The organism is Ramlibacter ginsenosidimutans (assembly GCF_016654015.1).
Taxonomy (GTDB): domain Bacteria; phylum Pseudomonadota; class Gammaproteobacteria; order Burkholderiales; family Burkholderiaceae_C; genus Ramlibacter; species Ramlibacter ginsenosidimutans.
Map to the genome: position 1 here is coordinate 55,388 of NZ_JAEPWM010000009.1, position 54,585 is coordinate 109,972.

At 68.7% G+C, this 54,585-nt stretch carries 55 protein-coding genes (2 of these 55 only partly in view); 15 read left to right on the forward strand and 40 right to left on the reverse strand.

Annotated features, from left to right (window positions below; all coding sequences use genetic code 11):
- The 3 genes in view from JJB11_RS19190 to JJB11_RS19200 are tightly spaced (at most 25 nt apart) and all read left to right on the forward strand, a layout consistent with a single transcriptional unit that may run on beyond the window.
- On the forward strand, positions 1–377 hold the end of the coding sequence (locus tag JJB11_RS19190; protein WP_201175176.1) for an acyclic terpene utilization AtuA family protein. The gene continues 1,012 nt to the left of window position 1, outside the view; the window shows 377 of its 1,389 coding nt (coding positions 1,013–1,389); its start codon lies beyond the left edge, outside the window; the stop codon is at positions 375–377.
- Complete coding sequence (locus JJB11_RS19195) at positions 370–675, forward strand: DUF4387 domain-containing protein (RefSeq protein ID WP_201175178.1); 306 nt, start codon at positions 370–372, stop codon at positions 673–675. Before JJB11_RS19190 ends, JJB11_RS19195 begins: the two co-directional genes overlap by 8 nt.
- 25 nt (positions 676–700) lie before the next feature.
- Positions 701–1,693, forward strand: coding sequence for a Bug family tripartite tricarboxylate transporter substrate binding protein (locus tag JJB11_RS19200; RefSeq protein WP_201175180.1), 993 nt, complete (start codon positions 701–703; stop codon positions 1,691–1,693).
- Positions 1,694–1,802: 109 nt separating this feature from the next.
- Here the strand turns inward: JJB11_RS19200 and JJB11_RS19205 are convergent, their stop codons facing one another.
- The 4 genes from JJB11_RS19205 to JJB11_RS19220 form a co-directional block, all read right to left on the reverse strand.
- A complete protein-coding gene (locus JJB11_RS19205) occupies positions 1,803–3,272 on the reverse strand; it encodes an ATP-binding cassette domain-containing protein (protein WP_201175187.1) in 1,470 nt (489 codons plus the stop codon).
- Positions 3,265–4,203 carry a branched-chain amino acid ABC transporter permease gene (locus JJB11_RS19210; protein WP_201175189.1) on the reverse strand — a complete coding sequence of 313 codons (939 nt, stop codon included), beginning with the start codon at positions 4,201–4,203 and terminating at the stop codon, positions 3,265–3,267. The genes JJB11_RS19205 and JJB11_RS19210 overlap by 8 nt, the downstream gene beginning before the upstream one ends.
- Entirely contained in the window at positions 4,203–5,078 is an 876-nt protein-coding gene (locus tag JJB11_RS19215) for a branched-chain amino acid ABC transporter permease (protein WP_201175191.1), read from the reverse strand. The genes JJB11_RS19210 and JJB11_RS19215 overlap by 1 nt, the downstream gene beginning before the upstream one ends.
- A gap of 69 nt (positions 5,079–5,147) precedes the next feature.
- Positions 5,148–6,386, reverse strand: a complete 1,239-nt coding sequence (locus JJB11_RS19220; RefSeq protein WP_201175193.1) for an ABC transporter substrate-binding protein — start codon at positions 6,384–6,386, stop codon at positions 5,148–5,150.
- A gap of 232 nt (positions 6,387–6,618) precedes the next feature.
- On the opposite strand from JJB11_RS19220, the gene JJB11_RS19225 reads away from it, so the two are divergent.
- Positions 6,619–7,209 (forward strand): DUF4142 domain-containing protein, encoded by a 591-nt coding sequence (locus JJB11_RS19225; protein WP_201175195.1) that lies wholly within the window; start codon positions 6,619–6,621, stop codon positions 7,207–7,209.
- Between the two features lie 134 nt (positions 7,210–7,343).
- Positions 7,344–8,282: a tetratricopeptide repeat protein gene (locus JJB11_RS26420; protein ID WP_201175199.1), complete on the forward strand. Its 939-nt coding sequence runs from the start codon at positions 7,344–7,346 to the stop codon at positions 8,280–8,282.
- Between the two features lie 21 nt (positions 8,283–8,303).
- Here JJB11_RS26420 and JJB11_RS19235 read toward each other — a convergent pair whose 3' ends face one another.
- From JJB11_RS19235 to JJB11_RS19245, 3 genes are read right to left on the reverse strand one after another with little or no spacing between them, the layout of a single operon-like run.
- Positions 8,304–9,293 carry a Bug family tripartite tricarboxylate transporter substrate binding protein gene (locus JJB11_RS19235; RefSeq protein WP_201175201.1) on the reverse strand — a complete coding sequence of 330 codons (990 nt, stop codon included), beginning with the start codon at positions 9,291–9,293 and terminating at the stop codon, positions 8,304–8,306.
- A gap of 10 nt (positions 9,294–9,303) precedes the next feature.
- The gene (locus tag JJB11_RS19240) at positions 9,304–10,578 is read right to left on the reverse strand and encodes a glucarate dehydratase family protein (RefSeq protein ID WP_201175202.1); all 1,275 of its coding nucleotides are present in this window, start codon (positions 10,576–10,578) and stop codon (positions 9,304–9,306) included.
- 7 nt (positions 10,579–10,585) lie between these two features.
- The gene (locus JJB11_RS19245) at positions 10,586–11,560 is read right to left on the reverse strand and encodes a Bug family tripartite tricarboxylate transporter substrate binding protein (protein WP_201175204.1); all 975 of its coding nucleotides are present in this window, start codon (positions 11,558–11,560) and stop codon (positions 10,586–10,588) included.
- Positions 11,561–11,658: 98 nt separating this feature from the next.
- Here JJB11_RS19245 and JJB11_RS19250 point away from each other — a divergent pair, with 98 nt between their 5' ends.
- A complete protein-coding gene (locus tag JJB11_RS19250) occupies positions 11,659–12,369 on the forward strand; it encodes a GntR family transcriptional regulator (protein ID WP_201175206.1) in 711 nt (236 codons plus the stop codon).
- Between the two features lie 78 nt (positions 12,370–12,447).
- Here JJB11_RS19250 and JJB11_RS19255 read toward each other — a convergent pair whose 3' ends face one another.
- Positions 12,448–13,281, reverse strand: coding sequence for a shikimate dehydrogenase family protein (locus tag JJB11_RS19255; RefSeq protein WP_201175207.1), 834 nt, complete (start codon positions 13,279–13,281; stop codon positions 12,448–12,450).
- Positions 13,282–13,298: 17 nt separating this feature from the next.
- A complete protein-coding gene (locus tag JJB11_RS19260; RefSeq protein ID WP_201175211.1) occupies positions 13,299–14,705 on the reverse strand; it encodes an MFS transporter in 1,407 nt (468 codons plus the stop codon).
- A 147-nt stretch (positions 14,706–14,852) separates the two neighbouring features.
- Between JJB11_RS19260 and JJB11_RS19265 the strand changes: the two genes are divergently transcribed.
- Positions 14,853–15,623: an IclR family transcriptional regulator domain-containing protein gene (locus JJB11_RS19265; protein WP_201175212.1), complete on the forward strand. Its 771-nt coding sequence runs from the start codon at positions 14,853–14,855 to the stop codon at positions 15,621–15,623.
- Between the two features lie 124 nt (positions 15,624–15,747).
- Here the strand turns inward: JJB11_RS19265 and JJB11_RS19270 are convergent, their stop codons facing one another.
- From JJB11_RS19270 to JJB11_RS19300, 7 genes are all read right to left on the reverse strand, one after another.
- Complete coding sequence (locus JJB11_RS19270; protein WP_201175214.1) at positions 15,748–16,704, reverse strand: Gfo/Idh/MocA family oxidoreductase; 957 nt, start codon at positions 16,702–16,704, stop codon at positions 15,748–15,750.
- Positions 16,701–17,558, reverse strand: coding sequence for a class III extradiol dioxygenase subunit beta (locus JJB11_RS19275; RefSeq protein ID WP_201175222.1), 858 nt, complete (start codon positions 17,556–17,558; stop codon positions 16,701–16,703). The genes JJB11_RS19270 and JJB11_RS19275 overlap by 4 nt, the downstream gene beginning before the upstream one ends.
- Positions 17,559–17,636: 78 nt before the next feature.
- Entirely contained in the window at positions 17,637–18,023 is a 387-nt protein-coding gene (gene ligA / locus JJB11_RS19280; RefSeq protein ID WP_201175224.1) for a protocatechuate 4,5-dioxygenase subunit alpha, read from the reverse strand.
- Between the two features lie 11 nt (positions 18,024–18,034).
- Positions 18,035–18,970, reverse strand: a complete 936-nt coding sequence (locus JJB11_RS19285; protein WP_201175227.1) for an amidohydrolase family protein — start codon at positions 18,968–18,970, stop codon at positions 18,035–18,037.
- A 7-nt stretch (positions 18,971–18,977) separates the two neighbouring features.
- A complete protein-coding gene (ligK, locus tag JJB11_RS19290) occupies positions 18,978–19,661 on the reverse strand; it encodes a 4-carboxy-4-hydroxy-2-oxoadipate aldolase/oxaloacetate decarboxylase (RefSeq protein ID WP_201175229.1) in 684 nt (227 codons plus the stop codon).
- 143 nt (positions 19,662–19,804) lie between these two features.
- Positions 19,805–20,839 carry an amidohydrolase family protein gene (locus tag JJB11_RS19295; RefSeq protein WP_201175231.1) on the reverse strand — a complete coding sequence of 345 codons (1,035 nt, stop codon included), beginning with the start codon at positions 20,837–20,839 and terminating at the stop codon, positions 19,805–19,807.
- Positions 20,840–20,886: 47 nt separating this feature from the next.
- Positions 20,887–21,576: a substrate-binding domain-containing protein gene (locus JJB11_RS19300; protein WP_201175233.1), complete on the reverse strand. Its 690-nt coding sequence runs from the start codon at positions 21,574–21,576 to the stop codon at positions 20,887–20,889.
- A 96-nt stretch (positions 21,577–21,672) separates the two neighbouring features.
- Here JJB11_RS19300 and JJB11_RS19305 point away from each other — a divergent pair, with 96 nt between their 5' ends.
- Positions 21,673–22,587 carry a LysR substrate-binding domain-containing protein gene (locus tag JJB11_RS19305; RefSeq protein ID WP_201175241.1) on the forward strand — a complete coding sequence of 305 codons (915 nt, stop codon included), beginning with the start codon at positions 21,673–21,675 and terminating at the stop codon, positions 22,585–22,587.
- Between the two features lie 742 nt (positions 22,588–23,329).
- On the opposite strand, the gene JJB11_RS19310 is transcribed toward JJB11_RS19305, so the two are convergent.
- The 8 genes from JJB11_RS19310 to JJB11_RS19345 all read right to left on the reverse strand — a co-directional run bounded on the left by JJB11_RS19310 (position 23,330) and on the right by JJB11_RS19345 (position 30,876).
- Positions 23,330–24,223: an NAD(P)-dependent oxidoreductase gene (locus tag JJB11_RS19310; RefSeq protein ID WP_201175243.1), complete on the reverse strand. Its 894-nt coding sequence runs from the start codon at positions 24,221–24,223 to the stop codon at positions 23,330–23,332.
- A gap of 6 nt (positions 24,224–24,229) precedes the next feature.
- Positions 24,230–25,210, reverse strand: coding sequence for a Bug family tripartite tricarboxylate transporter substrate binding protein (locus JJB11_RS19315; RefSeq protein ID WP_201175245.1), 981 nt, complete (start codon positions 25,208–25,210; stop codon positions 24,230–24,232).
- 13 nt (positions 25,211–25,223) lie between these two features.
- Complete coding sequence (locus JJB11_RS19320) at positions 25,224–25,928, reverse strand: ABC transporter ATP-binding protein (protein ID WP_201175247.1); 705 nt, start codon at positions 25,926–25,928, stop codon at positions 25,224–25,226.
- Positions 25,921–26,712, reverse strand: a complete 792-nt coding sequence (locus JJB11_RS19325) for an ABC transporter ATP-binding protein (RefSeq protein WP_201175249.1) — start codon at positions 26,710–26,712, stop codon at positions 25,921–25,923. Before JJB11_RS19325 ends, JJB11_RS19320 begins: the two co-directional genes overlap by 8 nt.
- A complete protein-coding gene (locus JJB11_RS19330; protein ID WP_201175251.1) occupies positions 26,709–27,689 on the reverse strand; it encodes a branched-chain amino acid ABC transporter permease in 981 nt (326 codons plus the stop codon). Before JJB11_RS19330 ends, JJB11_RS19325 begins: the two co-directional genes overlap by 4 nt.
- Positions 27,686–28,549 (reverse strand): branched-chain amino acid ABC transporter permease, encoded by an 864-nt coding sequence (locus tag JJB11_RS19335; RefSeq protein ID WP_201175253.1) that lies wholly within the window; start codon positions 28,547–28,549, stop codon positions 27,686–27,688. The genes JJB11_RS19330 and JJB11_RS19335 overlap by 4 nt, the downstream gene beginning before the upstream one ends.
- A 107-nt stretch (positions 28,550–28,656) precedes the next feature.
- Entirely contained in the window at positions 28,657–29,829 is a 1,173-nt protein-coding gene (locus JJB11_RS19340) for an ABC transporter substrate-binding protein (protein WP_201175255.1), read from the reverse strand.
- 288 nt (positions 29,830–30,117) lie between these two features.
- Positions 30,118–30,876, reverse strand: a complete 759-nt coding sequence (locus JJB11_RS19345; protein ID WP_201175257.1) for a GntR family transcriptional regulator — start codon at positions 30,874–30,876, stop codon at positions 30,118–30,120.
- Between the two features lie 179 nt (positions 30,877–31,055).
- On the opposite strand from JJB11_RS19345, the gene JJB11_RS19350 reads away from it, so the two are divergent.
- The 5 genes from JJB11_RS19350 (at position 31,056) to JJB11_RS19370 (ending at position 36,519) form a co-directional block, all read left to right on the forward strand.
- Entirely contained in the window at positions 31,056–32,099 is a 1,044-nt protein-coding gene (locus tag JJB11_RS19350; RefSeq protein WP_201175265.1) for an aromatic ring-hydroxylating dioxygenase subunit alpha, read from the forward strand.
- A gap of 4 nt (positions 32,100–32,103) precedes the next feature.
- Positions 32,104–33,060, forward strand: coding sequence for a PDR/VanB family oxidoreductase (locus JJB11_RS19355; protein WP_201175267.1), 957 nt, complete (start codon positions 32,104–32,106; stop codon positions 33,058–33,060).
- A gap of 181 nt (positions 33,061–33,241) precedes the next feature.
- Positions 33,242–34,354, forward strand: coding sequence for a 5-methyltetrahydropteroyltriglutamate--homocysteine S-methyltransferase (locus JJB11_RS19360; RefSeq protein ID WP_201175269.1), 1,113 nt, complete (start codon positions 33,242–33,244; stop codon positions 34,352–34,354).
- A gap of 69 nt (positions 34,355–34,423) precedes the next feature.
- A complete protein-coding gene (locus JJB11_RS19365) occupies positions 34,424–35,467 on the forward strand; it encodes a response regulator transcription factor (RefSeq protein WP_201175271.1) in 1,044 nt (347 codons plus the stop codon).
- A 50-nt stretch (positions 35,468–35,517) separates the two neighbouring features.
- Positions 35,518–36,519 (forward strand): Vgb family protein, encoded by a 1,002-nt coding sequence (locus tag JJB11_RS19370; protein WP_201175273.1) that lies wholly within the window; start codon positions 35,518–35,520, stop codon positions 36,517–36,519.
- Here the strand turns inward: JJB11_RS19370 and JJB11_RS19375 are convergent.
- The 4 genes from JJB11_RS19375 to JJB11_RS19390 are packed head-to-tail and all read right to left on the reverse strand — an operon-like array spanning position 36,516 to position 38,561.
- Positions 36,516–37,328: a class I SAM-dependent methyltransferase gene (locus JJB11_RS19375; RefSeq protein WP_201175276.1), complete on the reverse strand. Its 813-nt coding sequence runs from the start codon at positions 37,326–37,328 to the stop codon at positions 36,516–36,518. The two genes, JJB11_RS19370 and JJB11_RS19375, sit on opposite strands and share 4 nt — an antisense overlap.
- A gap of 17 nt (positions 37,329–37,345) precedes the next feature.
- Positions 37,346–37,609: a hypothetical protein gene (locus JJB11_RS19380; RefSeq protein WP_201175278.1), complete on the reverse strand. Its 264-nt coding sequence runs from the start codon at positions 37,607–37,609 to the stop codon at positions 37,346–37,348.
- A complete protein-coding gene (locus tag JJB11_RS19385; RefSeq protein ID WP_201175280.1) occupies positions 37,606–38,064 on the reverse strand; it encodes a hypothetical protein in 459 nt (152 codons plus the stop codon). The genes JJB11_RS19380 and JJB11_RS19385 overlap by 4 nt, the downstream gene beginning before the upstream one ends.
- Entirely contained in the window at positions 38,061–38,561 is a 501-nt protein-coding gene (locus JJB11_RS19390; protein ID WP_201964953.1) for a GFA family protein, read from the reverse strand. Before JJB11_RS19390 ends, JJB11_RS19385 begins: the two co-directional genes overlap by 4 nt.
- Before the next feature lie 189 nt (positions 38,562–38,750).
- On the opposite strand from JJB11_RS19390, the gene JJB11_RS19395 reads away from it, so the two are divergent.
- Positions 38,751–39,380 (forward strand): hypothetical protein, encoded by a 630-nt coding sequence (locus JJB11_RS19395; protein ID WP_201175282.1) that lies wholly within the window; start codon positions 38,751–38,753, stop codon positions 39,378–39,380.
- 28 nt (positions 39,381–39,408) lie between these two features.
- Here the strand turns inward: JJB11_RS19395 and JJB11_RS19400 are convergent, their stop codons facing one another.
- From JJB11_RS19400 to JJB11_RS19435, 8 genes are all read right to left on the reverse strand, one after another.
- On the reverse strand, positions 39,409–40,311 hold the full coding sequence (locus JJB11_RS19400) for an SDR family oxidoreductase (RefSeq protein ID WP_201175285.1): 903 nt from the start codon (positions 40,309–40,311) through the stop codon (positions 39,409–39,411).
- A 61-nt stretch (positions 40,312–40,372) separates the two neighbouring features.
- Complete coding sequence (locus tag JJB11_RS19405; RefSeq protein ID WP_201175287.1) at positions 40,373–41,413, reverse strand: hypothetical protein; 1,041 nt, start codon at positions 41,411–41,413, stop codon at positions 40,373–40,375.
- A gap of 6 nt (positions 41,414–41,419) precedes the next feature.
- Positions 41,420–41,656 (reverse strand): RNA recognition motif domain-containing protein, encoded by a 237-nt coding sequence (locus JJB11_RS19410; protein WP_201175290.1) that lies wholly within the window; start codon positions 41,654–41,656, stop codon positions 41,420–41,422.
- 11 nt (positions 41,657–41,667) lie between these two features.
- Positions 41,668–42,447: an enoyl-ACP reductase FabI gene (gene fabI, locus JJB11_RS19415; RefSeq protein WP_201175298.1), complete on the reverse strand. Its 780-nt coding sequence runs from the start codon at positions 42,445–42,447 to the stop codon at positions 41,668–41,670.
- On the reverse strand, positions 42,444–42,590 hold the full coding sequence (locus tag JJB11_RS19420; RefSeq protein WP_201175300.1) for a hypothetical protein: 147 nt from the start codon (positions 42,588–42,590) through the stop codon (positions 42,444–42,446). The genes fabI and JJB11_RS19420 overlap by 4 nt, the downstream gene beginning before the upstream one ends.
- Position 42,591: 1 nt before the next feature.
- On the reverse strand, positions 42,592–43,773 hold the full coding sequence (locus JJB11_RS19425) for an acetate/propionate family kinase (RefSeq protein ID WP_201175309.1): 1,182 nt from the start codon (positions 43,771–43,773) through the stop codon (positions 42,592–42,594).
- A gap of 15 nt (positions 43,774–43,788) precedes the next feature.
- Positions 43,789–44,727, reverse strand: a complete 939-nt coding sequence (locus tag JJB11_RS19430; protein ID WP_201175311.1) for a phosphate acetyltransferase — start codon at positions 44,725–44,727, stop codon at positions 43,789–43,791.
- On the reverse strand, positions 44,724–47,063 hold the full coding sequence (locus JJB11_RS19435; protein WP_201175313.1) for a DUF3141 domain-containing protein: 2,340 nt from the start codon (positions 47,061–47,063) through the stop codon (positions 44,724–44,726). The genes JJB11_RS19430 and JJB11_RS19435 overlap by 4 nt, the downstream gene beginning before the upstream one ends.
- A 305-nt stretch (positions 47,064–47,368) precedes the next feature.
- Here JJB11_RS19435 and JJB11_RS19440 point away from each other — a divergent pair, with 305 nt between their 5' ends.
- Positions 47,369–48,841 (forward strand): UDP-glucose dehydrogenase family protein, encoded by a 1,473-nt coding sequence (locus JJB11_RS19440; RefSeq protein ID WP_201175315.1) that lies wholly within the window; start codon positions 47,369–47,371, stop codon positions 48,839–48,841.
- Between the two features lie 4 nt (positions 48,842–48,845).
- Here JJB11_RS19440 and JJB11_RS19445 read toward each other — a convergent pair whose 3' ends face one another.
- From JJB11_RS19445 to JJB11_RS19460, 4 genes are all read right to left on the reverse strand, one after another.
- Positions 48,846–49,721: a DMT family transporter gene (locus tag JJB11_RS19445; RefSeq protein WP_201175317.1), complete on the reverse strand. Its 876-nt coding sequence runs from the start codon at positions 49,719–49,721 to the stop codon at positions 48,846–48,848.
- A gap of 206 nt (positions 49,722–49,927) precedes the next feature.
- Positions 49,928–51,475 carry a SpoVR family protein gene (locus JJB11_RS19450; protein ID WP_201964954.1) on the reverse strand — a complete coding sequence of 516 codons (1,548 nt, stop codon included), beginning with the start codon at positions 51,473–51,475 and terminating at the stop codon, positions 49,928–49,930.
- Complete coding sequence (locus tag JJB11_RS19455; protein WP_201175320.1) at positions 51,475–52,785, reverse strand: DUF444 family protein; 1,311 nt, start codon at positions 52,783–52,785, stop codon at positions 51,475–51,477. Before JJB11_RS19455 ends, JJB11_RS19450 begins: the two co-directional genes overlap by 1 nt.
- Before the next feature lie 56 nt (positions 52,786–52,841).
- Positions 52,842–54,585 carry the 3' portion of a PrkA family serine protein kinase gene (locus tag JJB11_RS19460; RefSeq protein ID WP_201175322.1) on the reverse strand. It continues 179 nt past the right edge of the window, so only the last 1,744 of its 1,923 coding nucleotides appear in the window; the start codon falls outside the window, past its right edge; its stop codon occupies positions 52,842–52,844.

A 54,585-nucleotide genomic window follows, 5' to 3' on the forward strand; every position in this document is an offset into this window, starting at 1 on the left:
CGCGCGTGCGCGAGACCATGGGCCCGCGCGCCGGCGAGTTCGACATCTCGCTGCGCGCCTACGGCAGCAATGCGGTCAGCGGCTTGCCGCCGACCGAGGGCGCACCGCCGCCGCGCGAGGTGGGACTCCTGTTCGTCGCCACCGCCGAAACGCAGCAGGCCGCGACGCAGATCGCCAAGACCTGCAATCCCTGGTTCTTCCACCTGCCGCTGCGGCCCGGCATGGAGCTTCCGAGCTATGCCTTCCCGTTCTCGCCGGCGGAGGTCGAGCGCGGCCGCGTCTGCGAGTTCATGCTGAATCACGTGGTGCACGTGGACCACCCGCTGGAACTGGTCCGCACGCGGTTCGCCGACGTCGCGGAGGTGGCCCATGCCTAAAGTCAGCGAGGTGTGCAGCCATGTGCGTTCGAAGAACGCAGGCCCGTTCTGGATCACGCTGGACCTGTGGTTCGCCGATGCGGCGAGCTTCGAGCGCTACGCGAGCGCGGCCGCGCTGCAGCCCGGCGCCATCGCACGGCTGTACGGCGTCGAGCCCGACCTGGTCAAGTACTTCGCCCTGCCCGACCTGCGCGTGGTGAAGATTTCCTATCCGCGCGCGCGTCCGCAGGGCGGCGCGATCGAGCGCGACATGCATGGCGGGCAGCAGTACGTTCGCCTGCTCGACGTCGATCTCTGACCCCGCAAGAACACAGGAGACAGAAATGCACCACCCCGACCGCCGCGTTTTCCTGCGCGACGCGCTCGCGCTCGCCAGCGCATCCGTCACGCCGGGCCTCGTGCTCGCCGACGCCGCGTATCCCAGCCGTCCCATCCGCGTGCTGATCGGGACGCCGCCGGGCGACACGGCCGACGGCTGGATCCGCGGCCTCACGGACGGCATGGCCCGCTCGCTCGGACAGCCGCTGGTGGTCGACAACAAGCCCGGCGCGCACGGCATCATCGTGGGGAGCCTGGCGAAGTCAGCCGCGCCCGACGGCTACACCCTGCTCGTGTCCACGGGCGGTCCGATGGCGATCAATCCGTCCGTGTACAAGGGCAAGCTGCCCTACGACCCGCTGAAGGACTTCGTGCCGATCGCGCCGGTGCTGAAAGGTGCGCTCTTCCTCTACTGCAACAACGACGTGCCGGTGCGCAACGTCAAGGAGATGGTCGCCTGGGTGAAGGCGCAGCCCGCCCCGGTCTCCTACGGTTCCGGCGGCACGGGCACGACGCAGCACCTGGCCATGGAGATGCTCAAGCGCGCCACGGGCATGCAGATGACGCATGTCCCCTACCGCGGCTCGCCCATGGTGCTGCAGGACGTCATCGGCGGACAGATCCCGTTCGCGTTCGATGCGGGCGGCTCCCTGCTGCCGCAGGCGCGCTCGGGCCGCGTGCGCGTGTTCGCGGTGACCAGCACGGCACGCGACCCGGCGATGCCCGAGGTGCCGACGGTGATCGAGCAAGGGATTCCCGGCTTCGAGGCGCGCGTGTGGATGGGCCTGTTCGCGCCAGCAGGCACGCCCGCCGACATCGTGGCCAAGGTGCACGACGCGGTGAACAAGGCGGCCGCGACGCCGGAGTACTCCGCCAGGCTTGCGTCCGCGGCGTCCGTCCCCTGGCTGGGCACGGGCGAGGACCTGCGCAGCTTCCTTGCCGACGACATCCAGCGCTGGGCAGTGATCGTGCAGCAGGCGGGCGTAAAGGCGGACTGAGCAGTCACAGGCGGCGTTCAAACCGCCGATGCTGGTGAGCGGCCCGTCCCCTCGCGGGCGAGACCCGGCACGCGCAGCGCGCTCCCACCAGCTGGCCCGAGGCGCCGCCTCAGAGGTACATTTCCGCCGCTTCGTCCTCGAAGCGCTCGGGCAGGCCTTCCCAGGCGATCTTGCCGTGGTCCATGACATACAGCCGGTCCGCGTGGGGCAGCGCGAAGGTGACGTTCTGTTCGCCCAGCAGCACCGTCAGCCCGGTGTCGCTGCGCAGCCGGTGCAAGGCCTTCGACAGCGTCTCCAGGATCACGGGCGCGAGGCCCAGGGTCGGCTCGTCGAGGATCAGCAGGCGCGGCTTCATCATGAGGGCGCGCGCGATCGCGAGCATCTGCTGTTCGCCGCCGCTCAGCGTGCGCGAGACCTGGCCGGCACGATCACGCAGGATCGGGAACAGGTCGAACAGCCACTCGCGCCGTTGCTCCAGCTCGTCCGGCTCCAGCGCGTTCCCGCCCAGGTCCAGGTTCTCGCGAACGGTCATGTCACCGAACAGTTCGCGCGTCTCCGGACACTGCACGATGCCGGAGCGGGCGATGGCGGCGGCGGTCTGGCCCGCAATCGGCGCGCCGGCCCAGCGCACTTCGCCGGCGTGGCGCACGAGCCCCGATACGGCGTTGAACAGCGTCGTCTTGCCGGCGCCGTTGAGGCCGACCAGTGCCACGAATTCGCCTTCGCGCACGTGCAGCGACACGCCCTGCACGGCCAGTGCCTTGCCGTAGCGCACCTCCACGTCGCGCACCTCGAGCAGCGGCGGCCCCTCGCTCGCGCGTCCGTTCATGCCTTCCGCCCGCGTGAGGGCGCCGCCCAGGTACACGCGGCGCACCGTCTCGTCGCGCATGACCTCCGCCGCCGTACCCTCGGCGATCTTCTCGCCCAGGTACATGGCGACTGCGCGATCGACCAGGGCCGCGACGCTCTTGACGTTGTGGTCCACCAGCAGGACGGCGCGGCCCTCGGCGCGGAACGCCGAGATCAGGTCCGAGAAGGCGCCCACCTCCGACGCCGTCAGGCCAGCGAAGGGCTCGTCCACCAGCAGCAGCTTGGGATGTTGCGCGATCGCCTTGGCGAGCTCCAGCCGGCGCAAGTCGGCGAAGGCCAGCGTCGGCGGCTTGCGATCGAGCACGTCGCCCAGGCCGACGCGCACGGCGATCGCGCGCGCCTTCTCGTCGATCTCGGCGCTGTGCAGGATCATGCTCAGGCGGTCGGGGATCAGCGCGACCTTGATGTTCTCCACCACGGTCTGCCGGTTCAGCGGGCGCGAGTGCTGGAACACCAGGCCCACGCCGATGCGCGCGATCTTGTGCGAGGGCAGGCCGGCGATCTCGCGGCCTTCGAAGCGCACGCTGCCCGCGGTCGGCGGGTCGACGCCCATCACGCTGCGCATGGCCGTGGACTTGCCCGAGCCGTTGGGCCCGATCAGTCCGAGGATCTCGCCGCCGCGGATGCTGAAGCTCAGGTCCTTGACCGCGACCAGGCCGCCGAAGCGCTTGGTCAGCTGGGTCACTTCGAGCATCGGCGCTTCAGCCACGCCCCGCCCTCCCCTGCAGCATGCCCAGGATGCCGTCCGGGAAGAACAGCACGACGGCCAGCGCCACGACGGACACCAGCAAGGTGGCGAGTTCGCCGAGCGGGCGCAAGGCCTCGCCCATGCCGATCAGGAACACCGCGCCGATCGCCGCGCCGATCACCGTGCGGCGTCCGCCCAGCACGGCCGCGACGATGATCTGCACGCCCACCGAGATGTCGATGAAGGTGCCGACGCTGGCCGTCCCCATGTAGAAGACCATCAGCGCACCGGAGAGTCCGGAGAAGAACGCGCTGACGATGAAGGCGAAGAGCTTGTGCTTGGTCACGTTGAAGCCGAGCGCGCCGGCCTGCACCGGGTCCTGCCCGCTCGCCTGCAGCACCAGCCCGATGGGCGAGCGCGACAGCCCGTAGAGGATCGCCCCGCTCACGGCCATGAAGCCGAAGGCGATCCAGTAGTTGGTGGTGGCGCTCAGAGATATGACGTCGGGCACCGACAGGCCGATCTCGCCGCCGGTGAGGCCCGCGAACACGACCACCATGTTCTGCAGCATGAGCACGGCCACCAGCGTGGTCAGGCCGAAATACGGGCCGCGCACGCGCAGCGCCGGCAGCGCCAGCAGCACGCCTCCGATCACCGCCGCGATGGCGCCCACGACCACGCACAGCCAGAGCGACACCTGCGGCGACAGCCGCGCATCCATGATGCCGGCGGTATAGGCGCCCAGGCCGATCAGGAAGGTGGGACCGAAGTTCACCTCGCCCGCGAACCCGAACAGCAGGTCCCACGCCATCGCGAACACCGCGGTGTAGAAGGCGACGGTGAGCAGCCCCAGCACGTAGCCGGAACCGAACAGCGGCACGCATGCGCCGAGCACCAGCAGCACGAGCCCGGCGAGCACCGGACGGGATTTCAGCCACGCAGGTCTGGCCATCAACGCCTTCCGAACAGGCCCTGCGGGCGCAGGTACATCACCAGCACCAGCAGCAGCAATGACGGGATGCTGCGGTAGGCCGGCGAAACCAGGTAGGCCGTGACCGTCTCCAGGTACCCGACCACGTAAGCCGCGATCAGCGAGCCGGTCACGCTGCCCAGGCCGCCCAGCACGACGATGGAGAACGCGCTCGCCGTGAGCGGACCCACGCTGTACGAGCTCACGCCCAGGAACATGCCGAGCAGGATCCCGGCGATGCTGGCCAGCAGCCCGTAGATCAACCAGACCGCGATGTGGATGCGGGTGAGCTCGATGCCCAGCAGCGTGACGCCGCGCGGGTTCATCGACGCCGCCAGCACCGCCTTGCCCTGCCGCGTCTTGTTCACCAGCACCCACAGCGCGGCGATCGCCACCCAGCAGATGATCGCCGTGAAGTACTCGTTGGTCGGCGTGCGCACGCCGACCACCGTCACCACGCCTTCCACGATGGGCAGCACGGTCTTGGCGTTGTTGGTGAAGAAGTAGGAGACCGTCTCCGAAATGATGATGCCCCACAGCAGCGTGGCCGTGAGGATGAAGATCTCCTTCTCCGACTCGGCGACGCGATTCGAGCGCTGGATGGGCCGGACGGTGATGAAGTAGGTCAGCATCGTCAGGATCACGCCGATGACGACGCCGCCGAGCGCCGACGTGTACGGGTTGGCCTGCAGCAGGCCGGCGAGCGCCCACGAAGCGACGGCCGCGGCGACCATGATGGCGCCGTGCGAAAGGTTCAGCACGCCCGACACGCCGAAGATGAGCGTGAAGCCCGTCGCGCCCAGCGCGTAGAGGGAACTGATGGCGAAGCCGTCGATCAGGATCTGCCAGAAGAGCATAGGGGCGGCCGGCGTCCTAGCGGGGGGACGCCGGCGGCGTGGCGGCTGCGGGAAGGAGGCAGCCGGGCGTCACTGGGCGGGCAACTTGACGAACGCGGGGAACTTCATCGTGCCCGCGGCCAGGTTCTTGGGCCAGACGTTCACCTGCTTGCCGTCCTGCCACTGCAGCATCAGGCCGGTGATGAAGCCCGGGCCGGTCTTCAGGCCGTGCACGTTCGGGTCGCCCTTGGGCTTGAACGCCACGCGGCCGATGGTGCCGACGTAGTCCGTCTTCTCCATCGCCGCCACGATCTTGTCGCTGTCCGTGGAACCGGCGCGGCGGATCGCGTCCGCGATGATGTAGACGTCGTCGTAGGAGGTGTAGCCCGCGTAGGAGGGGTTGTTGCCGAACTTCTTCACGAACGCGTCGACGAAGGGCAGCGTCTTCGGCGTGACGGCGACGCCCGGTCCGGACACGGCCTGGTACAGCACGCCTTCGGTGGCGCCGTTGGTGTCCTTCCAGAACGTCGAGTTCGTGGCCTGCGAGGCGACGCCGAACATCGCGACCGGCACCTGCTGGCTCTTCCACTGCACCGTCGGTTGCGTGCCCACGTGCGAGATGCCGGTGATGATGACGTCGGGCTTCTGGCCCTCGACCTTGCTGAAGATCGGCGTGAAGTCGGTGGTATCGGGCGAGAAGCGGATGTGGTCGAGCACCTTGAGTCCGGCCTTCGGCAGGCACTGCTCGTAGCCGGCGTCCAGCGGGGTGGTCCAGGCGGCGTCCTCGCTCATGATGACGGCCGTCTTCATCTTGTGCTGGGTGACCAGCAGGTCCTTGGCCGCGTCGCACACCAGCCCGGCCAGCGCACTCGAGGTGAGGTAGCCGTGGAAGGTGTACTTCTGGTGGTCGTAGTCCTTGGCGATGTTCTGCGTGATCACGTCCGAGGCGGCGCCGGGGGTGATCATCACCGTCTTCAGCCGAGCGGCCCAGGGCTCCAGCGCCAGCACGACCTCGGAGATGTAGCTGGTGATCACCGCGTTGACCTTGTCCTCGTTGACGGCGCGCTGGAAGGCTCGCACCGACTCGGCCGCAGAGGAGTGGTTGTCGTACACGACGATCTCGATCTTGCGGCCGTTGATGCCGCCCTTGGCGTTGATCTCCTCGGCCGCCAGCTGCGCGGCCGGCGCGATGGACGAGCCGGCGACGGCCTGGCTTTCGGAGATGACGCCGATCTTGATGGGGTCGGCCGCGAACGCGACGGCGGGGACGAGGGTCGCGAGACAGGCGCTCGCGATGCTCGACAAGAGACGCGGCAGGGGGTGACGCATGATGCCTCCTTGTTGCGCCGCACACGTTGCGGCTGGGCGAAAAAATATCGTATTCCGATTGTTCGGCGCTGCGTCGGCTGGCCGTTGCTGACAACTACCAATCGACAGCGGGGTGTTCGGCTGATAAATACGCGCGGGGGCAGCTCGACCGCAGGCCGTCGGCCATCCGACTACATCCGAAGCCAGCGCGGGCCCACCCCGCGGCCAGGCTGCGGCGGCCTACGCTGCGGGCATGCGCAGCCTCCCCTTCCTTGCCGCCGCCCTGCTCGCCGGCGCGGCCTTCCACCCGGGCGCCGCCCTCGCCGCGCCTTCGCAGCCAGGCCAGATCTCCTCGGTGCGTCCCGGCGAAGGCGCGCCCGACCGCACCGCGGCCAACATGGACCGCACCGACCGCAAGTTCGCGGAAGCGGCCGCACAGGCCGGCCTGGCGGAGATCGCCGCGGGCCGGCTCGCGTTGCAGCGCTCGCGCGACCCGCGCGTGCGCGAGTACGCGCAGCAGCTCGTCGCGGACCACCAGGCCGCCAATGCACAGCTGCAACGCATCGCGAGCGCCAAGGGCATCGTGCTGCCCACCTCGCCTTCGTCGGGGCAGCAGCGCGAATTGCGTTCCCTGCGGCGGTCCGGCCGCAGCTTCGACCAGGACTTCCTCGAACAGATGGCGCGCGCTCACCAGAAGGCGATCGACCTGTTCGGCCACGAAGTGAAGGGCCGGCACCAGGACGCCGAGCTGAAGGACTTCGCGCAGCAGACGCTCGTCCGCCTGGAGCGGCACCTGGGAACCGCGGAGACGCTGGAGAAGCGATCCGGCCACCTGCCGGGGTAAACTGAAAGTCCGCTGCTGGCGCCAGCCACCCCTCACGTTCGGAGTCTTCGTCCGACCTGCCCCCCACGCGGACTCCGACATGACCCGGCCCGGGCGCATCGCAGCATCGTCCGCAGCATTCCACGGGAAACACGATGAGCACCCGACGACTCCTCCCCTTCCTCGCCTGGCTCCTCCTGCTGGTGTTCAGCATCGGCGCACGCGCCCAGGCCGCGCCCGAACCCTCGGTCCAGGAGATCTACGCGACCGCCTCGCGCGGCGACCTGCCCGGGGCGAACCGCATGATCGACGAGGTGCTGGCCAAGCACCCCGGCAGCGCCAAGGCGCACTACGTCAAGGCCGAACTGGCCGCGCGCGGCCAGGACCTGGCCACCGCGCGGTCCGAGTTGCAGCAGGCCGAGCAGCTCGCACCCGGGCTGCCCTTCGCCAAGCCCGCCGCGGTCACCGCCTTGCGCAGCGAGATCGCCGGCACGTCCTCCGCGCCGGCGCCGGCGACGGAACAACGCGGCCACGCGCGCAGCATGGGCGCGCCACCCACGGAGGCCCCGGCGCGCGGCGGCTTCTCGCTGGGCGCCCTGCTGATCCCGCTGGCCATCGTCGTCGGACTGTTCCTGCTGATGCGCCGCCGCCGACCGCAGCCGGTGCCCACGCCCTACGGCAACCCCGACGACTTCGGCCGTTATCCGCAGCAGCCCTATCCGCCCGGACCCGGCATGCCGCCGTACGGCGCCCCCGGTGGCTATCCGCAGGGCTATCCGCCGCGTGAAGGCATGGGCTCGTCGCTGGCCCGCGGACTCGGCACCGGCCTGGCGGTCGGCGCGGGCGTAGTGGCCGCCGAGGAAATCGGCCGCCGCATGTTCGACCACCACGGCAACGAGATCCCGCCGCACGCCGTGGACCCCGCCAACGCCGGCTCGCCGCTCGCGCGCGACGCCGGCCTGGGCGGCGGCGGCTTCGATCCTGGCGCGAACCAGGACATGGGTGGCCAGGACTTCGGCATCCAGGACGGCGGCAGCTGGGACGATGCGGGCGGCTCGTTCGGCGACGCCGGCGGGAACGACTGGGACCAGTGAGCCGCGCGCAGCACGCGCGGCTCAGTCGGCCGAGAGCTTGTTCTCCACGATGATCCGCGCATAGCGCTTGCGGTCGGCCGCGATCAGCTGCGCGAACTCGGCGGGCGACTGCCACTTCGCGACCGCGCCCTGCGCCAGCAACTGCTCCTTCACGTCAGGCATCGCCAGCACCTTCCGCAAGTCGGCGGACACCTTGTCGATGACCGCTTGCGGCGTGCCCGCGGGGGCGAGCATCCCGAGCCAGGAGCCGGATTCCGCGCCCACGATGCCGCTTTCTTCCAGGGTGGGAACCTCGGGCAGCGCACTCACGCGCTCCTTGCTCGTGATGGCCAGCGCCTTGAGCTTGCCGGCCTTGATGTGCCCCGACAGCTCCAGCACGGAAGCGAAGAGCATGTGCACATTGCCCGCGATCAGGTCCGCCATCGCCGCGCCGCCGCCCTTGTACGGCACGTGCAGGATCTGCGTGCCGGTCGCGAGCTTGAAGGTCTCGGCGGACAGGTGGGGCGAGCCGCCGCTGCCGGAGCTCGCATACGTGAGCTTGTCCGGCTGGGCCTTGGCCAGCGCGACGAGTTCCTGCACGTTCTTCACCGGCAGCGAGTTGGTGACGGCGAGCACGAAGGGCAGGTCCGCGAACAGGCCGATCGGCGCGAAGGCCGTGTCCGGGTTGTAGCTGAGTTTCCGGTACAGCGTCGGATTGATGGACTGCGTGCCCACGTTCCCGGTGACGAGCGTGTAGCCGTCCGGCTTCGCGCGCGCCACGATGTCCAGCCCCAGGTTGCCGCCCGCGCCGCCGCGGTTGTCCACGACGACGGGCTGGCCCCAGAGCTGCGAGAGCTTCTGCGCGACGATGCGCGTGCCGATGTCCGTGCCGCCGCCGGGCGCGAAGGGCACGACGACGGTGACCGGCTTCGCCGGCCACGCCTGCGCGTGCACGGCGCCCGCCAGGCCGATCGCGGCCAGGCCCAGGACAGCACTGAAGGCGCGGCGCGAAAGCGCGAAGGAAGCTCGCATGGTCGGTCTCCTAGAAACGGGGGGACACACCGGTGAACGCCGGATCGTATTTCTGCATCTGCCGCAAGTCGTCGCGGTTGCGGATGCCGCAGGCGAGGTACTGCTCGTGCAGCCTGGCGAGCGCAGCGCGATCGAGCTCCACGCCCAGGCCCGGCGCGGCGGGCACGCGCACGGCGCCCTGCTCGAAGGCGATGCGGCCGCCGCGCACGAGGTCCTCGTCCTGCCACGGGTAGTGCGTGTCGCAGGCGTAGGAGAGATTGGGGATGGCGGCGGCGACGTGCGTCATCGCCATCAGGCTGATGCCCAGGTGCGAGTTGGAATGCATGGACATGCCCAGGCCCCACAGGGCGCACATGCGCGCGAGCTGCTGGGTGGCGCGCAGCCCGCCCCAGTAGTGGTGGTCGGACAGGATCACCTGCGCCCCGCGGAGCTCCACGTTGCGCCGGAAGTCCTCGAAGCTCGTGACCACCATGTTGGTCGCGAGCGGCAGGCGCGTGTGCCGCGCCAGTTCCCCCATGCCCTCCAGGCCGGGGCACGGGTCCTCGTAGTACTCCAGGAGCTCGTCCAGTTCCTCGGCGGCCCGCTTGCTGGTCGCGAGCGACCAGTTGGCGTTCGGGTCGAGGCGCAGCGGCATCTTGGGGAAAGCCTCGCGCAGCGCGCGGATGCAATCGATTTCGTGCCGCGGCTCGAACACGCCGCCCTTCAGCTTGATGCTCTGGAAACCGTAGCGGTCCACCATGCGGCGCGCCTGCGCCACGATCTGCTGCGGGCTGAGGCCCTCGCCCCAGGGATCGGGCGCATACGGCTTGCCGTGGTGCTCGGCGTACTTGAAGAACAGGTAGGCGCTGTACGCGACCTGTGGGCGCACGGCGCCACCGAGCAGGTCCACGATCGGCGCACCGATGGCCTGGCCCTGGAGGTCCAGCATCGCGACTTCGAAAGCGCTGATGGCCTTGGCGGCGTTCTTCGCGGCATGCGAGCCGGGCGCGAGCGTGTACTCCACGGCACCCGGCGCCGGACGGATCGCCGCCTTCAGCCGCTCCTCCATCGTGTTCAGCGCGAAGGGCGACAGCCCCAGCACGTGCTCGCGGGCCTGCTCCAGCACCGCGAGCATCGGCGCGTCGCCGTAGGTTTCGGCCAGGCCCACGCGGCCATCGGAGGTCTCCACCTCCACGATGGCGCGCAGGGCCCAGGGCTCGTGGATGCCGGCCGCATTGAGCAGCGGGCCGTCGCGGAAGGCGACGGGCGTGATGCGGATCGCGGTGATGCGGACGTCGCGGTTCATGGATTCCTCAGCTGGCGCTCGCGCCGGATTTCTTCACCAGCGCGGCCCAGCGCGGGATCTCCTTGGCCATCAGCGCGGCCAGTTCGTCCGGGCCGCCCGCGACGATTTCCATGCCCATGTTCTTCCCCAGCTTCTCCTGCACGTCCGGCTGCTTCAGCGCCTCCTGGATCTCGCGCGCGAGGCGCTGCACGATGGGCCGCGGCGTGCCCTTGGGCGCATAGATCGCCTGCCACGAGGACACGTCGAAGCCGGGAACGCCCGATTCGATCATGGTCGGCGTCCCGGGCGACAGCGCGATGCGCTTCGCGGTGGTCACGGCCAGCAGCTTCAGCTTGCCGGCCTGCAGCAGCGGCAGCGCCGCCGTCATCTGGTCGAACATGAAGGTGACCTGGCCGGACGAGACATCGACCATGGCCGGCGGGGTGCCCTTGTACGGAACGTGCGTGAGTGGCACGCCGATGATGTCGGCGAACAGTTCGCCGGCCAGGTGCGTGGACGTGCCATTGCCCGACGAGGCGAACGTGCGGCGCTTCGGGTCCTTCTTCAGCAGCGCGATCAGCTCCTGCACGTTGTTCACGCCCGCGTTGGGGTCGACGAGCAGCACGTTGGGCAGGAACGCGACCAGGCACACCGGCTCGAAGTCCTTCACCGGGTCGTAGGGCAGGTTCTTGTAGAGGCTGGCATTGATCGCGTGCGTGCTGATCGTGCCGCCGAACAAGGTGTAGCCGTCGGCGGGCGCGTGGGCGACGAAGGTCGCGCCGATGGCGCCGCCCTGCCCTGGCCGGTTGTCGATCACCACGGATTGCTTCAGGGCGATGGCGAGCTTTTCGGCGACCGCGCGGCCGACGACGTCCGTCGAGCCGCCGGGCGTGAAGGGCACGACGTAGGTGATCGGCTTGGCATGCGGCCAGTCGTTGCCCTGCGCGAAGGCGGGTGCGGCAAGGCTGGCGGCAATGCCGGCAAGGGCGTGGCGGCGGTGCATGGCGGGACGTCTCCGTTGATGGTTCGGCGGCAGTGAAACACAAATATATTAGTGCGTCAATGCGGCTTCGCCCGGCTTTTCCTCCCTAGAATCCGTCCATGCCCGCCCCGCTCCGCGCCGCCACGCACGCCCGCAAGCCCCGGTCGATCGACCCGAAGCGGCAGGCCGCGCCGCAGGTGTTCGACCGGCTGCGCGAGCAGATCGTCGGCCTGGAGCTCGCGCCCGGCGCGGTGCTCGCGCGCAATGAACTGGCCGACCTGTTCGGCGTGAGCCAGACGCCTGTGCGCGACGCGCTGATCAAGCTGAGCGAAGAAGGACTGGTCGACATCTTTCCGCAGCATGCGACCGTCGTGAGCCGCATCGACATCGCGCAGGCGCAGCAGGCGCACTTCCTGCGGCGCGCCATCGAACTGGAAGTGGCTGCCACCCTGGCCGTCCAACCCACCGACCTGCTCGTCGCGCAGTTGCGCGCACAGGTGGACATCCAGGCGGCGCTCGCCTCGGGCGAGGACTACGGTCGCTTCATCGAAGCCGACCGCGAATTCCACCGCCTCATGTACGTGGCCGCCGGTGTGCCCGACCTGTTCGACCTGGTCCGCCGCCGCAGCGGGCACGTCGACCGTCTGCGCCGGTTGCACCTGCCCACCGCCGGCAAGGCGAAGGCCGTGGTGCGGGACCACAGGCGCATCGTGGACGCGATCGCGGCGGGCGACCCGGAGCAGGCGCGGCAGCGCGTGAGCGAGCACCTCTCAGGCACCCTGGGCCAGGTCGACCAGATCCGCGCGAAGTACCCGGACCACGTGGTCTGAAGCGCGCCGCTGCAGCACCGTAGAGACCATCCGAGTTCCCTGCGGGACACGCCGGCAGGCCGGCGATTCCGGATCGCGTCAGTAGCTCAGTTGCGCGAGCTCACGCAGCCGCTCCGGGGTTGTCGATGGCAGCCCGAAGTACTCCAGGTAGGCGGGGATCTGCTCGAACAGCATGTCGGTCCCCACCTGGAAGCGGCAGCCCCGTTCCTGCACGCGCTGCAGGAACGCGGTCATTTCCGACTTCATGACGACTTCGCCCACGAACGCCTCGGGTGCGATGCGCGACACGTCCATCGGCATGGGATCGCCCTCGTTCATGCCCATGGGCGTGGCGTTCACCACGATGTCGTGGCCCTGCGGGTCGTTGCTCCCCGTGCGCACCTCCAGCCCCGGGTAGTGCGCGACAAGCCGCTCTGCCAGTGCCTGGGCGGCCTCGGGGCGCGCGTCGAACAGGCTCAGTGCGGCCACGCCCGCGCCGGCCAGCGATGCGGCGATCGCGCTGCCGACGCCGCCGGCGCCGACCACCAGCGCCCGCGCGCCCTCGATGGTGCAACCCTTGCGGCGCAGCCCCCGCACGAAGCCTTCGCCGTCGAACATGTCGCCCTGCAGGCGGCCATCCGGTGCGCGCCGAACCGCGTTGCACGAGCCCGCGATGCGCACCGCCGGCGAAGCTTCGTCCAGCAGCGCCAGGGTGGCCACCTTGTGCGGCATGGTGATCAGCGCGCCGCACACGTTCTCCAGCGTGAACAGCGCAGGCAGGAAGCGCGCGTAGTGCTCGGGCTTGCAGCCCATGGGCACCACCACCGCATCGACTCCCGCCGCCTCGAAGTACGGGTTGTAGATCATCGGCGACTTGAAGGTGTGCGTCGGCCAGCCGATGTGGCCGATCAGGGACGTGCTGCCTCGGATCATGGTGCCTTCCGCAACGCTCAACCCGCCGTCGACAGCGTGCGGCCGGACACGGCCTGGGCGCGCAGGCGCTCGTAGTCGTCCTTGTCCACCGGCCGCGCGCCCTTGTTGCCCAGGTCGGCCAGGCGCACGCGGTAGGTCTCGCGCGCCGTCATGGCCGCGATCGCAGCGACGACGGTGATCGCCAGCGTGATCGCTCCGACGGTCAGCGGGATGTTGGATGCCCCGGGAGGAGCAACGGCGACGAACAGCGCGGGCAGCAGCGCGGTGATCGCCGTGCCGATGTTCTGCGCGATGGCCATGCCGGTCACGCGGGTGCGCGTGGGGAACATCTCCGGATAGAAGCTGGGGAACACCGCGTTGTAGCCCTGGTAGACCACTCCCCACATCAGCAGCGACAGGCCGAAGGCGAGCGGCACGTTGTGGATGCTGATCGCGTACAGGTAGCCGAAGGACAGCAGGCCGGCCAGCACGGAGCCGACCGCCATGGGCAGGCGGCGGCCGATGCGGTCGGACAGGTTGCCCACGTAGGGGATCACCAGCACGGCGACGATGTTGCCCACCACCGGGATCCACAGGTACACGTCCTTCTCGAAGCCTATGCCGTAGCCGGGTTGCACGGCATAGGCCGCACCGAAGATCGTCGCGACCACCGGGATCACGTTCATCAGCGAGCACAGGCCGACGCGCACCATGTCGGCCCAGCTTTCGCGGAAGGCCTGGACCACGGGCGCGCGGGGCACAGCGTGCTGGCGCGTTTCCGCGGTGAACGCGGGCGTCTCCTCCACTTCGCGGCGGATGATCCAGCCCGCGACGATCACGACCGCGCTCAGCAGGAAGGGGACACGCCAGCCCCAGGTGTTGAACGCGTCCTTGTCCATGAAGTGCGCGAGCGGCAGGAAGACGGCAGCCGCGAGGATCTGGCCCGCCTGCACGCCTTGCAGGGTGAAGCTCGAGTAGAAGCCGCGTCGGCCGAACGGCGCGTGCTCCAGGATCATCGAGCTCGCTCCGGAAATCTCCCCGGCGACGGCGAAGCCCTGGATGAGGCGCAGCAGCACCAGCAGCGCCGGCGCCAGCAGCCCGACCTGGTCGTACGTGGGCAGCAGGCCGACGGCGAGCGTCGACAAGCCCATCATGAACATGCACGTGATCAGCACGTTCTTGCGGCCGTGCGTGTCGCCCCAGTGGCCGAGCACGAAGGCGCCGATCGGCCGCGCGACGTAGCCGACGCCATAGGTCGCGAGCGAGGCGATGATGGCCGTGGTGGGGTCGCCCTTGGGAAAGAAGATCTGCGGGAACACCAGCGCCGCGGCGGTGGCGTAGATGAAGAAGTCGTAGTACTCGAGTGCCGACCCGATCCAGCCGCTCGCGGCGGCCTTGCGGGTCTGGCGGGTGCCGTGGGCACCGGTGGAGCTGTCGATCGCCATGCTTTGTCTCCAATGCAGCGGGGGCTGCGGCGGAATGCAATGTAGCCAGCGACCGGGGTTTCCACCATGCGTTCGCAGCGGCCTGCGTTCGATGATCGATCGCGCGGTAACGGCTGCCGCACGTTCCAAGGGTTAGACCCGATCTCCATGAACTCGGCCGCGAACATCGACAAGAGCCTGCTCATCGAGGGACTGGGCAAGGGCTTGCGCGTGATCGAATGCTTCTCCGATGCGCACCCGCGCCTCACGGCCTCGGAGGCGGCGGAACTCGCCGGGCTCACGCGCACGGCGGCGCGCCGCTACCTGCTGAGCCTGGTGCACTACGGCTATGCGGACTCCGACGGCAAGCACTACTGGCTGCTGCCGGCGATCCTGCGGCTGGGACGCAGCTACCTCGAAGCGGCGCGGCTGCCGCGGCTGGTGCAGCCGTTCATGCAGCGCGTGTCGATGCAGACGGGCGAGACCGCCAACCTGAGCGTGCTGGACGGCCGCGACGTGGTCTACCTCACGCGCAGCAACTCGCCGCGCGTGGTCTCGATCGGTTTCCATCCCGGCGCGCGCGTGCCGGCGCACGTGGTGTCGGCGGGATTCGCCCTGCTCTCCACGCTGTCGCCGGAGCAGGTGGAGGCCTGGTTCGAAGGGGCGGAGTTCGGGCAGTTCACGCCCGAGACGATCACGGATCCGCAACGCCTGCGCGATTCGGTCGCGCAGGCGCGGCGTCTCGGCTACTGGCTGGCGGACCAGTACGCGGACGTCGGCCTGCGCGGGCTGGCCGTGCCCCTGAAGGACCGGCAGGGCCGCTGCGTGGGCGCGCTCAGCATCACCTTCCAGGCGCAAGCCTATCCGGGCGACGCGAGCCTCACGCGCCTGCTGCCGCCCTTGCAGGAAGCGGCGCAGACGTTGCGGCAGGTGATCTGAGGCGATGCTGGGGTTCGCCTGCGGCTCACCGCCAGCCTACAGGGTGGTGAACGGAGCGAACCCCGCAACCGTGCACCGGGTAGGCTGGCGGTGAACGGAGTGAACCCCAGCAATTCCGCGCTGCTTACGAAAGCTGGCGCTCCAGCTGGTCGAGCACCTCGTAGCACGCCATGACCTGCGCCACGCTGGAGTTCGGCTCGCGGCCTTCGCGGATCGCGGCGATGAACTCCCGGTCCTGCAGCTCGATGCCGTTCATGGACACGTCCACCTTGGACACGTCGATCTTCTCTTCCTTGCCGTTGTACAGGTCGTCGTAGCGCGCGATGTAGGTCGCGGTGTCGCCGATGTAGCGGAAGAAGGTGCCGAGCGGGCCGTCGTTGTTGAACGAGAGCGACAGCGTGCAGATCGCGCCGCTTTCGGTCTTCAGCTGGATGCTCATGTCCATCGCGATGCCCAGGGCCGGATGGATCGGCCCCTGGACCGCGTTGGCCTTCACGACCTTGCTGCCGGTCTGGTACTGGAACAGGTCCACCGTGTGCGCAGCATGGTGCCAGAGCAGGTGGTCGGTCCAGCTGCGGGCCTGGCCGAGCGCGTTCATGTTGGTGCGCCGGAAGAAGTAGGTCTGCACGTCCATCTGCTGGATGTGGAACTCGCCGGCCTGGATCTTCTTGTGCACGTACTGGTGGCTGGGGTTGAACCGGCGCGTGTGGCCGACCATGGCCACCAGGCCGGTCTGCTGCTGCACCTTCAGCACTTCGCGGCCCTCTTCCACCTTGTCGCACAGCGGGATCTCCACCTGCACGTGCTTGCCGGCCTTCATGGCGGCGATCGACTGCTGCGCGTGCATCTGCGTCGGCGTGCACAGGATGACCGCGTCGACGTCCGGACGCGCGAGCGCCTCGTCGAGGTTTGTCGTCACGTGCTTCGCGCCGTACTTCTGCGCGACTTCCTGGGCCTTGGGCAGCTCGCGGCCGATGATGGAGGTGATCTCCACGCCGTCGATGTTCTTCAGGCCATCGAGGTGCTTGATGCCGAAGGCGCCGGGCCCGGCGAGTGCGATGCGGACGGTCTTGCTGCTCATTGGTTGTTCTCCAGGATCAGGTGGCCCACGGCGGTGTTGCTCGCGGGGACGTGATAGAAGCGGTGCCTCACGGTGGGCTTCTTGCCGCCGGCCACATCGGCCATCGCGCCGCGTGCGATCAGCCACATCACCAGCTCGATGCCTTCGCTGCCGGCTTCCTTGACGTATTCGATGTGGCTGACCTCGGCGAGCCCTTGCGGGTCGTCGATCAGGCGATCGAGGAAGCGGTTGTCCCACTCCTTGTTGATCAGGCCGGCGCGCGGGCCCTGCAACTGGTGGCTCATGCCGCCCGTGCCCCAGATCTGCACGTTCAGGTCTTCGTCGAAGCTCTCGATCGCCTTGCGGATCGCCTGCCCCAGCTTGAAGCAGCGCATGCCGCTCGGCACGGGGTACTGCACCACGTTCACGGCGAAGGGGATCACCTTGAACGGCCACTCCTTGACGTCGCCGCACATCAGCGACAGAGGCACGGTGAGGCCGTGGTCCACGTCCATCTTGTTGACGATGGTCAGGTCGAAGTCCTGCTGGATCACCGAGTGCGCGATGTGCGAGGCGAGATCGGGCGCGCCGATCACCTTGGGCACCGGGCGCGGGCCCCAGCCCTCGTCGGCGGGCTGGAACTCGGCGGCCGTGCCGATCGCGAACGTGGGAATCATCTCCAGGCTGAAGGCGGTGGCGTGGTCGTTGAAGACCAGGAACACGACGTCGGGCTTGTTCTCCTTTTCCCAGTTCCGGGAGAACTCGTAGCCGCTGAAGACCTTCTGCCAGTACGGCTCCTGGGTCTTGCCCAGGTCCATGGCCGCGCCGATGGCGGGCACGTGCGAGGTGTAGACGGAGGCGGTGATGCGGGCCACTTCAGTCTCCGCCGAGCCGTCTCAAGGAGACTGAGGCCCCCTCAGGGGGCAGCGAACGAATGTGAGCGTGGGGGTCCATCATTTTTTCTCCTGTTCACGGCCCCAGGTGGCGGGGCGGCCGCCGGCGACCATCATGTCGCGGTAGGCCTCCTCGCTCATGCCCGTCATCGAGCCGGCCATCTGCTGGAAGCTCTTGCCGTCGGTGGCGCCGATCTTGGCGAGGAAGTAGATGTTGCCGCCCAGCGCGATCATGGCGTTCATGTCGCGGGAGAGCACGGCCTTCTTCTGGTCCTCGGTCATCGGCCACTGGTCCAGGTAGGCGCGCTCGTCGGCCTTGAACTTCTCGCGGTTCTCGGCCTTCATGAGCGACATGCAGAACTGGTTGAGCCAGTAGCCCTTGCGGCTCTGGTCCGCGTCGAAGATGGTGGTGCCGGGAATGCCGGCATAGGGTTTGTCGAGCGGCATGGCGTGCCTCCTCAGGCCTCGTTGGGCCAGTACAGACGATTGGGATTGTCCACGAGCAGTTTCTGCTGCAGCTCCTTCGTCACTGCGATGTGCGGGATGTAGTCGACCAGCAGGCCGTCGTCGGGCATGTGGCCCTTCAGGTTGGGGTGTGGCCAGTCGGTGCCCCACAGCACGCGGTCGGGGAAGGTCTCGACGATCTTGCGCGCGAACGGCACGACGTCCCGGTAGGCATTGCGCTCGCCGTTCAAGGCCGGCGGGCCGGCCACGCTCAGGCGCTCGGGGCAGCTCACCTTGCTCCACACGTTCGTGTGCTCGCGCATGAACTTGAGGAACAGCTCGAACTCGGGACCGTCGACCGGCTTCGTCACATCGGGCCGGCCCATGTGGTCGACGACGACGGTCGTCGGCAGCGCGCTGAAGAAGTCCCACAGCTCGGGCAGGTCCACGGCCTCGAAGTAGATGACCACATGCCAGCCCAGGGGCGCGATGCGGCCGGCGATCTCCAGCAGTTCATCCTTGGGCGTGAAGTCCACCAGGCGCTTGACGAAGTTGAAGCGCACGCCGCGCACGCCGGCGGCATGCAGGTCCTGCAGCTCCTGGTCGGAGATGCTGCGCTTGACGGTGGCGACGCCCTTGGCCTTGCCGTTGGAGCGCTTCAGCGCATCGACCAGCGCGCGGTTGTCGGCGCCATGGCAGGTGGCCTGCACGATCACGTTCTTCGCGAAGCCCAGGTGGTCGCGCAGCGCGAACAGCTGCTCGGCGCTGGCGTCGCACGGCGTGTACTTGCGCTCCGGCGCGTAGGGGAACTGCGCGCCGGGGCCGAACACGTGGCAGTGCGCATCCACCGCGTTGGGCGGCAGCTGGAACTGCGGTTTGCTCGGGCCCGTGTACCAGTCGAGCCAGCCGGGGGTTTTCTCGAAGGGGCCGGTGGTGGGTTTGCCGCTCATGGTGTGCTCAGTCGATGTAGCGCAGGCCGGCCTTCGCCAGCGGCTCGCGCATCTTGTACATGTCCAGGCCCAGCACGCCGCTGGCGAGCTTGGCGCGCTTCTCGCCTTCGTTCGCCTCGCGGGCGGCGGCGGCGTCCAGGGTCTTCTTCGCCATGGCGGCCGGCACGCAGACCACGCCGTCGTCGTCGGCCACGATCACGTCACCCGGGTGCACGAGGGCGTCGGCGCAGACCACGGGGATGTTCACCGACCCGAGCGTCGCCTTCACGGTGCCCTTGGAGCTGATCGCCCTGCTCCATACCGGGAACTGCATTTCCGTCAGCGTCTTCACGTCGCGGCAGCCGCCGTCGATCACCAGCGCACGGGCCCCGCGCGCCTTGAACGAGGTGGCCAGCAGGTCGCCGAAGAAGCCGTCCGTGTTGGGCGAGGTGAGCGCGGCGACCACGATGTCGCCCGGCTGGATCTGCTCGGCCACGACGTGCAGCATCCAGTTGTCACCCGGCTGCAGCAGCACCGTGACCGCAGTGCCGGAGACCTGCGCGCCCGCATAGATCGGGCGCATGTAGGTGTTCATCAGGCCCACGCGGCCCATGGCCTCGTGGACGGTGGCGGATCCGTATTGGGCGAGCTGGTCCGCGACGGCGCGATCGGCTCTCTTGATGTTGCGGTAGACGACGCCTAGTTCGTACATGGTGTTCTCCAGAAATCGGACATCCGGACGCAGAGGACGCAAAGGTTTCGCAGAAGACGCAAAAGAAACCCTTTGAATGGGTTCATCTCCCTTTTGCGACTTCTGCGTCTTTTGCGTCCTCTGCGTTCGTTTTCTCTGTTCTCTTACTTGCCGCGCTTCTTCAGCAGCGCGTCGAGGCGCGGGAAGACCCGGCGCGTGTTGCCTTCGAAGATCGCGTGCTTGTCCTCGGCGGACAGGATGGGCGAGCCGTCGATGTAGCGCTTGGTGTCGTCGTAGTAGTGGCCCGTCTCCGGGTCGATGCCGCGCACGGCGCCGATCATTTCCGAGGCGAACAGCACGTTCTTCACCGGGATCACGGTGTTCAGCAGGTTGATGCCCGGCTGGTGATAGACGCAGGTGTCGAAGAACACGTTGTTCATCACGTGGTCCTTCAGCGGCGGCCGCTTGATCTCCTGCGCCAGGCCGCGGAAGCGCCCCCAGTGATAAGGCACCGCGCCGCCGCCGTGCGGGATGATGAAGCGCAGCGTCGGGAAATCCTTGAACAGGTCGCCTTGCACCAGCTGCATGAAGGCGGTGGTGTCGGCGTTGAGGTAGTGCGCGCCGGTGGTGTGGAAGGCCGGGTTGCACGAGGTGGACACGTGCACCATGGCGGGCACGTCGTACTCCACCATCTTCTCGTAGATCGGGTACCACCACTTGTCCGTCAGCGGCGGCTCCTTCCAGTGGCCGCCGGACGGGTCCGGGTTCAGGTTGATGCCGACGTTGCCGTACTGCTCGATGCACTTCACCATCTCGGGAATGCAGGTCTTCGGGTCCACGCCGGTCGACTGCGGCAGCATCGCGACCGGCACGAAGTGCTCGGGGAACAGCTGGCTCACCCGGAAGCACAGCTCGTTGCAGATGGCCGCCCACGTGCTCGACACGTTGAAGTCGCCGATGTGGTGCGCCATGAAGCTCGCGCGCGGCGAGAACAGTGTCATGTCGTTGCCGCGCTCCTTCATCAGGCGCAGCTGGTTGGCGGAGATCGTTTCGCGGATCTCGTCGTCGCTGATCTTCAGGTCGGAGACCTTGGGCATCTGCGCCGGATCCTTGATGCCGGCGATCTGCTGGTTGCGCCACTGTTCCAGCTGCTTGGGAGCGGTGGTGTAGTGGCCGTGGCAATCGATGATGAGGCTCATCTGGGTCTTTCCTCGGAACGCCGCGGCTGCGGCTTGGATTCAGTGCTTCAGGCGGCCGGTTCCATGCCGTTGCGGCGCTTGGCCGCCTCGGCATCGGGCGAGGCCATGAAGGCCAGCATCGCGCGCACGGCCTCGACGCGGCTCGAACTCGCGCAGATCCCGCCGCTGAAGGTGGTGGTGATCTGCACGGCCGCCGGCATGGGGCCGACCAGGGTGATGCCTTGCAGGTGGATCAGTTCGCTCAGTTGCTGGAACCCCAGCGCGACTTCGCCGCGCGCGACCAGCGCACCGACGGGAATGCCGGGGGGCGCCTGCACGAGCCGGCCCTTGAGCTCCGGCGCGATGCCCCAGCGCTCGAACAGCTTCACCAGCGCGACGCCGCTCGGGCCGGTCGAATAGCCGATGGTGGACGCGGCGAGTACGGCGCGCTTCAGCGCTTCCTCGCTGGACACGTCGGGACGCGGCGCGCCGGCCTGGACCGCGATGGCCACGGAGGAGTCGACGAGGTCCACGCGCGAGCCGGCGCGCACCTGGCCGGTCCCGATCAACTGGTCGATGGCGTCGGCCGCGAGCACGACGAAGTCGAAGGCCTCGCCGGCGGCGACCCGCTTCGCGGCATCGACGCCGCCGACGGACTCGACCTCCACCGGCTGCTGCGAGCGCTGCGCGTACGCATGGGCCAGTTCGTTCAACACCTGGCGGGTGGCCATGGAGGAGATGCCCTTGAGCGCGTTCATGGCGGCATTGTGGTCGCCGCCCGGCCTGCGTCCAAGCGGAGCATGGCACTAGCAGGTATACCGCTTCGGCATAATCGAAGGCCAGCTATTCACCCCATGGACCTCAAGCAGCTCGAATACTTCGTCCGCGTCGCCGAGCTCGGCAGCTTCACGCGTGCCGCGGTCGAACTCGACGTAGCCCAGCCGGCGCTCAGCCGGCAGGTGCGCCTGCTGGAGGTGGAACTGCGCCAGAACCTGCTCGTGCGCAACGGCCGCGGCGCCGTGCCCACGGAGGCCGGCAAGCTCCTGCTGGAGCACGGGCGCGGCATCCTGCACCAGGTCGAACGCGCCCGCGAAGACCTGGGCCGCCTGCGTGGCGGCCTCGCCGGCAAGGTGGCCGTGGGCTTGCCCAACAGCGTCGCGCGCGTGCTGACCGTGCCGCTGACCCGCGCGTTCCGCGAGGCGCTGCCCGAAGCGCGGCTGTCGATCAGCGAAGGCCTGTCCAGCGGCCTGCAGGAGGGACTGGCCAGCGGCCGGCTCGACATCGTGGTGCTGTACAACGCCCAACCCTCGCGCGAGCTGGACCTGAGCGCCTTGCTGGAGGAGGAACTGGTGCTGGTGCAGGCGCGTCCGCCGGGGCTGCACGAGGACCCGCCGCCCGGGCCGGTCTCCCTGCAGGAGGTCGCGCGGCTGCCGCTGGTGATCCCGACGCGGCCCAACGCGATCCGCATGCACGTCGAGGCGGCGCTCGCGGACATCGGCGCGCGACCGAACGTGGTGCTGGAGATCGACGGCGTCTCCGCCATCCTGGACCTGGTGCTCGATGGCGCCGGCTGCGCGATCCTGTCACGCAACGCCCTGCTCAATTCGCCGCGGCCCTCGGCCTACACGGCACGGCAGATCGGCGAGCCGCCGCTGCGCATCCGCCTGTCCCTGGCGACCAGCCTGCAGAGGCCTGCGACTCCCGTGCAGAAGGCGACGCTGGACCTGATCCGCGAGAAGGCGCCTGCGGTGGTGGCGCATGCGCTGTGAGGGGAAACAGAAAACCCAACATCCGGACGCAGAGGACGCAGAGGTTTCGCAGAGGACGCAAAAGGACTTCCATGGAAGGAATTCCCTTTGCGTTCGGCTGGCTCGTAGGCTGGTGGTGAGCCGCAGGCGAACCCCAGCTTGCTGCGCTACGCTGGATCGCTGGGGTTCGCGTTGCTCACCGCCAGCCTACGAGAACGAGGGCCCGTCAGTCTTCCCGACGGTTCATCGTCGCGGCAGGCGGCGTGCGCTGCAGTCCCGCACCAGGGGCATCGTAGGCTGGTGGTGAGCCGCAGGCGAACCCCAGCTTGCTGCGCTACGCTGGATCGCTGGGGTTCGCGGTGCTCACCGCCAGCCTACGAAGACCGGTGAGTCGTGCCCGCAGGGGCCCGACTGCCCGTCGTCGCGGCAGGCGGCGTGCGGTGAAGGCCCGCATCAGGGGCATCGCCTGGAAGCCGGCCCGGGCGGCGGAGCGCGGCTCGAGAGCGCAGCGTCGAACCGCGCGTACGTTTCATGCTACCGCGGCACTTGTTCGAGCAGAGAGTTTGACCGCGAGGAGCGGGCAAACTCTCTGCGAGTTGTGCCGCGCGACGCCGCCCGGACCGGCTTCCAGGGGAGTCGGCGCGCGCAGCCGCCGACCGATGCCCAGCGGGCCTGCACCGCACGCCGCCTGCCGCGACGCCCCCGGCACTCGGCAGAGGCAGCGACTCATTCCTCCCCGAAGACGGGAGAAGCTCGTCGAATCCTACTTCCTGCGCGCGGCTAGCAGCCGGTCGGCGAACTCCTGCCAGCGGGCCTTCTTCGTCAACCCGGCGAACACGCCCTCGCGCGCCTGGTCCGCGACCCACTGCTGCTTGTCCGCGATCGCGGCTGTCATCAGCGGATCGAAGCCCGATTCGCGCACGGTGTTCGCCGCCTCGCGCATTTCCTCCGCGCGGCGCTGACCGTGCTGCACCACGCGGCTGAAGAAGTAGGCGCCCTGCTCCTGCCAGTCGATGGAGGGGAAGGTTTCCTGCAGGGTGGGCAACACGTGGTCCTCGACGCCGTACGCGCGCGCCGTGCTGTAGCTTTCGATCACCAGCGCCTCCAGGCCCTTGATCATCACGCTGCGGCACATCTTGATCGCACTCGCCACGCCGAGCTGCTCGCTCACCACCTTCGCATCCATGCCCCACGCGGCGAGCACGGGCGCGAGCTCACCCGCCCGCTCGCCGCCCAGCAGCATCGGCACGCGGATGCCGTACGGCGGCACCGAGGTCATGACGCCTGCTTCCACGTAGTGCGCGCCCCGCGCTGCCACGGCCTCGGCGGCCTTCTGCTTCGTCCCGGGCGATGCGGAGTTGAGGTCCAGGAACACGGTGCCGGCGCGGAGGAAGCGCGCAGCCTCCTGCGCGACGGCGAGCGTGTTGGAAGCCGTGACGGCGGAGATGACCAGCTCGCTCGTCTCGCAGAGCTCCTGCATGGAAGCGCAGGGACGAACGCCTTGCTGCTGCGCGTGCGCGCGTTCCGCGCCCGCGGTCGCCGCCTGCGCCAACTTCAGGTCCCACGCGGCAAGCTGCGCAACCTGCGGCTGCAGGCCCGCGGCGAAGATCTTGCCGACCTCGCCGTACCCGACGATGCCCACGCGCGTGACTTGCATGGCTTGCTACATCTTCGGAATCTTGGCGCGCTCGATCACCCCGCCCCAGCGCCTGGTCTCGGAGTCGAGCAGCGAGGCGAGCTGCTGCGGCGTGCTGGACTTCGCGTCCACGCCCAGGTCGGCCAGCTTCCTCTTCACCTCGGGGTTGGCGAGCGCCACCACGCATTCGTGGTTCAAGCGGGCGACGACGTCCTGGGGTGTCTTCGCCGGCGCCGCCAGCGCGTTCCACGAAGCGATGTAGAGGCCTTTCAGCGAGCCGCCCACCTCGCTGGCCGTAGGCACGCCGGGCATCGTGGTGGAGCGCTTCTCGCCGAACGTGGCCAGGGCGCGCAGCGCCTTCGCCTGGATCTGCGAGAGGATGGGCGCCACGATCTCCACGGCGGCGTCGACCTCGCCACCGCGCAGCGCCGTCACCACCTGTGGCGTGCCGTTGAAGGGCACGATCTGCACGTCGATCCCGGCCGTCGTCTTGAACAGTTCGGCCGCGAGGTTCTGCGTGCTGCCGGCCGCGATGGTCGCGACGTTCAGCTTGCCCGGCTTCGCCTTCGCTTCGGCGAGCAGGTCGCCCAGGCTCCTGAAGCGCGAGTTCTCCGGCACCACCACCGCGATGTCGAAGGTGCCCAGCAACGAGATGGGCGCGAAGTCCGTGCGCGCGTGGAAGGGCAACTTGTTGAACAGGCCTTCGCTCACGGCGGTGCCGTTGGACATCAGGAAGAGCGTATAGCCGTCGGGTGGCGCTTGCAGCACCGTGCTGCCTGCCACGATGCCGCCGGCGCCGGGCTTGTTGTCGATGACGACGGCCTGCCCCAGCTGCCTGGCCAGCTGGTCACCGACCGCGCGGACGGTGAGGTCGGCCACGCCGCCCGCGCCGAAGGGCACGACGATGCGCACGGGCCTGGCAGGCCACTTCGACTGGGCGCGCGTCCAGGGCGCGGCAGCGGCGGCCAGCAGGGCGAGCGCCTGACGGCGGGAGAGTTTCAGGTTCATGGGGTGCGAGCGACTAGCGAGCGACGCCCAGCAGGCGGTCCAGCAATTCGGGAGAGCTGCGCAAGGCAGCGGCGGTGTCGGCATGGACCACGCTGCCGTGGTCCAGCACCACCGCGCGGTCGGAGATCGCGAGGATCGCCTGCGGATGCTGCTCCACGATGATGGCCGACAGGCCCTCTTCGCGGGTGATCCGCGCGATCGCCTTGAGCAGCTCGCTCACGATGATGGGCGCGAGGCCTTCCAGCGGCTCGTCCAGCAGCAGCAGCCGGGGATTCACCACCAGGGCGCGGCCCATGGCCAGCATCTGCTGCTCGCCGCCCGAGAGCTGCGTGCCCAGGTTGGTCTTGCGCTCGCCGAGGCGCGGGAACATCTCGTAGACGCGCGCGGGCGTCCAGCGGCCGGGACGGGCCACGGCCGTGAGGTTCTCGTGCACGGTGAGCGACTTGAAGATGTTGCGCTCCTGCGGGACCCAGCCGATGCCCGCCGCGGCGCGTTCGTGCGAAGGCAGCTTGTGCAAGGCGACACTGCCCAGGGAGATCGTGCCTGCATGCCGGCGCGTCGCACCGGCCAGCGTGTTGATCAGCGTCGTCTTGCCGGTGCCGTTGCGCCCGAGCAGCGCCAGCGTCTGGCCCTCGCCCAGCGCGAACGACACGTCGTTCAGGACCACGGCCTCGCCGTAGCCGGCACTCAGGCCTTCCACCTTCAGCAGCTCAGACATGGGAGCGCCCCTCCAGCGGCAAGCCCTCGTTGATTTCGTCGCCGTGACCCAGGTACACGGTCTTCACCTCGGGGTTGGCCTCGATCTCCGCCGGCGTTCCTTCGGTGAGCACGGTGCCGTTCACCAGCACCGTCATGCGGTTCGCGAAACTGAACACCAGGTCCATGTCGTGCTCGATCAGCAGCACCGAGACATCCGCCGGCAGCGCGGCGACGGTCTCCAGCAGTTCTTCGCGCTCGCCCGCGGGCACACCGGCGACCGGCTCGTCGAGCAGCAGCACGCGCGGCTCGCAGGCGAGCGCGATCGCGATCTCCAGCAGCCGGCGCTTGCCGTACGCCAGGTGCTCGGTCCTCTGGTTCGCCACTTCGCCCAGGCGGAACTGCTCCAGCAGTTGCTGCGCACGCTCGGCGACGCCGGCATCCTGGCCCAGCTTGCGCCACCAGCGCGCGCCGAGTCCGCGCTGCTGCGAGACCACCAGCGCCAGCGTCTGCAGCGGCGTCATCGATGCGAACAGCTGGTTGATCTGGAAGGTGCGCACCAGCCCGCGGCGCACGCGCAGGTGCGGCGCGACCCGGCTGATGTCCTGGCCTTCCAGCATGATCGTGCCCGCAGTGGGTTCGAGCACGCCCGTGAGCAGGTTGATCAGCGTGGTCTTGCCGGCGCCGTTCGGGCCGATCAGCGCGTGGCGCGCGCCGCGCCGCAGCTCCAGCGTGACGTCGTTCGTCGCGGTGATACCACCGAACTTCTTCACCAGGCCCCGGCAGGAGAGGACGACGTCGTTCATGCTTTGGTCCCCTTCACCCAGGTCCACGGCTTGAGCAGCCGCTCGCGGCCCACCAGCACCAGGACCACCAGGAACAGGCCGATCCAGAACATCCAGTACTGCGGCGTGATGTTGGACAGAACGCTCTGCACCACCTTGAAGATGATCGCCCCGAGGACGCCGCCATAAAGCCAGCCGATGCCGCCGATCACCACCATCAGCATCACGTCGGCGGAGCGGTCGAAGGACAGCACCTCCATCGAGGCATAGCCCAGCGTCTGCGTGAAGGCCGCACCGGCCGCGCCGGCGATGCCGGCCGCCAGCGTGTAGATCGCGATCAGCCGCGCGTTGACGGGAATGCCGATCGCCATGGCGCGCAGGCGGTTGTCGCGGATCGCCTTGAGCGTGGCGCCGAAGGGCGAGTTCACGACCACGCGCGCGAGCAGGAAGAACAGCAGCAGCAGGGTCAGCGAGTAGTACGAGGCGACGATGCCGTCGAAGCCGAACTGGAAGCGGCCCAGCACGGGCGCGATGGTCAGGCCCTGGATGCCGTCGGTGCCGCCCGTGAGCCACTCCAGCTTGTTCGCCAGCTCCGTCATGATCAGCGCGAGACCGAGGGTCACCATCAGCCGCGTGAGGTCGGAGCCGCGCAGCACGGTGAGGCTGGCGAACAGCCCGAGCACGGCCGTCGCCGCGATCGCCACCAGCAGGCCCACGTGCGGGTCCGGGCTGACGTGCTGCGCGAACAGCGCGGCGACATAGGCGCCGAAGCCGAAGAACGCGGCGTGTCCCAGCGACACGATGCCGGCGAAGCCGAGCACCAGGTCCAGCGACAGCGCGAACAGCGCCCAGGTCGCGGTCTCGTTGATGATCGGGGCCTGCGACGGAATCAGCTTCGGCAGGGCGAACAGCACGATCCACAGGACCGGCTCCCACCACTTCATGCGGGCGGTGCGCAGCAGGCTCTCCCGCGCGATTGGCGAGGTTCCGGCGTTCATGCCTTGCCTCCCTGCCGCACGAACAGTCCGTTCGGCCGCCACAGCAGGATCACGATCATCAGCGTGTAGACGATGAACGCGCCCATCTTGGGAATGTAGTACTTGCCGGCGACGTCGGCGATGCCGAGCAGCAGCGCCGCGAGCAGCGGGCCGGTGATGGAGGACGTGCCGCCGACCGCCACCACGATCAGGAAATAGATCATGAACTTGAGCGGGAAGGTCGGGTCCAGTCCCAGCACTTCCGCGCCGAGCGCCCCGCCCAGTCCCGCCAGGCCGGAGCCGAAGGCAAACGTCGAGAGGAACACCACGTTGACGTTGATGCCCAGGCCGGCCGCCACGCGCTGGTCGTCGACGGATGCGCGCAGCCGGCTGCCGAAGCGCGTCTTCGCCAGGATGTACTGCAGGCCCACCGTGAGCGCGGCGCACACGGCGATGATGAACAGGCGATAGTGGCCCATGCCCAGCGAGCCGATCTCGGTGCGGCCCTTGAGCCATGCGGGCAGTTGCATGATCTGCTGCGTCGAGCCGATGTAATAGTCCACCGCGGAGATGGCCATGAAGACCAGGCCGATGGAGAACAGCACCTGGTCCAGGTGCGGCTTGCGGTACAGCGGCCGGTACAGCGGGGGCTCGAGCACCGCGCCGAGCAGCGCCGCGCCCGCGAAGGCGATGGGCAGGCACACGAGGAAGGGCACGTCGAGCCGCTGCATCAGCAGCACGGTGATGTAGCCCCCGGCCATGGCGAAGGCGCCGTGCGCGAGGTTGATGAAATTCATCAAGCCCATCGTCACGGCCAGTCCGACCGCCAGCACGAACAGCAGCATGCCGTAGGCGATGCCGTCGAAGAGGATGGTGAGCATGGTCTGGGAGGGGTTAGGGCCTAGGGGCCAGGTTCCAGGCAGGGAACCGGCTGTTCCCCTCATCCCTGGCCCCTAGCCCCTAGCCCCTGCGGCGCTTCTCGCGCCGCTTACTTCGTCTTGCCCGGGTCCTTGACGTCCTTGATGACGTCGAACTCGACGTTCCACAGCTGGCCGTTCTTCTTCTCGACCTTGCGCAGGTAGATGTTCTGCACGATGTCGCGTGTCTGCGCGTCGATGTAGATCGGGCCGCGCGGGCTTTCGAACAGGTCGCCCTTCATGGCGTTCACCAGCGCTTCGCCGCCGCCCTTGCCGCCGGACTTCTTGATGGCGTCGTAGATCAGGTGCGCGCCGTCATAGCCGCCCACGGCCATGAAGTTGGGCCGCAGTCCCGGGTTGGCCTTCTCGAAGGCCGCGACGAACTTCTTGTTCATCGGCGAGTTGTGGTCGGTGGAGTAGTGGTGCGAAGTGACCACGCCCAGCGCCACGTCGCCCATCTGGTTGAGCTGGTCGTCGTCGGTGATGTCGCCCGTGCCGATCAGACGGATGCCGGCCTTGTCCATGCCGCGCTCGCCGAACTGCTTCATCAGCGCCGCGCCGGCGCCCGAGGGCGTGAACACGAACAGCGCGTCGGGCTTCTCGTCGCGCACCTTCTGCAGGAAGGGCGCGAAGTCGGGGTTCATCAGCGGCACGCGCAGCGAGTCGGTCACCTTGCCGCCGTTGAACTGGAAGCGCTCCTTGAAGAACTTCTCCGCGTCGATGCCCGGGCCGTAGTCGGACACCAGGGTGACGACGGTCTTGATGCCGTTCTTGGGCGCCCAGTCGGCCAAGGCCACCGAGGCCTGCGGCAGCGTGAAGCTGCTGCGCACGATGAAGGGCGAGGCTTCCGTGATGCTGGAGGTGGCCGCGGCCATCACCACCAGCGGCGTCTTGGATTGCGTCGCGATCGGCGCCACGGCGAGCGCGGAGGGCGTGATGCCCATGCCGGCCAGCACGTTGACGTGGTCGTTCACCACCAGTTCCTGCGCGAGGCGCCGCGTATTCGCGGGCACGCTGGCGTCGTCCTTGACGATCAGCTGCACCTTCTTGCCGGCGACGGTGTCGCCGTTCTGCGCCATCCACAGCTTCACGCCGGCCTCGACCTGGCGGCCGGTGGTGGCCTGCTGGCCCGTCATCGGCAGGATCAGTCCGATCTTGAACACGTTGTCCTGGGCCAGGCTCAGGCCGCTGGCGCCGACGAGGGCCAGGGCGGCCGCGGTCTGGAGAAGGGTTCTCTTGTGCATGGCTTGGGATCTCCTTGGGTAATCAAATCGGGCAGGCGCGCGCGGCCCCCGCCCGTGCAACGTGCGGTGCGGATTCTGAACGGTGGGACGGTGCGTGCAAAACGACAGCTTCGTCTAGCAGTTATGAGCGATTGCGATAGCGTACTGCCTGTTATTCGCGGCGAAGAGTGCATTGGGGCAAAGGCAGTGGCCTGTCCCGTGCACGGGAGTATCCGGCATGGGGCGCAACCCCCGTCTCGGTAGTCAGCCTAGGTGCCGCGCAAGGGGTACCACCCCGGCCCCGCGCCATCAGCGCTGCCGGATCAGCCGCACCCCGGGCATCCGGTCCAGGTGCTCGCCCTGCACCGCCTCGCGCAGGTTGCGCTGGGCGATGCGCGAGTGCTCGCGCATGATGCCCTCCGCCCGCGCCCCTTCGCGCCGCTCGATGGCGTCCAAGACCTGCCGGTGCTGGTCCTGCGCGACGATGAGCATGTCGCGCGCCCGCGGCGTGTTCGCCTGCACGACGACGAAGCCCGACGGCGAAGCAAAGGGCAGGTTCACCACGCGTTCGAGCTCCCGCGCCAGCACGGTGCTGCCCGCCATCTCGGCCAGCAGGTTGTGGAACCGCTGGTTGGCGGCGACGTAGCGGGTGAAGGACTCGTCGTCCAGCGCCGGCTGCTCCAGCACGCGGTCGATCTCTTCCAGGCAGGTGCGCGCTTCCGCGAGCACCACGCCGGCGACGCCGCGCTCGGCCGCCAGCCGCACGGCCAGGCCTTCGACCGTCCCGCGCAGTTCGATCGCATCGGACACGTCGCGCTCGGAGAAGGTCCGCACGGCATAGCCGCCATTCGGCAGCGCGTCGAGCAGGCCTTCCTGTTCCAGCCGCATCAGCGCGGCGCGGATCGGCGTGCGCGACACGCCCAGGCGCTCCACCAGGGTGAGCTCGGCGATGCGCGCGCCGCCCGCGAGCTCGCCGGCCAGGATCATCTCGCGCAGGCGCAACTGCGCCTTGACCGCCTGCGAGCCGCCCGCTTCGTCGGCAGCGGGAAGAGGCATTCGAGCGCTCATGCTGAGGTTTCTGTATACATTCGCGCAGCTTAGCGCAGGGCAGCCCAGAGCGTCAATGCGACCGCCTCCCTCTGTCGCGATCACAGCCGCGGCCGCCGATCGACCGGCTTGCTGTATACATTGCGTATTCCGTGTCGTATCATTCGCGGCACTCCCTGAACTCCTGCCGCACCTCCGCCATGTTTCCCAAGAACGCCTGGTACGTCGCCTGCATGCCCGACGAGATCAACGACAAGCCGCTCGGCCGCACGATCTGCAACGAGAAGATCGCCTTCTACCGCGGCGAAGAGGGGCGCGTGGCGGCGGTCGAGGACTTCTGCCCGCACCGTGGCGCGCAGTTGTCGCTGGGCAGCGTGTGCGAAGGCAAGCTGGTGTGCGGCTATCACGGCCTGGTCATGGGCTGCGACGGCAAGACCGTTTCGATGCCCGGCCAGCGCGTGCAGGGCTTCCCGAAGATCCGCTCCTACCCGGTGATCGAGCGCTACGGCTTCGTCTGGGTGTGGCCCGGCGACGCCGCGCTCGCCGACCCCGCCAAGCTGCACCACCTGGAGTGGGCCGAGAGCCCGGAGTGGACCTATGCGGGCGGCCTGTACCACGTGGACTGCGACTACCGCCTGATGGTCGACAATCTGATGGACCTCACGCACGAGACCTACGTGCACACCACGAGCATCGGGCAGAAGGAGATCGACGAGTCGCCGGTGAACACCAAGACCGAGGGCGACCACGTGATCACCAGCCGCTTCATGGAAAACGTGATGCCGCCGCCCTTCTGGAAGGCCAACCTGCGCGGCAACCACCTGGCCGACGACGTGCCCGTGGACCGCTGGCAGGTCTGCCACTTCTATCCGCCCAGCCACATCATGATCGAGGTGGGCGTGGCCCACGCCGGCCAGGGCGGCTACCACGCAGACCCGAAGGTGAAGGTGTCCAGCATCGTGGTGGACTTCCTCACGCCGGAGACCGAGACCTCCATGTGGTACTTCTGGGGCATGGCGCGCAACTTCAACGTCAAGGACACCAACCTCACGGCGCAGATCCGCGACGGCCAGGCCAAGGTGTTCGCCGAAGACACCGAGGTGCTGGAGGCACAGCAGCGCAACCTGCTCAAGTATCCCGAGCGCAAGCTGCTCATGCTCAACATCGACGCCGGCGGCGTGCAGTCGCGCCGCGTGATCGACCGGCTGGTCGCGGCGGAACGGCCGGAAAAGCTGGCAGCATAGAGGGATGGCTCAACTCACCGTCAAGGTCCTGCGCAAGAAGCAGGAAGCGCTGGACATCGCAAGCTTCGAGCTGGTGAAGCCGGACGGCTCCGCCCTCCCCGGCTTCAGCGCCGGCTCGCACATCGATGTCCAGGTTCCCGGCGGCCTCACCCGCCAGTACTCGCTGTGCAACGACGCGGCGGAGCAGCACCGCTACCGGATCGCGGTGCTGCGCGACCCGGTCTCGCGCGGCGGCTCCACGGGCATGCACGACGCGCTGAAGGAAGGCGACACGCTGCAGATCAGCGAGCCGCGCAACCACTTCCCGCTGGTGCACGCCGAGCGCACGCTGCTGTTCGCCGGCGGCATCGGCGTCACGCCGCTGCTGTCCATGGCGCAGCGGCTGGCGCACATAGGCGCCGATTTCCGCATGCACTACTGCACGCGGTCGGCCGAGCGCACGGCCTTCCGCGACGAGATCGCGGCTTCGGCGTATGCCGACCGCGTGGAGTTCCACCACGACGACGGCGACGCGGCGCAGAAGCTGCAGCTCGAACAGGTGATCGCCCAGCCGCACGCGGGCACGCACCTGTACGTGTGCGGTCCGACCGGCTTCATCGACTGGGTCGTGAAGACGGCGGAGCGCCTGGGCTGGCCCAAGGACCACGTGCACCTGGAATACTTCGGCGCCGCGCCCCAGGACACGGCAGGCGACCGCGCCTTCCAGGTGAAGATCGCCAGCAGCGGCGAGACCTACGAGGTCGCTGCGGACGAGACAGTGGTGCAGGCGCTGCAGAAGCACGGCATCGAGATCCTCACGTCCTGCGAGCAAGGCGTGTGCGGCACCTGCATCACGCGCGTGCTGCAAGGCGAATGCGACCACCGCGACCTGTACTTCACCGACGAGGAAAAGGCGCAGAACGACCAGTTCACCCCCTGCTGCTCGCGCTCGAAGTCGCCGGTGCTTGTTTTGGATCTTTAAAACCCAGCATCCGGACGCAGAGGGCGCAAAGGTTACGCAGAAGTCGCAAAAGGGAAACCTTTAAAGGTTTTTTCTGCGTCCTCTGCGAAACCTCTGCGTCCTCTGCGTCCGGTTGTTGGCTTTTGGAAATCCGCGCTTTCTCCCCCACTAGAATTCACACGACACCCGAGAGAGACAAAGCATGATCAAGCTCCCCGCCCGTTACGACCATGTCGGCAGCTTCCTGCGGCCGAAGTATTTGCTGGAGGCCCGTGCGCAGAAGGCGCGCGGCGACATCACGCCGGCGCAGCTGCGCAAGGTGGAAGACCAGGCGATCACCGAGATCGTGAAGTTCCAGGAGGACGTGGGACTCAAGAGCATCACCGACGGCGAGTTCCGCCGCACCTACTTCCACATCGACTTCCTCGAGCAGCTCGGTGGCGTCAAGACCGACATCCCGGTCACCGTGAAGAAGCCGGACGGCACCGAGGAACTCGCGCCGCCCGTGATCCGCGTGATCGACAAGGTGCGCCACGCCAAGGACATCCAGAAGGCCGACTTCGAGTACCTGAAGTCGCAGGTCACCCCCGGCCACACGGCCAAGGTCACCATCCCCTCGCCCACCATGCTGCACTTCCGCGGCGGCCGCGCGGGCATCAGCAAGGAAGCCTATCCCGAGCTCGACCCGGTCTTCTACGACGACGTCGCCAAGGCCTATGGCGACGAACTGCGTTCGCTGTACGCGGCCGGCTGCCGCTACGTGCAGATGGACGACACCAACCTCGCCTACCTCTGCGACGAGAAGATGCGCGAGGCGGCCCGCCAGCGCGGCGACGATCCCAACGAGCTGCCGCACCGCTACGCGAAGTTCATCAACAAGGTGGTCGCGCAGAAGCCCGAAGGCATGCTGCTCGCCATGCACCTGTGCCGCGGCAATTTCAAGAGCACGCACGCGGCCGCGGGCAACTACGAGCCCGTGGCCGAGGCCCTGCTGAAGGAGATGGATCTCGACGCGTTCTTCCTGGAGTACGACGACGAGCGCTCCGGCGACTTCCGGCCCCTGCGCTACCTGCCCAAGGGCAAGACCGTGGTGCTCGGACTGGTGACCACGAAGTTCGGCCAGCTGGAAAGCAAGGACGCCCTCAAGCGCCGCATCGAGGAAGCCGCGAAGTACGCGCCGATGGAGCAGCTCGCGCTGTCGCCGCAGTGCGGCTTCTCCAGCACGGTCCACGGCAACAACATCGCAGTGGAAGACCAGCGCAGCAAGCTGCGCCTGGTGATCGAGACCGCGCGCGAGATGTGGGGCGAGGACTGATCCGCGCTGTTACCTTCGCAATTGCACCAGCGCCGCCCTTGCGGCGCTTTTTTTCGCCGAGAATCCCGCATGCCCAGCGTGTTGTTGATCGAGGATGACGAGGCGCAGCGGTTCGTGGCGCGCTTTGCGCTGAAAAAGGCCGGCCACGACGTGCGCGAAGCGGTGGATGGAGCGGCCGGCGTGGACGCAGCCCGTGCGCAACGCCCCGACGTGATCGTCTGCGACGTGATGATGCCGGGCATGACCGGCTACGAAGTGCTGTCGCAACTGCGTGCCGATCCGCGCCTCGCTACCGTCCCCTTCATCCTGCTCACGGCCATGTCCGACCGCAAGTACATGCGCCAGGGCATGACTGCGGGCGCCGACGACTTCCTCACCAAGCCGTACCGCCCCGACGAACTCTGCGAAGCCGTGTCCGCGGTGATCGCGCGCCGGCAGGTGCAGGAGAAAGCGTTCCGCAGCTCGGTCTCCGGGCTGGTCGAGAGCGCGCTGGAGCAGCAGAAGGAAAGGCTCGGCCGCCAGTACGAAGGCCACCTGCAGCGCGAGATCGACAAGCGCTGGAGCCAGGCCAACGGCGCCACCGACCTGCACTACGCACAGGCCTTCCTGCTGCTGGCCGACCTGATCGGCCCCGAACCCGGCGAGGACGATGCTGCCCTCGCCGAGCGCGTGAAGCAGGCGCAACAGGCCGCGCGCGACACGCTGTACCTGTTCGGCGCGACCCACGTGCTGCCCTACGGTCCCAAGCTGATGGCGGTGTTCACCGACGCGGCGACGCTCACCACGCCCGCGGAACTGCGCGTGCTGCGCGCCGCCATCGCACTGGCCAAGGGCGTGCCGCGCGAGCGCAAGCTCGCGATCGCAATGCATGCCGGCCCGGTGGCGCTGGTCGCGGTCGACGATGGCCTGCATGGCGACCAGGGCCACACGCTGGTGCCCGGCGAGTCGGTGAACGCGGTCGCGGCACTGGAGGAAGCGGTGGCCGAGCAGGGTTGGCGCATCGCCGCCACCGGTGCGATGGCCGAGGCACTCGGCCCGCAGGCCGTCCTGGGACGCGAGGCGCGCACGCGCCGCGACGACCCCGCCGTCGAGGTGCTCGGCCCGGAGGCTTGAGCCCGCCGTCCGCGGCGCGCAGAATGGCGCGGCGACCGCAGGAGGCTTCCATGCTGCACAGCCCGCCCACCCGCCGCGCCGTCCTGGCCGGACTGGCCGGATTCGCGGCCGCCACCCTGCCCTGCACCCGCGCGCATGCGCAGGCCGGCGCCATGCAATCGTGGCCGCTCGCGACCTCGCGCCGCACCGGCATCCACGACGTCGCGCCCGCGCCGGACGGCGGTGTCTTCTTCTCCGCGCAGGCGAGCGGACACCTGGGCTGGTTCGATCCCGGCAGCGGCCGCACGGAACTGGTCGCGCTCGGCTCCGGCTCGGCGCCGCACGGCGTGGTGCAGGGCCCGGACCACGCGGCGTGGCTGGCCGACGGCGGCCAGAACGCGATCGTCCGCGTCGGCTGGCCCGACCGCAAGCTCACCGTGTTTGCTCTGCCGGCCGGCACGCCCTGGACCAACCTCAACACCGCGAGCTTCGACCACGACGGAGACCTCTGGTTCACCGGACAGGCCGGCTACATCGGCCGCCTCGCGGTGCGCACGGGACAGGTGACGGTGAAGCCGGCACCGCGCGGCCCGGGCCCCTACGGCATCTGCACCACGCCGGGCGGCGAGCTCTGGTGGTGTTCGCTGGCCGGCTCGTTCATCGCGCAGCTCGATCGGCGCACCGGCGAGTCGCGCATCGTGGAGCCGCCCACCCGCGACCAGGGCGCGCGCCGCATCTGGAGCGACAGCCGCGGCCGGCTGTGGGTGAGCGAATGGAACAGCGGCCAGCTCTCCATGCACGATCCCGCGACGCACGCGTGGCGCGCGTGGAAGGTGCCGGGCCCGCGGCCGATGGTCTACGCCGTGTATGTCGACGACCGCGACAGCGTGTGGGTGAGCGACTTCGGGGGCAACGCGTTGTGGTCCTTCGATCCACGCAGCGAGAAATTCGAGCGCCATCCGTTCGCGCACGAGAGCGCCAACGTGCGCCAGATCCTCGGGCGCAAGGGCGAGGTGTGGTTCGGCGAGAGCGGCGCGGAACGCATCGGCGTGATCCGCAGCAACTCCGCCTAGCGCCGCACCGTCACCACCTTCGCCTGGATTCGGCCGTCGATCGCGCCGCTGCCGAAACGGCTCGCGAGCGCCTCGGCAGCGGCTTGCGTGGCCTCGGCCAGCCCCGGGGAGCCGCGCGCCTCGATTTCCCCGCGCAAGGGCGTGCCCTGGCAGTAAGCCAGCGCCACGATGCGCGCCGAGGCGGCCGGGCTGCGGGCCGTCACCGTCACGATCTGCGGCGCCTCGCGGAAACCGCCCTGCACGAGGTCGCGCGCGATCGCCTCCGCGTTGTGGTACCCATGCGGCAGGCGGGCCATGAATCGAGGGGGGTCCTGCGGATAGAGCGGCACCAGCGCATCGGTCACCGTCGCGGCGAACTCGTTGTCGGCGATCGCATCCCACACGTTGAACACCAGCACGCCGCCGGGGCGCAGCACGCGCCGCGCCTCGGCGAAGGCATGCGCCTTGTCCGGGAAGAACATGGCGCCGAACTGGCACGCGACGGCGTCGAAGCTCGCATCCGCGAAGGGCAGTTGCATCGCGTCCGCCACCTGCCACTCCACCGGACGCCGCGTGCCGCGCCGCTGCGCCTCCTGCAGCATCGCCGGGTTCAGGTCGGTGGCGACGATGCGGCTCGACGCCGGCAAGGCCTGGGCGAGGCGGCGGGTGACCACGCCCGTGCCGGCAGCGATCTCCAGCAGCGCCGCCGGCGCGAGCGCTGCGATGCGGCTCGCCAGGTCCTGCGCATACGGCTCGAAGATCAGCGGCACCATGTGCTGCTCGTAGAGCTCGGGGATGGAGCCTGCGAATACCAGGTCGGTGGCGGCCATGCGGACCTCCGCGGAATCTACTGCGTGACGAACACCATGCCGAGCACGCCGAAGGACAGCGTGCGGTCGCCGGCCGTGGTGTACGAGGCCACGCCCAGCGAGTGGCAGCTGGTCGCGAAGGCGGCCAGCGAACCCAGGCCGAGCAGCCGGGACACCGGGCTGCGCTCGCCGATCGTTTCCTTGATGCGCGCGCGATGCCGCTCGGGCGAGGGATTGAGGACCACGGCGAGCAGCAGCACGGCGACGAGGACGATGGCGAGGGTCAGCGGCTTGGTTTTCATTCAGTCTCCAGGGCGGCAAGCTGCGCGAGGCAGTCGGCTTGCCAGCGGAATTCGGATGCGAAGCTGTCGCGGTCCGCGACCGCCGCAGCGCCGCCCTGCGCGTACACCGTGGCGTACGCGGCATAGTCGGCGGCCTGCAGCGCATCGCCCGCCAGCGCCCGCGCGACCGCATAGGTGGCGGACACGGCGGCATGGCCGCAGCCGTCGATGGCGCGCGAACCGGGATGATGATTGGCGAGGGCTGCCGCCTCGGCTGCGAGCGCGTCGCGGTGCGCGTCGTCGCACTCCCCGGCCAGCCAGCGCCCAAGCCCGGCCAGGCAGGCGCCGACCCGCGCGTCTTCCAGCAGGTGGCGCACGCGCAGCACGCAGGCATGCGCGAACGCGTAGCGCAGGTGCGCGTGTTCCGGCGCAGCCAGGCCGAGATCCCGCGCGAGGCGGTCCAGTGCATCGTTCATGGCGACTCCCTTGGCGCGGTCCGCGCCAGCAGGGCTGCGCGCCGTTCCAGGCTGGCCGCCGGCCAGTGCCGCTGGCGATCGTAATACTCCGGCACGGCGGGCACGCCGGGCGGCAACTGCAGCCACGGCTGTTTGCTCGCCGTGAAGATGTGGATGTCGGGTGGCAAGGCATCGGGCGTGTCGAGCGTGCCGACCCGCACGAAATGCACGTGCGGCCCGGCTCCCGAGTAGTTGCTCCACACGGCGATGTGGCAGCGCGGACAGCGCGCGATGCGCTGTCCGCGGCCGCTCTCCGAAGGCGTGTCGACCACCACGGGCTGCCCGGCGAGCAGCTCGACGCGGTCCGCCTCGATCAGGGCATTCAGCGCGAACGAGGCGCCGGACTCGCGTTGGCACCAGCGGCAGTGGCAGCAATGGACGAACAGCGGCGCCGTGTGCATGCGATAGCGCACGGCGCGGCAATCGCAGCCGCCGTCGAGGGGAAACGCCGCTTTCACGGCCGCCATCATGCGCGCGCCGGACGCGAAGCGGAAGGGCGGCGTCGCTTGCGCGCCTCAGGGCCGGCGCTCGCGGTGCGGCGGTCGGGCAGAAGTACCGAAGGCGGCCCCCGCGTGCACGAGCGCCGCGGCATGCGACGCCCCGGCTGCTAGCATGGGCCAAGTCCAGGGAACGGGAGGGAGCACGCCATGAAGACCGCGGCGATCCGCTTGCTGCTCGCGGCAGCCGTGCTCGGCGCCGCCGCCGCGGCCTGGTTCCTGCACGGAACGCGCGAGGAAGCCGTGGCCATCCTCGACCCGGCGCGCATCCTGCTGCTGCGCACCCCCGGCGGATTCCTCGAGGTCGCCGCGCTCGAGAAGGTCGAGGAGTTCGGCTGGAGCTCCCGCTATACCTGCCCGCTGGTGGACTGCCCGAGCCTGCTGACACCGACCATCTCCCGCATCCGGGTGCGGGCGCGCTTCACCTACCGGGTGCCGCTTGCAGCCGAGTGGAAGCTCGTCCCGCGCGCAGACCACTATGTGCTCACGGTGCCCGAGCCGCAGTTGCAGGTACCCGTCGCCTTCCACACGGAGGACATGCAGATCCAGACGACGGAGTCGGGCTGGCTCTCCCCGCCGGCTGCACCCAATCGCGAGGCCGTGGTCCGGCATCTCGGGCCGCAACTGGCCAGCCGCGGGTCCGACCCGGCTTACCTGCGGGCGCTGCGGCCGGCCGCGCAGCAGACCGTGCAGGAGTTCGCCCGCAAGTGGATGCTGGAACAAGGCGGCAAGACGAGCTTGCCGATCGAGGTGAGCTTCGAGCCAGGCGCCGCGCATTGACCCCGGTGAAGAGCCGCGGGCCTGGCGTTCAGCGCTGTGCGCGGTCCTTCGCGTTCTGCGCCTCGATGCGCTCGCGCGCGGCCTGCCAGTCGGCGTCGCTCCAGTCGCGCAGCTCGTAGAAGTTGCCGCCGGTGGCGAGCGCGTTGCCGCCATCCATCATGATGCTCTGGCCCGTGAGCCAGTCGCACTGCCCGGGCGCCATCAGGAAGGCGGCGAGCTTCTGCAGCTCGCTCATCTTGCCCGCCCGCGCCATCGGGTTGCGCGCCTTGCTGCGGGCGCCGGGCTCCTCGCCGGGGTTGAGCCGCTTGCTCATGCCCTCTGTGGGAATCTCGCCGGGACCGACGGCGTTGAGCCGGATGCCATGGCGCGCCCATTCGACCGCAAGCGACTTGGTCATCACGTCGATGCCCGCCTTGCTCATGGCCGAGGGCACGACGTAGGGGCTGCCGTTGTCGACCCAGGTCGTGATGATGCTCATGACGCTGCGGAACGGCCGCTCCGGCGTCCACTGCCCGGCCCGGGATTCGGCGACCCAGCGCTTGCCCACGGCCTGCGTCACGTAGAAGGTCCCATGGAACACGATGTTCGCGATCGCGTCGAAGCCGCGCGGCGACAGGCTTTCGGTCGGCGCGATGAAGTTGCCGGCGGCGTTGTTGACCAGTCCCGTGAGTCCGCCGTGCTCGAACAGCTCCTGCACCATGTCGTCGACGGCCTGCGCAACGCGGATGTCCACGCCGAAGGTGTCGATGCGCCGGCCGGGGAACTGCGCGCGCCAGGCTTCCGCCGTTTCCTCGCAGACGGCCTTGCGGCGCCCGCAGATGGCGACGTCGCCGCCGAGCGCGAGAAACTGTTCGGCCATCGCGCGGCCGAGGCCGGTGCCGCCGCCGGTGACCAGGATGCGCTGGCCGGCGAAGAGTTGGTCTGCGTACATGGTGTGTCTCCCCGGGCGAAACCCGCCCGCCCCAATGTAGCAGTGCGCGTTGCCCCTCCCGCTAGAGGAAGCGTTCGGCCTGCGCCAGCAGGTCCTGCTTGGGCGGCAGCTCGGTGCGCGGGCAGCGCACGAGCGCGATCACCGCCTGCAGCTTGTCGCCCACGCGCAGTTCCGCCAGCGACAGGGCCTCGCCCGGCGAGTCGCTGCCGGCCTCGGCCTTCACGTTCATGCGGTCGAGGCGCAGCTCCCTGCGCGTGAGCACCACATGCTGCTGCGGATGCCCGAACACATCCTCGATGACGCGCAGGTAGCCCTCCAGCGTAGCCAGGCTGCCCTTCACCTCGATGAAGTCCTTGACGGCCTGGTCGAGGTCGCGCTGCACTTCCGCGATCTGCTGGGCGATCGTCGTGGGGTCGTCCACGATGCCCTGCATGCCGTCCTGCGCGAGCTTGAGGAAGCGCAGGCGCGTCATCAGCCACGCCTTGCGCTGCTCCTTCTGCAAGCCTGCCCGGTCGATCTCCAGGATGCGCCCCAATGCGACCTGCGCGAGCCGCAGCACGATGCGGCGGCCGACCTCCATGCGCACCTGGCGCTCGGTGGCCGCGGGCTCGACCAGCCGGTGGCCGGTGAAATTGACGGTGGTCTGCGCCACGTCCTGCCGCAGCATCCCGTCTTCGTAGCGCGGCGCCAGCACGGTCTTTTCCTCGCAGCGCATGCCCACCAGTGCGAAGGCCTCGTCCACGCCGATGTTCGCGGGCGCCTCGAAGAAGGCGCGCAAGTCCTTGCTGCGGCCGAGGAAGGCAGGGATGTCGTCGGCGCTCGCGAAGAAGGCGCGCAGGTTCGCATCGCGGGTCCATTGCGCGCGCGTCAACAGCAGCGGCTGAAGCGGCATGCGCCCGATCTGGCGCAGCCACGCGATGGTGGTGCGCACGCACGGCTCCAGCTTGTGGCGGTAGCGGCGGTCGGCGCGGACCTTGGGCTCGACGGTTTCGACGATCAGGTCGGTGAGTTCGGCGACGAGCTCCCGGTCCTCGTCGGGCCGGACCTGCTGCTCGCGGCCGAACAGCACGGCGAAGGCGCGGTCGAAAAGCGAGGTGGCCATTGCGGGCTACCAGTCCATCGTCGGCACCCAGGCGTTCAGGGGCCTGCCCTGGTACAGCCGGCCGCGGATGCGGTTGGCCAGCTGCTCGGCGTGCGGCCGCGTCGTCTCCATATCGATCACCGCGGTGGGGGCGCCGCTCTCGTGCACGAGCTTGATGGCCTCCACCGGGGCGAAGGGCGACAACGCGTCGCGGATCCCGTCCTCGTCGACGTCGTCCGGCAGGTTTCCGATCACGATGCGCATGCTGGTCTCCTTCAACCCATGATGTTGACGCCGCCGTCCACGTACAACGTGCCTCCGGTGATCCGCCGGGCGTACGGCGTCGCGAGGTAGGCGCAGGCGAAGCCCACGTCCATGATGTCGACCAGTTCGCCCACCGGCGACTTCTGCGTCGCCTCGTTGAGCAGCAGGTCGAAGTCCTTCAGCCCCGAGGCGGCGCGCGTCTTCAGCGGGCCTGGCGAGACCGGGTGCACGCGGATGCCCCGGGGGCCCAGCTCGTACGCGAGATAGCGGCAGGACGCCTCCAGCGCGGCCTTCACCGGACCCATCACGTTGTAGTTGGGCACCACCTTCTGCGCGCCGTGGTAGCTCATAGCGACCATCGTGCCGCCATCGACCATCAGCGGCGCGGCCAGCCGCGCCATGCGCACGAAGGAGTGGCAGGAGATGTCCATCGCCTTGGCGAAGCCATCCGCGCTGCAATCGAGCAGGCCGCCCTGCAGGTCGTCCTTGGGCGCCCAGGCGATCGAGTGCACCAGGATGTCCAGCCTGCCCCACTGTGCGGAGATGCGCTCGAACACGGCCTCGAGCTCGCCGGGGTGGCCGACGTCTAGCCGCAGCAGCAAGGGCGCCTCGAGGCTGCGCGCCAGCGGCTCCAAGTACGGCCTCGCCTTGTCGTTGAGATAGGTGAGCGCCAGGTCGGCGCCGAGCTGGCGCAGCGCCGACGCGCAGCCATAGGCGATGGAATGCTCGTTGGCCACACCGACCACGAGCGCCTTCATGCCCTTCAGGGCCGGGGTGGGAACCGGAATCATGCGTTCTCCCGCTGCGAAGCGATGCCGGAGCCTCGGGCCATGGCCTGCAGCAGGGCCTCACCGTTCTCCGGCCGCAGGGCGCGGATGATGATGCGCGTGCGGTCGCGCAGCGTTTCGGTGTCGGCGTGGTTGCGGGCGTCCATGTCAGGCGGCGAGCAGCGCGTGCGTGTGCCGCGCGATCATCAGCTCCTCGTTGGTGGGCACCACCCACGCGCCGACCCGGCCGCCGGCGGGGCTGATGCGCGGGCCGTCCTTCGCATTGGCGACGCCGTCGAGCTGCACGCCGAGCCACGCCGCGTCCTCGCAGATGCGCTGGCGGATGAACGCCGCGTGCTCGCCGATGCCGGCCGTGAAGACGATCGCGTCGAGGCCGCCCAGGGCGGCGGCCAGCGAGCCGAGCTCGCGCCGGATGCGGTACAGGTACAGGTCGATGGCCGTGCGGGCGCCGGGATCGTCGCTCGCGAGCAGCGCGCGCATGTCGCTGGAGAGGCCGGAGACGCCCAGCAACCCGGACTCGTTGTAGATCAGCTTCTCGACGGCGCGCACGTCCATGCCGCGCTGGCCTACCAGGTAGAGGATGACGCCCGGATCGATCGCGCCGCAGCGAGTCCCCATGGGCAGGCCGTCCACGGCGGTGAAGCCCATGGTGCTGGCCACGCTCGCGCCCTCGCGCAGCGCACACATGCTGGCGCCGTTGCCCAGGTGCATCACCACGGTGCGGCCCTGCGCGGCGCGCGCATCCACCTGCGGCAGCACCGACGCGATGTACTCGTAGGACAGGCCGTGGAAGCCGTAGCGCCGCACGCCTTGCGCGTGGAAGCGCGCCGGCAGCGCGAACATCTGCGCCACCTCCGGGTTGCTGCGGTGGAACGCCGTGTCGAAGCACGCCACCTGCGGCAGCTCCGGCATGCGTTCGAGCAGCACGCGGATTGGCGACAGGTTGTGCGGCTGGTGCAGCGGCGCCAGCGGCACGAACTGCTCCAGCGACTGCAGGACGGCGGCGTCCATGCGCACCGGGCGCGTGTACTCCATGCCCCCGTGCACGACGCGGTGCCCGATGGCGGCGAGCGTGTCGCGGCCCAAGTGCGCGCGCACGAAGGGCACGAGGTGATCCAGCGCACCCGCGTGGCCCAGCTGCACGCCTTCGGCCCAGGTCGTCTCCTCCAGCAGTTCGCCCGCTGCATTCTTCGCGACGAAGCGCGGCCGGGTGTACAGCCCCTCCACCTGCCCGCGCAGGCTGGGCGCGAGGTCCTTGCCGCGCACCAGGAACAGCGAGTACTTGATGCTCGAAGAGCCGGCGTTCAGTACGGCGATCGCGTCAGCCATTGCGAGACTCCCTGCTCATTGCACTGCCTTGCCCAGCGACTCGCGCCGGGCATGCGCGACCAGCGATGCCACGGCGCAGGAGGCCAGCCGCGTCATCACCGAGTCCGCGCGGCTGGTGAGGATGATCGGGACCTTCGCACCGAGCACGATGCCCGCCGCATCGGCGCCCGCAAGGAAGGTGAGGCTCTTCGCGAGCATGTTGCCCGCTTCCAGGTCCGGCACGATCAGCACGTTGGCGCGGCCGGCCACCGGCGAATCGATCTTCTTGATCTCCGCCGCCTGCAGGTTGATCGCGTTGTCCAGCGCCAGCGGCCCGTCCAGGACGCCACCGGTGATCTGGCCGCGGTCGGCCATCTTGCACAGCGCGGCGGCCTCGATGGTGGATTGCACCTTGGGGTTCACCGTCTCCATCGCCGACAGGATGGCGACGCGCACCTCGGGCTGGCCCAGCGCCCGCGCGAGGTCGATCGCGTTCTGCACGATGTGGACCTTGTCCTCCAGCGTGGGCGCGATGTTCACGGCGGCGTCCGAGATGATCAGCGGCGTGTCGTAGCTGGGCACGTCCATGACGAAGCAGTGGCTGATGCGGCGCGAGGTGCGCAGCCCGCCCTCGCGTGCGACCACGGCCGCCATGAGTTCATCGGTGTGCAGGCTGCCCTTCATCAGGCATTCCGCGCGGCCCTCGCGCACGAGGCGCACGGCCGCGGCCGCCGAAGCCTCGCTGTGCGGCGCATCGACGATCTCCATCCCGGAGAGGTCCAGGTCGGCCTGCTGCGCGACGGCGCGGATGCGCTGCTCGGGGCCGACCAGCACGGGCGCGATCAGCCCCATCTTCGCCGCGTCCACCGCACCGGTCAGCGAGGCGACGTCGCAGGGATGCACGACGGCCGTCGGCACGGCCGGCAAGGTGCGCGCGCGGGCCAGCAGCCGCTCGTAATGCGTGTGGCTGCTCATTGCGCGGCCCTCCGCTCCTGGCGCGTCGCGATGCTCCGGACCGGGCCCGTCCCGGAGCCGGCAGTCACGGTGCTGCGGATGCGTTCCAGCATCGCGAACTGCTCCGGCGAGGGTTGCATGCCCTGCACGCGTTCGTCTGCCAGCAGCCGCTGCAGCAGGGACAGGAAGCGCTCGCGATCCGGTCGCTCGGGCAACAGGCGCGGCAAGGTCGCGATCGCCTGTTCCGGCGCGTAGCGCACGATCAGCTCCTGCGCACCTCGCACGCGCCGGGCTTCGTCCTGCGAGAGCTTCGGCAGCAGGTCCTTGTACTCGGCCAGGAGGTCCTTCTTCAGCTCCAGGCGCGACAGCGGTAGCGGCTCGCCATGGCGCGCGAGCAGGAAAGCGGCGCGGGTGGCGGCTTCCGCGTAGCCGCCCTGCTCGATGCCCGCCAGCGCCTGCTGCACGACGGCGAGTTCGCGCGGCTCCTGCGGCGCCGCAGGCTGGTGCTCCGGGCGGTCCGCCAGGTACAGAGAGAACAGGTTGCCGTAGGTCGCGAAGAACATCGCCTCGCTCATCGCGTCGCGCAGCGCGCGCACGTACTCCAGGGAGGCGCTGGTGAGCTCCGAAGCCAGCTTCTCGTTGCGGCGCAGCGGATGCTCCGCCGGCAAGGCCTTGCGCTGCTGCTTCACCAGCTGCGCCGCGGGCCCGACCCACCACAAGGCGGGATTCAGGTCGGACAGCGACCAGCGCTCGAAGCGCAGCGGATGCAGGGTGCGCGAGGCCTTCGCCGTGAACTCGCTGGCCACGGACTGCACCAGCGGGCGCGCGAACAGCTCGTAGGCACGCTGGTTGAACTCGGAGACCGAGTTCACCGCCTCGAACGGCTGTTCGTCGGCGCGCTGGAAGCGGTTGAGGCGGGCGACCAGGTCCTCCAGCCGCCGCTCCTCGAAATGCACGTCGTACGCCGGCTTACCGTCGGTGCCCTTGCGCTGCGTGATGTGCATGCCATAGAGGCCGGGCGGCAGCGCCTCGATCGACTCCATCACGTTGACGATCTGCGCGTGCTCCTTCTTGGCCACCTTACCGGAGACGAAGATGCCCAGGTGCCCGACGTCCTCGTGCAGCAGCCCGACGATCACCTGCCCGCGCGCCTTGATCTCCTCGGTGCTGCCGTACACGTCGGCCACCCAGTTGAACGCCTGCTCCGGCGGCGTGATGTTGTCGCCCATCGACGCGAACAGGATCACGGGGACCTTCAGCTCGCGCAGGTCGAACACGCCGCCCGCCCCGGTCTGCACGCCTCCCTTCCACAGCTTGTTGCCGACGAAGAGGTTGCGCGTGATCCACTCGATCTCCTCGCGGTTCATCAGGTAGAAGCCGCCCCACCAGCGCTCGAACTCCAGGAAGCGCGGCGGCTCGGTGTCCGCGTTGGCGAACACGTGGTAGTACTTGTCCCAGTAGGTGTTGGCGAGGTTCAGGCTCTCGAAGTTCTGCACCAGCCAGGCGCCGTCGAACTTGCCCGCCCCCAGGTCCGAGGCGAGCGAGGCCAGCCAGGTGCCTCCGAGCAGGCCGCCGGAGTAGCGCATCGGGTTGTCGCCCGCGCCCTCTTCCCAAGCGCCGCCCCAGTACGACATGGGCGCGCCGTTGATCACGACGGGACCCGTGTCGTCCGGGTTCGCGGCCGCCAGCATCATGGCGGCCCAGCCGCCCTGGCAGTTGCCGACGATGGCGGGCTTGGGCGACTCGGGATGCAGCGCGCGCACCTCGGCGACGAACAGCCGCTCCGCGTTACAGACGTCCAGCATCGTCTGGCCGGGCTCGGGCTCCGGGTAGAAGATGACGAAGTACACCGGGTGGCCTTCGCGCAGCGCCACGCCGACCTGCGAATCGTCCTTGAAGCCGCCGATGCCGGGGCCGTGGCCCGCGCGCGGGTCGATGATCACGTAGGGCCGGCTGCGCTCGTCGACGGTGACGCCCGCCGGCGGGACGATCCGCACCAGCGCGTAGTTCACGGGCTGCGGCAGGCCGCGGCCGTCCAGCACCATGTGGTAGTCGAAGTGCAGCACGGGCGGCAGTCCGGCGCGCGTGTGCTCCACGAAGTTGTTGCCGCGCTGGCGCAGCGCATCGAGGAACAGCACCGAGCGCTGCGCGAAGTCCAGCGCATAGTCGGCCGCGCCGCTCCACCAGTTCCACGGATGGGGCTTGTCCTGCAGCGCCGCCTGCCCGTGCCGGGCGAAGCTGTCGCGCACGGTGCTGGCGAACTTCTCGCGCGCCACGGTGAGGCGCTTCTGCAGCAGGACGCCCACCTTGGCGGTGAGTTCGGTGCTGCGCGACAGGTGCTGGGAGGGGTCGGTCATGGGGCGGGTGCGGCAAGGTGTCTGCTTGGGTGCGCAGTCCGTGCAAGTGGAACGGGATCGACTGCGCCCGGAGGGCTGGCGTGATATTCCCGTGCGGCCGTGCCGCGGACCATCGGACCAAGGTCCAATGCTGCGCCGCACCAGCCTCTGGCCGGCTCGCTCGCGGCCGCGCGCCCGGCGTCCGCACGACGTTGCCGCTCGCAGCCGTAGGAGCACGCCTACCGGCAGGGAAGGCGCTGGGGCCAGCACGTGCCGGGGCGAAGCTCCTAGGCTGTGGCGACTCGCATCGCACGGAACACAACAAGATGAACGTCACGATCGTGGGCACGGGCTACGTCGGCCTGGTCACCGGCGCCTGCCTCGCCGAACTCGGCAACAACGTGTTCTGCCTGGACCTCGACCGCAACAAGATCGACCTGCTGAACGCCGGAGGCATACCGATCCACGAGCCCGGGCTGGAGGAGGTCCTGCTGCGCAACGTCGAGGAAGGACGCCTCACCTTCTCCTGCGACGTGGCGGCGAGCGTCGCGTTCGCCGACCTGCAGTTCATCGCGGTGGGCACGCCCCCCGACGAGGACGGCAGCGCCGACCTGAAGTACGTGCTGGCGGCCGCGCGCGCCATCGGGCGCCACATGGACCGCTTCAAGGTGATCGTCGACAAGTCCACGGTCCCCGTGGGCACGGCGCAGGAAGTCGCGGCGGTGGTGCGCGAGGAACTGGCGAAGCGCGGTCGCGAGGACATCGCCTTCTCGGTGGCGAGCAACCCCGAGTTCCTCAAGGAAGGCGCGGCCATCGACGACTTCATGCGCCCCGACCGCATCGTGCTGGGTGTGGACGACGACGAGCCGGGGCAGCGCGCGCTGGCGCTGTTGCGCGAGCTGTACCGGCCCTTCAACCGCAACCACGAACGCACGCGCGTCATGGACGTGCGCAGCGCCGAGTTCACCAAGTACGCGGCCAACGCGATGCTGGCCACGCGCATCAGCTTCATGAACGAGCTCGCGAACCTGGCCGACCGCGTGGGCGCCGACATCGAACTGGTGCGCCAGGGCATCGGTTCGGATCCGCGCATCGGCTACAGCTTCCTCTATGCCGGCACGGGCTACGGCGGCAGCTGCTTCCCCAAGGACGTGGACGCGCTGTGCCGCACGGCGCAGGCGCACGGGCTGCCCCTGCAGGTGCTCACCGCCGTGCAACGCGTCAACCAGGCGCAGAAGCACGTGCTGCTGGACAAGATCCGGGCGCAATTCGGCCGGCGGCTGGCCGGGCGCACGTTCGCGGTCTGGGGCCTCGCGTTCAAGCCGGGCACCGACGACATGCGCGAAGCGCCCAGCCGGCTCGTCATCGGTGCGCTGCTGCGGGCCGGCGCCCGGGTGCGCGCGCACGACCCGGTGGCGCAGGAACAGGCGGCGCGCGTCCTCGCCGACGACCTGCAGGACCACCCCGAGCTGCTGCGCAACATCACCTTCGTCGCCAAGCCGCTGGACGCGGTGACGGGCGCGGACGCGCTCGTGCTGCTCACCGAGTGGAAGATCTACAAGAGCCCCAACCTGCGCGCGATGAAGGACGCCATGCGCACGTCGCTGGTCCTGGACGGGCGCAACCTCTACGAGCCGCATGCGATGGCGCAGGCCGGCTTCACCTATCTCGGCATCGGCCGCAACAACCGCGCGCTGCTGCCGCCGCAACAGCGCGTGGCCGCCGAACCCAGTGCCGCGGCGGACGCGCTGGACCCGGCGGCATCGTCCCTATTGGCGCATCAGGCCCAGGACCCGTGATGCCTCACTTGCGCGCCAGCGCCAATCCCAGCGCGCCCGCGCTGCAGCCCATCGCCCCGAGCTGCCAGGGACCGAGCGGCTCGCCGTAGGCGATGGCGCCGGTGACCATCGCGACCACCGGGACCATGACCGAGGACAGCCCCGCCACGCCGGCCGGCAGCAGCCGCACGATGGAGAACCACGCGGCGTTGCCGATCGCCATCGGCACGATGGTGATGTAGCCGATGACGAGCCAGGTCTGCAGGGAGACCGCGTGGCCCTGGCCGCGCCCCAGCCACACCGCGCCCGCAGCCAGGGGCACTGCAGCGATCAGCAACTGCCAGCCGGTCAGCACCAGCGCCGGCACGGGCACGCTGGCGCGCTTGAGGATCACGGTGCCCACGGCCCAGCCGAGGCCGGCGAGCAGTCCGAGCAGGAAGCCCGCCGGCGCGGTGGCATACGCCGTGCGCGCCGGGATGGCGAGCAAGGCGACGCCCGTTGCAGCGAGCGCCACGGCGATCCACATGCGGGCCGTCGGCCGCTCGCCGAAGGCCAGCCAGGCCACCAGCACGGTCCACAAGGGCATGGTGAAGCCCAGGATCGCCGCCTGCCCGGACGGGATCAGGATCGCTGCGTACGTGCTCGCAAGGTTCCACACCACCAGGTAGACCAGCGCCGCCGCCGTGACCGCAGGCCAGTACCGTCGCGGGATCGCGAGCGCGATACCGCGTGCGCGCGCGAACGCCAGCAGCAGCACGCCCGCGCCGGTGAGGCTCACGGCACGGAAGGTCCAGACGGACACTTCACGGACGGCGAGGGGAAACAGGGCCCAGTTGGTGCCCCACACGAGGGTGAGGAGAAGGACGAGGGGAAGTGCTTTCGCAGCAGGAGACGCGGCCATGGCCGCGGATCATCCCATCATTCCTGAATGATCGGGTTCGGCGCCTGATCGGAGAGGAGAACGCAGAGGACGCAAAGGAAACAGCCAAGGTACGCAGAAAAGAGATTTCCTTCAAAGGAAGTCCTTCTGCGTCCTCTGCGTAACCTTTGCGTCCTCTGCGTTCTTATGTGCGCATGAAGCACCTGCCTCCCCGGGGCGCGCGGAGACTAGTGATGCGCCGGCGGGGTGACTTCCCAGTGCTGCATGACGCGGTCGTGGCTGTCCACGCTTTCGAGGCGCACGCGGAAGCCCCACAGGCGCGCCACGTGCTTCACCACTTCTTCCGCGCTGTTGTCCAGCGGGCGGTCGTTGTGGCGGATGTGGCGCAGGGTCAGCGAACGGTCGCCGCGCGCGTTGACGTTCCACACCTGGATGTTCGGCTCGCGCCAGCCCAGGTCGTGCTGGCGTGACAGCGACTCGCGCAGGCGCCGGTAGCCGTTCTCGTCGTGGATCGCCGCGACTTCCAGTTCCGACTGCGCCGCGTCGTCGAGCACTGCGAACAGGCGCAGGTCGCGCATCAGCTTGGGCGACAGGTACTGGCCGATGAAGCTCTCGTCCTTGAAGTGCCGCATCGCATAGTCCAGCGACTTGATCCAGTCGGTGCCCGCGATATCCGGGAACCAGGCGCGGTCCTCGTCGGTCGGGTTCTCGCAGATGCGCCGGATGTCCGAGAACATCGAGAAGCCCAGCGCGTACGGGTTGATGCCGCTGTACGCCGGATGCGTCACCGGCGGCTGGAACACCACGTTGGTGTGCGAGCTGAGGATCTCCATCATGTAGCCGTCCGAGAGCAGGCCCTCGTCGTACATGGTGTTCAGCAGCGTGTAGTGCCAGAACGTGGCCCAGCCCTCGTTCATCACCTGCGTCTGCCGCTGCGGATAGAAGTACTGCGCGACCTTGCGGACGATGCGCACGATCTCGCGCTGCCACGGCTCCAGCAGGGGCGCGTTCTTCTCGATGAAGTACAGGATGTTCTCCTGCGGCTCCTCGGGGTAGCGCTTGGCCTCCTTCTTGGCCTTCTTGTCGGCCTTGGCGGGCAGCGTGCGCCACATGTCGTTCACCTGCTGCTGCAGGTAAGCCTCGCGGTCCTTGCGCCGGTTCTCCTCTTCCACCATGGAGATCTTCTGCGGCCGGCGATAGCGGTCCACGCCATAGTTCATCAGAGCGTGGCAGGCGTCCAGCGTCTGCTCCACGACGTCGATGCCGTAGCGCTCCTCGCATTCGGTGACGTAGCTCTTCGCATAGACCAGGTAGTCGATGATGGAGCTGGCGTCCGTCCACATGCGGAACAGGTAGTTGCCCTTGAAGAAGGAGTTGTGCCCGAAGCAGGCGTGCGCCATCACCAGCGCCTGCATCGGCATCGTGTTCTCCTCCATGAGGTAGGCGATGCAGGGATCGGAGTTGATCACGATCTCGTAGGCCAGCCCCATGTGGCCGCGCCGGTAGCTCTTCTCGCTCTGGATGAAGTGCTTGCCGTAGGACCAGTGGCGGTAGTTCACCGGCATGCCCACGGAGGCATACGCGTCCAGCATCTGCTCGGAGGAGATCAGTTCCAGCTGGCTCGGATAGGTGTCCAGCCCGAAGCGCTCCGCAGTGCGGCGGATCGCCTGGAAGTAGGTTTCGATCAGGTCGAAGTTCCAGTCCGAAGGGCTGGGCAGGCGCTTGCTCTCGTCCTTGTTCTTCACGTCGGACGAGGCGAGGAGTGCTTCTTCCATCATGTGGCCCCTGCAGGTTGCTTCTTGAACAGGTCCCGGAACACCGGGAAGATCTGCGATGGCGTGACGATCTTCTGCATCGCGAACTGCGGGTTGGCGTCACGCACGCGCGTGTATTCCTCCCACAGGTTCTGGTCTTCGTCGGCCACCTGCACGTACGCGTAGTAACGCACCAGCGGGAGGATCTTGTGGTCCAGGAGCTCGCGGCACTTGGAGGAGTCCTGCTGCCAGTTGTCGCCGTCCGAGGCCTGGGCGCCGTAGATGTTCCATTCGCTGCCCATGTAGCGGGCGCGGATGATGTCGTTCATCAGCGTCAGCGCGCTCGACACGACCGTGCCGCCCGACTCGGTGGCGTGGAAGAACTCTTCCTCCGTCACCTCGGCCGCCTGGGTGTGGTGGCGGATGAACACCACTTCGGTCTTCTCGTAGTGGCGCGACAGGAACAGGTACAGCAGGATGAAGAAGCGCTTGGCGAGGTCCTTGCGCTGTTCGTCCATGGAGCCGGAGACGTCCATCAGGCAGAACATCACGGCCTTGCTGGTGGGCTTGGGCTCGCGCACGCGGTTGCGGTAGCGCAGGTCGAACGGGTCGAGGAAGGGCACGCGCTTGACGCGCTCGCGCAGCTCCGCGACGCGCTTGCGCAGCATTTCCAGCTCGGGCGGCGGGCCCTCCGGCCGGCGCTCGAGGTCCTCGAGCTGGCGCTCCGCTTCCTTCAGTTCCCGCCGTGCGTCGCCGCCCATGGCAATGCGCCGCGCCAGGCCCACGCGCATCGAGCGCACCACGTGCAGGCTGGTGGGATTGCCCTCGCTGACGAAGCCCGCGCGGCGCAGCTTCCATTCGGGGACATCCGCCAGCAGCTGCGTGCGGATCATGCGCGGAAGCGCCAGGTCGTCGAAGAAGTAGTTCATGAACTCTTCGCGACTGATGCGGAAGACGAAGTCGTCCTCGCCCTGTCCGTCCGGCGACGCGCCGCTGCCGCCCGAGCCACCGCCCCCGCCGCCCTGCGGTCGCTGGATGCGGTCGCCGCGCACGTATTCCTGGTTGCCCGGGTGTACGAGCTCCCGGCTGCCGCCGGGTGCATGGCCGAAGGTGGGCTCCGTCACGTCGCGCTTGGGCAACGTGATGTCGGCGCCCTCCTCCATGTCGGTGATGCTGCGGTCGCCGACCGCCTTGCGCACCGCTTCCTTGATCTGCTCGCGGTAACGCCGCAGGAAGCGTTCGCGGTTGCCGATCGACTTGTTCTTGCCCGAGAGGCGGCGGTCGATGACCTGGTGGAGCTGGGACCGCTCGCCTCCGCTACTGTTGCTCACTGGCGGCCCTTCCTCTGTTCAAGTGCTGTGGCCTCGCATCGCTGCTGTCGCCGGGGTCAGGAACTCTTTCGTACGCGCAGATACCACTCGCAGAGCAGGCGCACCTGGCGTTTCGTGTAGCCCTTCTCGACCATCCGGTTGACGAAGTCCTCGTGCTTCTTCGCCTCGTCGGCGCTGGCCTTGGCGTTGAAGCTGATGACCGGCAGCAACTCCTCGGTGTTCGAGAACATCTTCTTCTCGATCACCGTGCGCAGCTTCTCGTAGCTGGTCCACACCGGGTTCTTGCCCGCGTTGTTGGCCCGCGCACGCAGCACGAAGTTGACGATCTCGTTGCGGAAGTCCTTGGGGTTGGACAGGCCGGCCGGCTTCTCGATCTTCTCCAGCTCCGCGTTCAGCGCGGCGCGATCGAAGATCTCGCCGGTGTCCGTGTCGCGGAACTCCTGGTCCTGGATCCAGAAGTCCGCGTAGGTCACGTACCGGTCGAAGATGTTCTGGCCGTATTCCGAGTAGGACTCGAGGTAGGCCGTCTGGATTTCCTTGCCGATGAACTCCGCATAGCGGGTGGCCAGGTGTTCCTTGATGTACGCCAGGTACTTCTGCTCGGTCTCGGCCGGGAACTGCTCGCGCTCGATCTGCTGTTCGAGCACGTACATCAGGTGCACCGGGTTGGCGGCCACCTCTTCCGAGCCGAAGTTGAACACCTTCGAGATGATCTTGAAGGCGAAGCGCGTCGAGATGCCCGTCATGCCCTCGTCGACGCCGGCGTAGTCGCGGTACTCCTGGTAGCTCTTGGCCTTGGGGTCCGTGTCCTTGAGGTTCTCGCCGTCGTAGATCAGCATCTTGGAATAGATGCTGGAATTCTCCGGCTCCTTCAGGCGCGTGAGCACCGAGAACTGGGCCATCATCTTCAGCGTGCCGGGCGCGCACACGGCCTCGGCGAGCGACGAGTTGGCGATCAGCTTCTCGTAGATCTTGACTTCCTCGGTGACGCGCAGGCAGTACGGCACCTTGACCACGTAGATGCGGTCGAGGAAAGCTTCGTTGTTCTTGTTGTTCTTGAAGGCCTTCCACTCGCTTTCGTTCGAGTGGGCCATCACGATGCCGTCGAAGGGGATGGCGCCGAAGCCTTCCGTGCCCTTGAAGTTGCCTTCCTGGGTGGCGGTCAGCAGCGGGTGCAGCACCTTGATGGGCGCCTTGAACATTTCCACGAATTCCAGCAGGCCCTGGTTCGCGAGGCACAGGCCGCCGGAGTAGCTGTAGGCGTCCGGATCGTCCTGCGCGAAGCTTTCGAGCTTGCGGATGTCGACCTTGCCCACCAGCGAGGAGATGTCCTGGTTGTTCTCGTCGCCCGGCTCGGTCTTGGCGATGCCGACCTGGCGCAGGATCGACGGGAAGCGCTTGACGACCTTGAACTTGCGGATGTCGCCGCCGTATTCCTCGAGGCGCTTGACCGCCCACGGCGACATGATCTTCTGCGTGTAGCGACGCGGGATGCCGAACTGCTGCTCCAGCAGCGGGCCATCTTCGTCGTTGGAGAACAGGCCGAGCGGCGACTCGTTCACCGGCGAGCCCTTGAGCGCGTAGAACGGGATGTGCTCCATCAGCTGCTTGAGGCGCTCGGCGATCGACGACTTGCCGCCGCCCACCGGACCCAGCAGGTAAAGAATCTGTTTCTTTTCTTCCAGCCCCTGCGCTGCGTGCCGGAAGTGCGAGACCACCTGTTCGATCGGCTCTTCCAGTCCGTAGAAGTCCTTGAACGCCGGGTAAACGCGGATCACCTTGTTGCCGAAGATGCGCGAC

What these genes read in the sequence shown, in the direction of transcription:
- JJB11_RS19195 (WP_201175178.1), top strand. Translation starts at nt 370, where the DNA reads ATGCCTAAAGTCAGCGAGGTGTGCAGCCATGTGCGTTCGAAGAACGCA.
- JJB11_RS19200 (WP_201175180.1), top strand. Translation starts at nt 701, where the DNA reads ATGCACCACCCCGACCGCCGCGTTTTCCTGCGCGACGCGCTCGCGCTC.
- JJB11_RS19210 (WP_201175189.1), bottom strand. Translation starts at nt 4,203, where the DNA reads ATGGCCAGACCTGCGTGGCTGAAATCCCGTCCGGTGCTCGCCGGGCTC.
- JJB11_RS19215 (WP_201175191.1), bottom strand. Translation starts at nt 5,078, where the DNA reads ATGCTCTTCTGGCAGATCCTGATCGACGGCTTCGCCATCAGTTCCCTC.
- JJB11_RS19220 (WP_201175193.1), bottom strand. Translation starts at nt 6,386, where the DNA reads ATGCGTCACCCCCTGCCGCGTCTCTTGTCGAGCATCGCGAGCGCCTGT.
- JJB11_RS19225 (WP_201175195.1), top strand. Translation starts at nt 6,619, where the DNA reads ATGCGCAGCCTCCCCTTCCTTGCCGCCGCCCTGCTCGCCGGCGCGGCC.
- JJB11_RS26420 (WP_201175199.1), top strand. Translation starts at nt 7,344, where the DNA reads ATGAGCACCCGACGACTCCTCCCCTTCCTCGCCTGGCTCCTCCTGCTG.
- JJB11_RS19235 (WP_201175201.1), bottom strand. Translation starts at nt 9,293, where the DNA reads ATGCGAGCTTCCTTCGCGCTTTCGCGCCGCGCCTTCAGTGCTGTCCTG.
- JJB11_RS19240 (WP_201175202.1), bottom strand. Translation starts at nt 10,578, where the DNA reads ATGAACCGCGACGTCCGCATCACCGCGATCCGCATCACGCCCGTCGCC.
- JJB11_RS19245 (WP_201175204.1), bottom strand. Translation starts at nt 11,560, where the DNA reads ATGCACCGCCGCCACGCCCTTGCCGGCATTGCCGCCAGCCTTGCCGCA.
- JJB11_RS19250 (WP_201175206.1), top strand. Translation starts at nt 11,659, where the DNA reads ATGCCCGCCCCGCTCCGCGCCGCCACGCACGCCCGCAAGCCCCGGTCG.
- JJB11_RS19255 (WP_201175207.1), bottom strand. Translation starts at nt 13,281, where the DNA reads ATGATCCGAGGCAGCACGTCCCTGATCGGCCACATCGGCTGGCCGACG.
- JJB11_RS19260 (WP_201175211.1), bottom strand. Translation starts at nt 14,705, where the DNA reads ATGGCGATCGACAGCTCCACCGGTGCCCACGGCACCCGCCAGACCCGC.
- JJB11_RS19265 (WP_201175212.1), top strand. Translation starts at nt 14,853, where the DNA reads ATGAACTCGGCCGCGAACATCGACAAGAGCCTGCTCATCGAGGGACTG.
- JJB11_RS19270 (WP_201175214.1), bottom strand. Translation starts at nt 16,704, where the DNA reads ATGAGCAGCAAGACCGTCCGCATCGCACTCGCCGGGCCCGGCGCCTTC.
- ligA (WP_201175224.1), bottom strand. Translation starts at nt 18,023, where the DNA reads ATGCCGCTCGACAAACCCTATGCCGGCATTCCCGGCACCACCATCTTC.
- JJB11_RS19285 (WP_201175227.1), bottom strand. Translation starts at nt 18,970, where the DNA reads ATGAGCGGCAAACCCACCACCGGCCCCTTCGAGAAAACCCCCGGCTGG.
- ligK (WP_201175229.1), bottom strand. Translation starts at nt 19,661, where the DNA reads ATGTACGAACTAGGCGTCGTCTACCGCAACATCAAGAGAGCCGATCGC.
- JJB11_RS19295 (WP_201175231.1), bottom strand. Translation starts at nt 20,839, where the DNA reads ATGAGCCTCATCATCGATTGCCACGGCCACTACACCACCGCTCCCAAG.
- JJB11_RS19300 (WP_201175233.1), bottom strand. Translation starts at nt 21,576, where the DNA reads ATGAACGCGCTCAAGGGCATCTCCTCCATGGCCACCCGCCAGGTGTTG.
- JJB11_RS19305 (WP_201175241.1), top strand. Translation starts at nt 21,673, where the DNA reads ATGGACCTCAAGCAGCTCGAATACTTCGTCCGCGTCGCCGAGCTCGGC.
- JJB11_RS19310 (WP_201175243.1), bottom strand. Translation starts at nt 24,223, where the DNA reads ATGCAAGTCACGCGCGTGGGCATCGTCGGGTACGGCGAGGTCGGCAAG.
- JJB11_RS19315 (WP_201175245.1), bottom strand. Translation starts at nt 25,210, where the DNA reads ATGAACCTGAAACTCTCCCGCCGTCAGGCGCTCGCCCTGCTGGCCGCC.
- JJB11_RS19320 (WP_201175247.1), bottom strand. Translation starts at nt 25,928, where the DNA reads ATGTCTGAGCTGCTGAAGGTGGAAGGCCTGAGTGCCGGCTACGGCGAG.
- JJB11_RS19325 (WP_201175249.1), bottom strand. Translation starts at nt 26,712, where the DNA reads ATGAACGACGTCGTCCTCTCCTGCCGGGGCCTGGTGAAGAAGTTCGGT.
- JJB11_RS19330 (WP_201175251.1), bottom strand. Translation starts at nt 27,689, where the DNA reads ATGAACGCCGGAACCTCGCCAATCGCGCGGGAGAGCCTGCTGCGCACC.
- JJB11_RS19335 (WP_201175253.1), bottom strand. Translation starts at nt 28,549, where the DNA reads ATGCTCACCATCCTCTTCGACGGCATCGCCTACGGCATGCTGCTGTTC.
- JJB11_RS19340 (WP_201175255.1), bottom strand. Translation starts at nt 29,829, where the DNA reads ATGCACAAGAGAACCCTTCTCCAGACCGCGGCCGCCCTGGCCCTCGTC.
- JJB11_RS19345 (WP_201175257.1), bottom strand. Translation starts at nt 30,876, where the DNA reads ATGAGCGCTCGAATGCCTCTTCCCGCTGCCGACGAAGCGGGCGGCTCG.
- JJB11_RS19350 (WP_201175265.1), top strand. Translation starts at nt 31,056, where the DNA reads ATGTTTCCCAAGAACGCCTGGTACGTCGCCTGCATGCCCGACGAGATC.
- JJB11_RS19355 (WP_201175267.1), top strand. Translation starts at nt 32,104, where the DNA reads ATGGCTCAACTCACCGTCAAGGTCCTGCGCAAGAAGCAGGAAGCGCTG.
- JJB11_RS19360 (WP_201175269.1), top strand. Translation starts at nt 33,242, where the DNA reads ATGATCAAGCTCCCCGCCCGTTACGACCATGTCGGCAGCTTCCTGCGG.
- JJB11_RS19365 (WP_201175271.1), top strand. Translation starts at nt 34,424, where the DNA reads ATGCCCAGCGTGTTGTTGATCGAGGATGACGAGGCGCAGCGGTTCGTG.
- JJB11_RS19370 (WP_201175273.1), top strand. Translation starts at nt 35,518, where the DNA reads ATGCTGCACAGCCCGCCCACCCGCCGCGCCGTCCTGGCCGGACTGGCC.
- JJB11_RS19375 (WP_201175276.1), bottom strand. Translation starts at nt 37,328, where the DNA reads ATGGCCGCCACCGACCTGGTATTCGCAGGCTCCATCCCCGAGCTCTAC.
- JJB11_RS19380 (WP_201175278.1), bottom strand. Translation starts at nt 37,609, where the DNA reads ATGAAAACCAAGCCGCTGACCCTCGCCATCGTCCTCGTCGCCGTGCTG.
- JJB11_RS19385 (WP_201175280.1), bottom strand. Translation starts at nt 38,064, where the DNA reads ATGAACGATGCACTGGACCGCCTCGCGCGGGATCTCGGCCTGGCTGCG.
- JJB11_RS19395 (WP_201175282.1), top strand. Translation starts at nt 38,751, where the DNA reads ATGAAGACCGCGGCGATCCGCTTGCTGCTCGCGGCAGCCGTGCTCGGC.
- JJB11_RS19400 (WP_201175285.1), bottom strand. Translation starts at nt 40,311, where the DNA reads ATGTACGCAGACCAACTCTTCGCCGGCCAGCGCATCCTGGTCACCGGC.
- JJB11_RS19405 (WP_201175287.1), bottom strand. Translation starts at nt 41,413, where the DNA reads ATGGCCACCTCGCTTTTCGACCGCGCCTTCGCCGTGCTGTTCGGCCGC.
- JJB11_RS19410 (WP_201175290.1), bottom strand. Translation starts at nt 41,656, where the DNA reads ATGCGCATCGTGATCGGAAACCTGCCGGACGACGTCGACGAGGACGGG.
- fabI (WP_201175298.1), bottom strand. Translation starts at nt 42,447, where the DNA reads ATGATTCCGGTTCCCACCCCGGCCCTGAAGGGCATGAAGGCGCTCGTG.
- JJB11_RS19420 (WP_201175300.1), bottom strand. Translation starts at nt 42,590, where the DNA reads ATGGACGCCCGCAACCACGCCGACACCGAAACGCTGCGCGACCGCACG.
- JJB11_RS19425 (WP_201175309.1), bottom strand. Translation starts at nt 43,773, where the DNA reads ATGGCTGACGCGATCGCCGTACTGAACGCCGGCTCTTCGAGCATCAAG.
- JJB11_RS19430 (WP_201175311.1), bottom strand. Translation starts at nt 44,727, where the DNA reads ATGAGCAGCCACACGCATTACGAGCGGCTGCTGGCCCGCGCGCGCACC.
- JJB11_RS19435 (WP_201175313.1), bottom strand. Translation starts at nt 47,063, where the DNA reads ATGACCGACCCCTCCCAGCACCTGTCGCGCAGCACCGAACTCACCGCC.
- JJB11_RS19440 (WP_201175315.1), top strand. Translation starts at nt 47,369, where the DNA reads ATGAACGTCACGATCGTGGGCACGGGCTACGTCGGCCTGGTCACCGGC.
- JJB11_RS19445 (WP_201175317.1), bottom strand. Translation starts at nt 49,721, where the DNA reads ATGGCCGCGTCTCCTGCTGCGAAAGCACTTCCCCTCGTCCTTCTCCTC.
- JJB11_RS19450 (WP_201964954.1), bottom strand. Translation starts at nt 51,475, where the DNA reads ATGGAAGAAGCACTCCTCGCCTCGTCCGACGTGAAGAACAAGGACGAG.